This window comes from Methylorubrum salsuginis, assembly GCF_900114375.1.
GTDB lineage: Bacteria > Pseudomonadota > Alphaproteobacteria > Rhizobiales > Beijerinckiaceae > Methylobacterium > Methylobacterium salsuginis.
Genome location: NZ_FOSV01000001.1, coordinates 224,983 through 281,813 on the forward strand (window position 1 = coordinate 224,983; position 56,831 = coordinate 281,813).

Here is a 56,831-nt window from a genome sequence, read left to right on the forward strand (position 1 = left end):
CGTGGCGATGCCGACGCTGACGCCGACCGTGAGGGCTCGACCCTCCGGCCCGACCGGGTGAGGGGCGAAGATGCCCGCGATCAGCCGCTCGCCGAGGTCGATCAGGGCGCCGCGCCCCTGCCCCGGGCAGAGCACGATGAATTCGTCGCCGCCGATCCGGGCCGGCACCGCGTCGGGACCGGCCGCGTCGGCGATGCGCTCGGCCACGCTGCGCAGCAGCCGGTCGCCGACCGCGTGGCCGTGGGTGTCGTTGATCGCCTTGAAGCCGTCGAGGTCGAGATAGAGCAGGCCGGGGGCTTGGCGTGCGTGGCGCTCGAACGCCGCGCTCAGCCCGGCCCGGTTGGCGAGGCCGGTCAGCCCGTCGTGATGGGCGAGCGCGGCGTTCTCCCGCTCGGCCCGCATGGTCGCCACCAGTAGGCCGTTGAGCCGGTAGGCGGCCCTGGTCATGGCCAGGATGTAGAACGGGATCTGCAAGAAGGTGACGGCGAGCAGCACCTCGCCCGTCAGCGCCGCCGCGAAGCAGCAGGGCCCGAGGGTCAGCGCGATCATCACGGCGGTCAGCCGCGGGGCCGAGAAGTTGCGGAAGCAGGTGCCGCCCACCATCGCCGCCGATGACAGGCACGCGAGGGTCGCCACCGTCCAATCGCCCGAGACGATGCTGACGAAGGTGCCGTAGCCGAGGCTTCCGGCCCAGGCGACGGCGAGCAGCAGGTTGAGGTCGGTCGGCGTCGGGCGCCCCTCGCGCGCGGCGCGGTTGGCCACCACCAGCACGGCGAGCCGGCTCAGGCAGATCCCGATCTCCAGGGCGAGCCATGCCAGCATCGACGGCTGCGGCAGGCGGGCGGTGATCGCTCCGGCGACCAGGATCGTATTGGTGACGCCGCCCACGAAGATCGGCAGCGTGCCGTAGAGGTTCGCGATCAGGGCGAGCCGGATCGGCTCGGGCACATCGCGGCCGGGCTCGGCGAGCCACCGCCCGAGCCGTGTTCGGGGCGGCGAGTAGACCCTTTTCGTGTCGCGCATGGAAGGCCCGGACGGTTCGCGGCTCGGGCCTCCCGGCACTCGGCCGGCCCCATGGCGATCCTATTTCCGGGTTCGTTACGAAAAGGTGTTTCGCGAGCGTTACGGCTCCCTACTCCGTGCAACCCCGACGGCTTGCAGAATACTTCCATCGACGGCCAAGCAACGGCCCGTGGAACGACGTCCTTTATCGATGGATGCACGGCTTGATCGGTCTCATCGGCCTTTCGGGGCGGGGACGACGGCGGGGCTCGGGGCGGCCGTCGCGGCGCGCCCGACGATCGGGCGATAGGCCCGCAGCAGGTCGGGATCGAGTTGCCCGGACTGGGCTTCCATGATCGCGAAGGCCTCGGCGTGGGTCATCGGCGGCCGGTAGACCCGCCGCTCGGTGAGCGCGGAATGCACGTCGCAGATCGCCACGAGCCGCACGAGGTCGCCGATCCGCGCGCCCGTCAGGCCCTCCGGATAGCCCGAGCCGTCGAGCCGCTCGTGGTGATGGCGCACCACGTCGAGGATCTCCGGGCCGTAGGCCGCCTCGCGGCCGAGCAGGTCGGCGCCCAGATCGGCATGGGTCTGCATCACCCGCATCTCCTCGGGGGTGAGGGGCCCGGGCTTGTCGAGGATGGCGTGGGGGATCAGCGCCTTGCCGACATCGTGGAGCAGGGCGGCGCGGGCGAGGCGGCGGCTGTCGGCACCGGACAGGCCGAGTTCGGCCGCGAAGGCGGCGGCGAAACCCGCCACGCTCAGGGAATGCTGGTAGACCGAGATGTCGTGGCGCCAGACGAGGTCGAGCCAGGCGCGGATGCCGACCTCGGACACGGTGTCGAGCACGATCTCGGTGCCCTCCTCCACCGTCGCCGGGCTCGGGGGGCGGCCCGAGGCGGCAGCGTCGAACATCCGGGTGACGAGGCGGGTGGCGGTCCCGACCCGCGCCCCCGGCCCGCTGCCGGCCGCGACCGGATTCGTGCGGGCCTGCGCCTCCTCGACGAGGCGCATCAGCGTCGGCACGATGCCGGCGGAGCGGCGGGGATCGATCACCACGGGGGAGCCGAACAGCCGCCGGGCCGCCGCATCCTGGGCGGCGCTGCCGCGGGCGAGATAGAGGCAGGGCACCGACCGCGCGCGGATCAGCCCGGCGAGCCGCTCGATCCAGACGCCGCCCTCGGCCTCGGCCCGGTCGGCGGCGATGTCGATGACGAAGGCGACCGGCTGCCCGGCGGGGAGGGCCGCGCCCGGCTCGATCATCCGGCAGGGCTGGACCAGGGCGATGCCCGAGGCCAGACGCTCGGCCCGCGCCCGGCGATCCGAGACGAGGCAGACGTAGCGGCCCTCTCGGCGGCTGTCTTGGCGACCTTCCTGACGGCCTTGTGGGTGGTCCTTCATGGGGCATCCGTCGGCCGCGAGCCTTCGGACTCGGAAAGCGGCATCGGCGAGACTGTAATAAATGTGTTGAGAAAAACTTGGCGATTTCTACGTATCCGGATCCGACGCATTCGCGCGGATCGCGGGGCCGGGCGCCGATACGACCACGGCGCCCGATCGGTCCGAGCGGGAGTTTTGTAAGAGACGCTTATTCGGCGGCGACGCGCCGTCCGAACGAAGCGGGCTCGTTGGCCGGCGGTGCTGCGCGATAGGGCTCCTCCTCCGGGCCGGGCTCGTCGGTCGCGCCGACGAAGCGGCCGAACAGGCGCACGAACAGCCGCGAGAGATCGTCGACGAGGAGGTAGATCGCCGGCACGAACACCAGCGACAGCCCGGTCGAGACGATCAGCCCGCCGATCACCGCCACCGCCATCGGCGCCCGGAACTCGCCGCCGATGCCGAGCGCCATGGCGGAGGGCACCATGCCGGCCGCCATGGCGATGGTGGTCATGACGATCGGGCGCGCCCGCTTGCGGCCCGCGTCCACGATGGCGGTGACGCGATCCACGCCGCGGGCCGTCTCCTCGACGGCGAAGTCGACCAGCATGATCGCGTTCTTCGTCACCACACCCATCAGCATCAGGATGCCGATCACCACCGGCATCGAGATCGGCATGTGGAAGATGAGGAGCCCCAGGATCGCTCCGCCGATGGAGAGCGGCAGCGAGAACAGGATCGTCAGCGGCTGGAGGAAGTTGCCGAACAAGAGCACCAGCACCCCGAACACCATCATCAAGCCGGCGCCCATGGCGAGCGCGAAGCCCTCGAACACCTCGCCCATCACCTCGGCGTCGCCCGTCTGCTTGATGGTGACGCCGTCCGGCAGGTTGGTCGCGGCCGGCAGCGCCATCACCTGCTCGATGATGGTGCCGAGCGCGTCCGAGCCCTGGAGGTCGCCCTCGATGGCGACGCGGACCGTGCGGTCGTAGCGCTCGATCGCGGTGGGCCCTCGCCCGAGCTTGAGGTCGGCGACCGTCGCGAGCGGCACCGCGGCCCCCGCCTTCACCGGCACCTTCAGGGTCTCGATCTCGGGGAGCTGCCCGCGCAGGGTCTCGGGCAGCATCACCCGGATCGGCACCTGCCGGTCCTTCGCGTTGAACTTGGCGAGGTTGGCCGCGATGTCGCCGATGGTGCCGACTCGCACCGTCTCGGCGATGAGGTCGGTCGAGACGCCGAGATCGGCCGCGACGCCGGGCTTCGGGGTGATGCGGATCTCGGTGCGGTCGAGGGGCGCCGTCGACATCACGTTGACGAGGTAGGGCACGCCCGCGGCCTCGCGCTGGAGCCGGGCCGCGACGTCGGCCACGACGTCCTTGTCGGGGCCCGACACGATCAGGGCGAGTTCGCGCTGCCCGCCCTCCTGCAGCGACCAGAAGCGGATGTCCGGCACCTGCCGCAGGATGTCGGAGATCTTCAGGTCGACCTGCTTCTGGGTGAGGTGGCGCGTGTTCTTCGGCGTCAGGTTGACGGTGAGGCTCGCCAGCCGCACCTCCTTCTTGCCGGGCAGCTGACGCCCGCCATCGACGAAGACCGACTTCACCTCCGGCAGGGCCCGGATCGTCGCGACGATGCCGTCGGAGACCCGCTTGGTGTCGTCGAGCCGGGCGCCGGGGGGGAGTTCCACCACGAACATGGTGCGCGCCGCGTCCTCCGCCGGCAGGAAGCCCGCGGGCAGGAGCCGGGTGGACGCGATCGAACCGGCAAAGCAGGCGAGCCCGAGGATCAGCGTCAGGTATTTGTGGCGCACCGACCAGGCCACGACCCGGCCGTAGAGCCGCATCACCGGCCCCTCGCGCTCGTCCTCGGGGCCGTGGTCCCGCAGGAAGTAGGCGGCCAAGAGCGGCGTGATCAGGCGCGCGACGAGCAGCGACATGAACACCGCGGCCGCGATGGTGAGGCCGAACTGCTTGAAGTACTGGCCCGCGATGCCCGGCATGAAGGAGACCGGCGCGAAGATCGCGATGATGGTCGCCGTGATGGCGATGACCGCGAGCCCGATCTCGTCGGCGGCCTCCAGCGCGGCGCGGTAGGGCGATTTGCCCATCCGCATGTGGCGGACGATGTTCTCGATCTCGACGATGGCGTCGTCGACGAGGATGCCGGTCACGAGCGTGATGGCCAGCAGACTCACCGCGTTCAGCGAGAAGCCCAGCGCGCTCATCACCCAGAAGGTCGGCAGCACCGAGAGCGGGAGCGCGATGGCCGCGATCAGCGTGGCGCGCCAGTCCCGCAGGAACAGGAACACCACGATCACGGCGAGCGCCGCCCCTTCGAGCAGGCCCATCATCGCCGAATGGTAGTTGCCCACCGTGTTGACCACGCTGGTGTCGATCAGGTCGAAGCGCACGCCCGGATGGGCGGCGTGCAATTCCTCGATGCGCTTCGCGACCGCGACCGAGACCTCGGCGTCGCTCGCCCCCATGGCCCGCGAGATCGCGAAGCCCACCACCGGCTCACCGTTGAAGCGGGCGAAGGTGCGCGGTTCCTCCGCCGAATCCATCAGCGTCGCGAGTTCGTCGAGCCGCACCTTGCGCCCCCCCGGCACGACGATGGAGGTCGCCCCCAGGGTCTCCAGGCTGGCCGAGCCGCCCAATGTCCGGATCGACTGCTCCGAGCCGGCGAGTTCCCCGCGACCACCCGCCATGTCGGCCGAGGTCAGGCGCAGCTGGCGGTTCACGTCCGCCGCGGTGATGCCGAGCGCCAGCAACCGGTCGGGTTTCAACGTCACCCGGATCTCGCGGGCGACGCCGCCCAAGCGCTCGACGCCGCCGACGCCCTTCACCCCCTGGACCTGACGGGCGACCACGTCGTCGACGAACCACGACAGGTCCTCCGGCGTCATCGCGGGCGCCGAGGCGCCGTAGATCATGATCGGCAGGCCGGCGATCTCGACGCGGCTGATGATCGGCTCGTCGATGGTGCGCGGCAGGTTGATGCGGATTTTCGACACCGCATCCTTCACGTCGTTGACGGCGCGGTCCTGATCCGTCTCCAGCCGGAACTCGATCGTGGTGATCGAGGCGCCCTCCGAGATGGTCGAGAGGATGTGCTTGACGCCCTTCACCCCGGCCACGGAATCCTCGACCCACTTCGTGACCTGGGTCTGGAGCTCGGAGGGGGCGGCGCCCGATTGCGTGATCGTCACCGAGACGATCGGGATGTCGATGTTGGGAAACCGCGTGATCGGCAAGCTCCGGAAGCTGACGAGGCCGAGCACCATCAGCACGAGGAACAGGACGAGCGAGGGAATCGGCTTGCGGATCGCCCAGGCCGAGATGTTGAGGCGCATGGCGAGTTCCCCTCAGCGGGCCGCGGCGGTCGCCGGCAGCACCGGCCGCACCCGGTCGCCGTCGCGCAAGAACGAGCCGGCCCGCGCCACCACCGTCTCACCCGCGGTCACGCCGGAGCGAATCTCCGTAAAGCCCTCGGCCGAGAGTCCGGTCTCGACCCGGCGGGCGGCGACGCGACCGTCCGCGACCACCAGCACCGTGGCGGTGCCGTCGGCGGCGTAGAGCACCGCGGTGAGCGGCACCGCCACCCCCTCGCGCCGCGCCACCTCGACCCGGCCGCGGGCGAAGGCGCCGATATGGAGCGCCGGATCCGGTGCCAAGCGGATGCGGACACGGCCGAGCCGCGTCGCCCGATCGACCTCCGGATAGACCCGCCGCACCGCGCCGGGGATCGTGCGCCCGTCCTCCCCTTCGAGGCGCGCCGGATCGCCGGGGTTGAGCCGGGGCAGGGCGGTCTCGGGCACCTCCCCTTCGAGTTCGATCTCGCCCCGGGCGATCAGGCGGAACAAGGGTTCGCCGACGGCGCTCGCGGTGGCGCCGACGCGGGCCGTGCGGCGGCTGACGATGCCGGCCTCGGGCGCGCGGATCTCGGTGCGGGCGCGCCGGAGCGCGATCTCGCGGCCTTGCGCCTTCGCCGCGGCGCGGTCGGCTTGGGCGAGCGCCAGACCGGCGCGGGCCGCATCGAGGCGCCCGGCCGCCCCCTCGGCGGCCGAGACCCGCTGCTCCAGGGTGACCGCGGTGGCGTTGCCGGTTTTGACCAAGGCCTGCGCCCGTTCCAGAGCTTGGCGCGCCTCGACCTGCGCCGCCTCGGCCTGGACGATCTGGCTCTTCGCTTGAAGGATCGCGGCGTCCGCCTTGGCGATGGCGGCGGCGTTCGCGGCTTCCTGCGTCTCGATCATTTCCAGGGAGAGGCGGGCCAGCACCGCGCCCTTCTCGACCCGGTCGCCCTCCTCCACCGCGAGTTCGACGATGCGCAGGCCCTCGACCTCGGGGGCGACCAGGATCTCGTCGCGGGGCACCAGCGTGCCGGTGACGATCGCCCGCTCGACGATCTCCCGCCGCTCGGCGGGCACCACGCTCACCGCCGGCAGGAGCGAGGCCGGGTCCGGCACGGCGGCCGTCGGCGGCGCCTCCTCGGCGGCGCATGCGACGCCGGGGGCGAAGCTCAGGCAGGCCGCGACCGGCAGGACGAGGAGGCGGGCGGACATGGGGCTTCGCTTCGACGGAGGACGGGCAAGGGCCACCCTCCCCTTGTCTACAACGGCGGGCGATTTGATGGCGCGCCCCAACGTCGCAGTGCAACCGCGGCCGCTCACGCGGGTTGTCCCATCACAGGATTCGCGGCGTCTCCCCGAGAGCCGCCGGCCGAACCGACGACACACCCCTCACCGAGGTTCCCGGCATGAGCATCTTCCAGATCCGCCAGAAGACCAGCGGCGCCGTCCTCTGGACCGGCAGCGCCGACGACGAGCGCACCGCCCTCGACGCCATGGCCCGCGAGGCCGGCTACGCCGACTACGCCGCCCTCCCCGACGGCCTGCGCAGCGCCGGCTTCGAGGCCTCGAAGCTCGACCTGATCTCGTAAGAGTCCGGGGTCCCAAAGAGGCCGGGGTCCCAAGGGCCTCAGGCCCTTGGTGGGGTGTCGGGGCAAGGCCCCGACGATCGCAGGGCTCTGCCCTGCACCCGCGAAAGGACGCCGTCCTTTCGAAACCCATGACTCGGTCGTGACCACGATCCAATGAAGAGCGCCGGGGCGGGCACGCCCCGGCGCTCTTCATGCTTCCGCGCGCTTCACCGCCTGCCACGCGGCTTCCATGGTGGCGAGGTCGCTCGCCTCCAGGCCGCCGTCGAGGCGGGCCGCCATGGCGGCGAAGCGCCGCTCGAACTTGCGCGTGCCCCGGCGCAGCGCCTCCTCCGGATCGACGCCCGCGTGGCGGGCGAGGTTGGCGACCGAGAACAGCAGGTCGCCGATCTCCTCGGCCACCGCCTCCGCGTCGCCGTCACTCAAGCTCTCCTCGACCTCGTCGGTTTCCTCGCGCACCTTGGCGAGCACTTGGCCTGCGTCCGGCCAGTCGAAGCCCGTCGCCGCCGCCCGGCGGGACACCTTGTCGGCCCGCGCCAGCGCCGGCAGCGCCCGGGGCACGTCGGCGAACGGGCCGGGCTCGGCCTTCTCTTTGCCGGAAGCGGCTTTCGCCGCCCGCTCCTGCGCCTTGATCCTGGCCCAGGCCGCCTCGATCGCCGCCGGATCAGCCGGCCGCTCGCCGGGCGGCAGGAAGGCGCCGTCCGCGTCGAACACGTGCGGATGGCGCCGGATCAGCTTGGCGCCAATCGCCTCGGCCACGTCGTCGAAGCCGAACGCGCCGGCCTCTTCCGCGAGGCGGGCCTGGAACACGACCTGCAGCAGCAGGTCGCCGAGTTCGTCGCGCACGTCGTCCGCGTCGCCGCGCTCCACCGCGTCGGCGACCTCGTAGGCCTCCTCGATCGTGTAGGGCACGATGCTCTCCGGCGTCTGCGCCAGATCCCAGGCGCAGCCCCGTTCGGGATCGCGCAGACGCGCCATCAGCCCCCGCAGCCTGTCGATCGCCGTCCCGTCCCGCTCCGCCATCCGCCCGGCCTCCGGCTGTTTTTCGAAGTCGCTCATAGCCGCTCCTGCGCTGCTGCGGCAGCAGCCGACGGCGGGGACAAACCAGGGCGAATCCGGTCCGACCCTGTGCAAAATTCCCTTAATTCCTTTTGAAAATCAGGGTATCCGGCGTGTTCGTTTTGCCGAACGCTGCTCCAACCCCCTTAGGAAAGCTATCTGTAAAGGATTCTTCGAGAGTCAGTTCGGCAAGTTATAGGGGGAGCCGAATTCCCCCGTCCGGCCCGTGGCTTGGACCCTGTTCGCGCATCGAACTCTGCGTGGATGCGCATCGAACTCTGCGTGGACCCGCATGGGATTCTGCGCGCGGCGAACGGGGAATCGCATCGGATTCTGCGCGGGTCTGCACGGGATTCGGCGTGGATCGCGGGGCCCGCCGGTGGATCGTGGGGACAAGGCGGGGCGCAGGGGCGTATCGAACTCTGCGTGACCCCGGTTGCCCCCGTATCGAATTCTGCGCGGCCCTTTTCCCGCCTGCCTGTGCAGAGCGGGCCGGGGATGCGTGAATTGCCGGGAAAACTCGTTCGACGCCTGGGACTCCGCGGAGCCGAATCGCGACAGGGTGGTTGGCGGCAGAAGCGCGGATCGAAGCTCGGCCGCGCTGGAACCTCAGGATTGTCGAACCCGTGACCTCCCCTTCCCTCCTCACCCGCGTTCCGGCGGCGGGGCTTTAGGCGCCGGCCATGTCCGGGCTCGAGGCCAAGATCGACCGGATCCGCGACGCGGACCTGCGCGCCGAGCTGGAGGCGGCGCGCGGCGGCTTCCTGTTCGCGCCGATCGTCGAGCACCTGCTCTACCGCCAGCGCGAGCGTGACGCCGAGCGGGCCGCCGCCGGGGCGCAGGCCGAGCGCCGCGAGGCCATGGGCCGCGACCGCCGCCGCCGGGAGGCCGTGCGCGAGGTCATCGAGAACGAGCCGACGGCCCCGGAAAACCTCCAGCACCTGCACTCGGTCCTGGCGCTCTGCGGCCTGCCCTACCGCGATCCCGGCGGAGCCCGCGAATTCGTGCGGGAATACGGCCGCAATTCGCTCAGCCTCATGGCCGGGCGCCTGAAGAACCCGGTGACCGGCGAGATGGAGCCGCAGGGCCTCCCCTACGGCCCCAAGGCGCGGCTGGTGCTGCTGCATCTCTGCACCGAGGCGGTGCGCCAGAGGAGCCCGACGATCGAGGTCGCCGACAGCCTCTCGGGCTTCATGAAGGCCATGGGCTTTGCCGTCACCGGCGGCGAGCGCGGCACGATCGGCGCCTTCAAGGACCAGCTCAACCGGCTGGCCGCCTGCTCGATGCAGATCGGGCTGTGGGACGGCGAGGGCCAGGCCTCGACCCTCAACGTGCCGCCCTTCCGTTCCCTGGAGCTGTGGCGCCGCGGCGACGACGGCCTCGTTTGGCAGAAGACCGTCTCGTTCCACCAAGACTTCTACGACAGCCTGATCCGCCACGCCCTGCCGGTCGATATCCGGGCCGCCCGCGCCTTCTCCGGCTCGGCGCGCAAGCTCGACCTGCTGTTCTGGACCGGCTATCGCCTCCGCGCCCTCCAGCGGCCACTCAGGCTCACCTGGGAGAACCTGCACCGCCAGTTCGGTGCCGAGAATGCCAGCCTGCGCAGCTTCCGCCAGGCCTTCAAGGCCGATCTCGCCGGCCTCTTGGAGGTGTTTCCCAAACTCCGCATCGACCTCGACGAGGGCGGCCTCCTCCTCCACCCGGCCGATCCCGGCAGCCTGCTGGTCCCGCCCAAGGCGGCGCGTACGGCCAAGGCCGCGCGGGGGTGAGGGCATGTTCCGTATAGGAACGGAACATCGCACATTCCCAGGCGAGAAATCCCTGACGCAAATTCCCAGCATGAGTTAGACGATGAGGCATGGAATATTCCTTATTCCATGCCTCATGCGTCTGCCTCGTTCCATCGAAGCGATCCAACACTCCGCTGTCCTCGGAAGGACCGCGTCGGCAGCCGCTCCGGCGCGGTCTCACTCCTTTCGAAAAGGTCGATCCCTGGATGTCTTCGTCTCCGCCTCGCGATGATCGCGGGGAGCGGAAGACGACAGCGGAACGCGGATCGCGCGCGTTGCTTTACGGAATATGGAATGTCCAGAACTCCAAAATTCTGAAAGTAAGGGAATAAAGGCAGCGCCTCGATCCTTATATTCCATTCCGTTCCAATCTGCGCTATCTTCCCTTCATCGCCCCCCTTCCGCATCGGGGCCCGTCGGAGCGTTCGGAACATGGGGCTGTCGGAAGCGCAGGCCGAGGCGAGGTTGGCGGAGCTGCGCCGCCGCCGCGACGCCATCGAGCGGGAGATCGCCGACCTCGTCCTCTATCTCGATCTCGGCCGCCGCCTCGCGGGGCAGGGGAGCGCGGCGGCCTTCGGCGAGGCGGCGGACGCGCCCGCTCCGCTCCACCCTGCCCCGCCGCCTCCGGCCGCGGAGCCGGCCCGGGCGTCCTCGCCCGCGGCCTCGCCCGCGCCTTGGGCTCCCGCGCCGCCCTCCCCGGCTCCGTCCGCCGCACGGGCGGAGCCCGAGCCCGGCGGCCTGTCGGAGACGGTGCAGGCGCGCCGCTACGGCCGGGCCCTGATCGAGGCGGCGCTGGCCACCCTGGAGGAGGCCGGGCGGCCGCTCCACGCCAGCGAGATCTGGGCGCGGCTGTCCGATCAGGGCTTTGCCCTGCCGGGCGCCGATCCGGTGGCGGCCCTCAACACGCGTCTGTGGAAGCGCTCCGGCCCTGGCGGCCCGCTCCGTCGGCTCGGCGACGCCGTCTACGCCCCGGCCGAGGCGGAGGAGGGGTGACGCGGATCGTCCCTGTCGAGGGTTCGAGCCTCTGGCGAGACGGTGCCGTCATCGCCCGCCGGATCGCGAAGGAGGGCGGGAGACCCGGTGCCGGACCCCCTCCCCCATCGCGTCACCGCCCGGCGACGGTCCCCACCGAGCCCGTGCCCTCCGCATGCCCCCCGTCGCCCTGGGGATTGTCGGCAAACGCGGTGCCGTTGCGGCCGAGCGCTTGGCCGTGGGCGAACAGGGCCTGCATGTAGGGCCGGTCGAACGGGCGCTCCGAGGTCTGGGTGAAGCGCCGATCGATCAGCGCCACCTGCAGGTCGAGGCCGGTGCGCTGGGCGTAGGAACGGGTGAGCGCCAGCGCCGCGCGGGTCTGCGCCTTGATCGCCGCCGACATGGTCCGGCCCAGCACCGAGAGCACCGAGCGGCCCGCCATCTGGAATTCGGGCTCCAGCCGGTTGTTGACCACGAGGTAGATGCGCGAGGCCGGCAGGATCAGCCGGGTCTCGCCCGCCACAGCCGCCGCGGGGGCGAGGAAGAACGGGCCCATGGCACCGCCGTCGTCGTGCATCTCCTCGAAGTTCTTGCCGCCGCTGCTCGCCGGGATCAGCACCGGCGGAAACACGCCGGGCACGGCGGTCGAGGCCAGCACGATCTCGCGGAACAGCTTGAGGGCGCGGGCCTCGCCCTGGGCGTTGAGGGTCGCGATCGCGCCCATGTCCCACAGGATCGGCCGCTCGCTGTCGACCTGGGTGGTGGCGATCAGCAGGCGCCGGCCCTTGGCGTGCTCGGCCGCCACCGCCTTGAGGAGGGCCGGCGTCACGGAACGCTCGATCCGCTCCTTCAGCGGCCACGTGTCGGTCAGCGAATCCCGCGTGCCGCCGAACTCGAACACGTCGGCGGCCGAGATCTCGGTGTAGTTCTGCTTCAAGGCCCCGTCGGCCTGTGGCCCGACGAAGGCGAAGGGGGCGATCAGGGCGCCGGTCGAGACGCCGGTGACGACGCCGAAGACCGGCCGGTCGCCGCGCTCGCTCCAGCCCGCCAGCAGGCCGGCGGCGAAGGCGCCGTTCTCCCCGCCCCCCGACAGGACCAGCCAGGGATCGGAGGCCTTGTCGGCCGTCTCCAGCAGCGCCTTGAAGGCCGCCGCGTCGTCGCCCGCGAGGCGCACCGATGACGGCAATCCCTCGGGCCGGGCGCTCGCGGCCTCGGCCGCGGTATAGTCCGGCCGCTCCTCGGGCGCCTTCTCGGCCGGTCTCTCGACCGGCTTCTCGGCCAGCATCTTCTTGGCCGTCGCTCGCTCGGCCGCGAAGGCGGGCGAGCCGAGCGCCATGGCGCTGCCGAGCAAAGTGAGCACGAGGCCCCGGCGCATCCGCCCGGCGGCCGGCAGCGCCCGCTCGTTCGAAATCGTGATCCGTTTCGGCATCGACGCACGTCCCTCGACGGTGTTCGATCTGCGTGGACCCCCGATGCATCCGCTCATCGGATGTCGCCTGCCGGTCGCGCGCGACCGGCAGGCGTTTCGGAAATCCACACGCCCGCCTCGGCCGGAAAACACGGCCCGGCCCGGAGCGTTCCAGGCCGCCAAGCTTTGCCGGACCAGCAATCCTCGCCAATCTGCTGCGGACCAGCCTCGGATGCGGTGCGCGGGCACACCCGAATCCTTGACCGAATCTTGCGCTTTCCCGCCGATGATCTTCGCGAAAACGGTATCGCGCAATGCTCGAATGCATCCGGCGCAACGGTTGTCCGTATCTGTTCCGTCCTGACCGCGTCGGGTCCTGCGGCCAGTCGCCACCCTTCGCCGAAAGCCCGGCTTTACGGCGGGGGCCGGGGTGCTCTAACCGGTTCTCCAGACGCCGAAACCGGAGCCCGACATCCGATGAAACTGCCCCGCCGCTTCTTCCAGCCGCTCGCCGCCGGCGCGCCCGAGCCGTTCCGCGAGCTGCCGATCAAGCTCGAGCGGATGATTCACTTCGTGCCGCCCCACAACGAGAAGGTCCGCGCCCGCGTGCCGGAGCTCGCCAAGACCGTCGACGTGGTGCTCGGCAATCTGGAGGATGCGGTCCCCGCCGACCAGAAGGAGGCGGCGCGCAAGGGCTTCGTCGAGATGGCCAAGGCCACCGATTTCGCCGCCTCCGGCACCGGCCTTTGGACGCGCATCAATGCCCTGAACTCGCCCTGGATCCTCGACGACCTGTTCACCCTGGTGGCCGAGGTCGGCGACAAGCTCGACGTCGTGATGGTGCCGAAAGTCGAGGGTCCGTGGGACATCCACTACATCGACCAGCTGCTGGCCCAGCTCGAGGCGCGGCATAACGTCAAGAAGCCGATCCTCGTCCACGCCATCCTCGAGACCGCCGAGGGCGTGGCCAATGTCGATGCCATCGCCTGCGCCTCGCCGCGGATGCACGGCATGAGCCTCGGCCCGGCCGACCTCGCGGCCTCCCGCGGCATGAAGACCACCCGCGTCGGCGGCGGCCATCCGGACTACAAGGTGCTGTCCGACCCGAAGGGCGACGCCGAGCGCTCGTCCGCCCAGCAGGATCTGTGGCACTACACCATCGCCCGGATGGTCGATGCCTGCATGGCCAACGGCATCAAGGCGTTCTACGGCCCGTTCGGCGATTTCTCGGATTCGGCCGCCTGCGAGGTCCAGTTCCGCAACGCCTTCCTGATGGGCTGCGCCGGCGCCTGGACGCTGCATCCGAGCCAGGTGGCGCTGGCCAAGACCGTGTTCGCCCCCGATCCGGCCGAGGTGAACTTCGCCTCCCGTATCGTCGAGGCCATGCCCGACGGCACCGGCGCGGTGATGATCGACGGCAAGATGCAGGACGACGCCACGTGGAAGCAGGCCAAGGTCATCGTCGACCTCGCCCGGCTCGTGGCCGACAAGGACCCGGACCTCGCCAAGGTCTACAATCTGCCCTGATCGTCGCGCATGGTGGCCTCGCATTGGCAGGGAGCCGGCGCGAGGCCTATCTTGTCGGTCATGACCCAGCAGACCAGCATGAGAACCGCGAAATTCGGCCTCGGTGCGGTGGTCCGGCACCGGATCTACCCGTTCCGGGGCGTGGTGTTCGACGTCGATCCGGAATTCGCCAACACCGAGGAATGGTGGCTGGCGATTCCGGAAGAGGTCCGCCCGCGCAAGGACCAGCCGTTCTACCACCTGCTCGCCGAGAACGCGGACAGCGAGTACGTCGCCTACGTCTCCGAGCAGAACCTCGTGCCCGATACCTCCGGCGAGGCCCTGCGCCATGCCGGCATCAACGAGGTGTTCGAGCGCGCCCCCGACGGCGGCTACCGCATGCGGCTGGGCCACGCGAACTGATGGCGGGGCACCGGGGCAGAGCCCCGGTTTCCCTCCAAGACCAGGGCTCCGCCCTGGACCCGCGAAAGGACGTAGCCCTTTCGAAACCGGGACTTAGGCGTGCTTGCGCCGCGGCCAGTCGATTACCTTCGTCGCGTAGAGCGCCCACCAGACCATCACCGGCTGAAACGCCAGCCGGGGGCCGTGGTACCACCACGTGTCGGGGATCGGCGGGACCGAAATCCCCTCGACCGCGTGCTTGAGGTTGGCCGGAAACACGCAGACCGCGTAGAGCGCCAGCCCGATCCCCGCCGCCCGGCGCAAAGCCGGCCACGGCAGCATCAAGGCGATGGCCGCCGCGATCTCGCAAAGGCCCGTGACGAGCACCACGCCGCGCGGCTCAGGCACCCAATCCGGCATGATCGGCAGGAAGCTGTCGGGCGCGGTGAGATGCACGGCGCCGATGAAGCCGTAGAGGCCGATCAGGCCGAGCCGCAGCCAGCGGCGGTCGTCCGTCATGGTTCAGGCGGAGCGGTCGGTCTTCGGCTCCTGGCGTGGCTCGCCCGAGGGCGTGTTGCCGCGAGCGGCTTCCTCGGCCTCGGTGCCGGCCCGCTCCATCGGCCCCTGTTGCGACTTGACCCGGCCCGTCACCGGGTCCTTGGGCGAGACGGCGGCCTCGTTGTCCTGGTCGCGCTGCTCGTCCGCCATGCTCGGCCTCCCGGTTGATCCGGTGAGGCAACGCCGCGGCGGGCCGCCGGTTCGTCAGACCGCGATGCCGTGCAGGTCGTGCGCCTCGGCCCGCTCGATCTTCACGGTGACGATGTCGCCCGGCCGCACCGGGCGGCGGGAGGCGACGTGGACCGTGCCGTCGATCTCCGGCGCGTCCGACTTCGAGCGCCCGCGCGCCACGGTGGGCCCGACCTCGTCGATGATGACCGGGATGCGCTTGCCGACCTTGGCCCGCTGCAGCCGCAGCGAGACCACTTCCTGCGCGGCCATGAACCGGCGCTTGCGCTCGGCCTTCACCTCGGGCGGCACGGCGGCCCCCAACTCGTTGGCGGCGGCGCCCTTCACCGGCTCGTACTCGAAGCAGCCGACCCGCTCCAGCCGGGCCTCCTTGATCCACTCCAGCAGTTCCTCGAACTCCGCATCGGTCTCGCCGGGGAAGCCGACGATGAAGGTCGAGCGGATCGCGAGATCGGGGCAGATCTCGCGCCAGCGGCGGATGCGGTCGAGCTGCTTCTCCTGATTGCCTGGCCGCCGCATCCGCTTGAGCACCGACGGGCTCGCATGCTGGAGCGGCATGTCGAGATAGGGCAGCACCTTGCCCTCGGCCATCAGCGGGATGACCTCGTCCACGTGCGGGTAGGGATAGACGTAGTGCAGCCGCACCCAGGCGCCGAGTTCTCCCAACTCCTTGGCGAGATCGTAGAAGCGGGCGCGCACCTCCCGGTCCTGCCAGCGGCTCGGGGCGTAGCGGGTGTCGAGGCCGTAGGCGCTCGTGTCCTGCGAGACGACGAGCAGCTCCTTCACGCCGGCCTTCACCAGCTTCTCGGCCTCGCGCAGCACGTCCGCCGCCGGGCGGCTGACGAGATCGCCGCGAAGCGACGGGATGATGCAGAAGCTGCAGCGGTTGTTGCAGCCCTCGGAAATCTTCAGATAGGCGTAGTGGCGCGGCGTGAGCTTGACGCCCTGCGGCGGGATCAGGTCGAGGAACGGATCGTGGGCCGGCGGCACCGCCTCGTGCACGGCGGCCACCACCGATTCGTAGGCCTGGGGGCCGGTGACGGCCAAGAGGTTCGGATACTTCTCGCGGATCTCGTCGGGCTGCGCGCCCATGCAACCGGTCACGATCACCCGGCCGTTCTCCGCCATGGCCTCGCCGATCGCCGACAAAGATTCCGCCTTGGCCGAATCGAGGAAGCCGCAGGTGTTGACGATGACGACGTCCGCCCCGTCGTGGCGGCGGCTCAGCTCGTAGCCCTCGGCGCGCAGATGGGTGAGGATGCGCTCGGAATCGACGAGCGCCTTGGGGCAGCCCAGCGACACGAACGAGATCCGCGGCGCGGCAGCGCTCTTGGTGTCCGAGGGGGAGGCGGTGGCGGTCATGACGGCTCGTCGTGGGCGGCGCCTCTTCGGAGAGGGCCGCGTGCGCTTTAAGCGAAGGGCGGTGAAGCCGCCGATATAGCCGCATTGAGGCGCGGTTGCGAGCGGAGCCGTTCACACGGCTCATGCGCGGAGGCGGATGAGCCCGGAGACAGACGATGCACCCCTATCGCTACCGGATCTCCCTGCGTCTCCGTCATCCCAGCGTGACGTCCTCCGCGATCTGCGCTGCCCTTCTGCCGCTGAAGCCGACCTATCCGCCACAGGACATCGGTGCGCCCCGCACAGCCCCGAATGGCCGGCTGCTCGGCGGGCTCAACACGGAGACCTTCGCGACCTTCTTCGTGAGCAGAGGCGAGAACGACCTCGCCGAGGCCCTCGGTGAGGCCGCCGAGCGGATGGAGCCCTGCCGTGAGTGCTTCGCCTTGTGGCGGGCGAGCGGCGGCGACATCGAGTTCTTCGTCGGCTGGTTCATGGAGGGGGGTAACGTCGGCGACGTGTTCGAGCCGGAGCTGCTGGCGCAGCTCGGTGGGCTCGGGATCGGTTTGTCGCTGGACCTCTACGAGAGCGATAGGGACGAGTGACATGAAACTGATTTGATGCAATGCTTTGCGTTGGAATCCTCATGTATTGCATCAACGCACGACGGGAGTGACGCATACCCCTCCCGCAGGCCCGGACCGTGCGAGGCGATTGACGGCGCGGTGCCGGACGCCCTTGAGTGGGCGGAGGCGCTGCCGCGACGCGCGCGAAGCATGACACCCTAGAAGACGATGGTCTGGACCCGCGCGATTCCCATCCTCGACCCGGTCGCGGCGGCCACCCGCCTCGCCCGGCTGCCGGGGCTCGCCTTTCTCGACAGCGCGATGCCGCACGACACGCTCGGCCGCGTCTCGGTGCTCGCCGCCGATCCGTTCGGGCGCTTCCGGTACCGCGACGGGCAGGCGACCCTCGACGGGCGGCCGGTGCCCGGCGCGCCGCTCGACGCCCTGCGGGCCTGCCTCGCCCCCTACCGGCTCGCGCCCTGGCCCGACCTGCCGGCCTTTCCCGGCGCGGCGATCGGCTACTTCGCCTACGATCTCGGCGCGAGCCTGGAGCGGGTCGTGCCGCCCGCCCGCCGGGCGGGGCTGACCGACGACATCGCGTTCAACCTCTACGACACGCTGCTCGCCGTCGATCACGCCAGCGGCACTTGCCTGCTGATCGCCACGGGTTTCCCGGAGACCGATCCGGAGGCGCGCCGCGTCCGGGCGGAGGAACGGCTCGACGCCTTCGCCGCGCTCCTGGCCGCGCCCACCGAGGCGCCGCCCGCATGGTCCCCGGTCAAGCTCGCGTGGCGCACGAACTTGTCACGGCAAGACTATGAAAAGGCTGTCGAAACCGTCAGGGATTACATCCGCGCGGGCGACATCTATCAGGCCAACATCGCCCAGCGTTTCGTGGCCGACCTGCCGCCCGGCTTCGACCCCTTCGCCTTCTACCGGCGCCTGCGCGCCACCAATCCGGCGACCTTCGGGGCCTATCTCGATTTCGACGATCTCACGGTCGCCTCGTCCTCGCCGGAGCGCTTCCTGAAGTTGCAGGGCCGCGCGGTCGAGACCCGGCCGATCAAGGGCACGGTGCGGCGCGATCCCGATCCGGCCCGCGACGCCGAGGTGGCCGCCGCGCTCCAGGCCAACCCGAAGGAGCGGGCCGAGAACATCATGATCGTGGACCTCTTGCGCAACGACCTGTCGCGGGTCTGCGAGCCCGGCAGCGTCCAAGTGCCGGTCCTGTGCGGGCTGGAATCCTATGCCGGCATCCACCATCTCGTCTCGGTGGTCACCGGCACGCTCCGCACGGAAGCGGACGCCCTCGACCTCATCCAAAAAACGTTTCCCGGCGGCTCGATCACCGGCGCGCCGAAGCTCAGGGCCATGGACATCATCACCGAGATCGAAGGCGACGCGCGCGAGCTCTATTGCGGGGCGATCGGCGCGCTCGGCTTCGACGGTTCGCTCGACACCTCGATCGCGATCCGCACCGTGTTCATGGACGGGGCGCAGGCCGTGCTCCAGGCGGGGGGCGGCGTGACGCTGCTGTCCGATCCGGCGTCCGAGTACGAGGAGACGCTGACCAAGGCCGCCCGGGTCTTCGCCGCGTTCGAGGAGACCCCGTGATCCTCGTCATCGACAATTACGACTCGTTCGTCTTCAACGTCGTGCGCTACTTCGAGGAGCTGGGCGAGACGGTTCGGGTCGTGCGCAACGACGCCCTCGACGTTCCCGGCATCCGCGCCCTGAACCCGGAGGCGGTGGTGATCTCGCCGGGGCCCTGCACGCCGGCGGAAGCCGGGGTGAGCCTGCCGGCGATCCGCGACCTCTCGGGCGAGCTGCCGATCCTCGGCGTCTGCCTCGGCCATCAGGCGATCGGGGCGGCCTTCGGCGGCCGGGTCGAGCGGGCCGGGCGCCCGCTGCACGGGCAGGCGACGCCGATCCGCCACGGCGGCGAGGGGCTGTTCGACGGCCTGCCGCAGCCGATGCAGGTCGGGCGCTACCACTCGCTGATCGTGACGCCGACCCCGGAGATGGAGCGCCAGCTCAGCGTCGATGCGGTCTCGTCCGAGGGCGAGGTGATGGCTCTGTCGCACCGGACGCACCCGACCTGGGGCATCCAGTTCCATCCGGAATCGGTGCTGACCGAGAACGGCCACGCGCTGTTTTCCAACTTCCTCAAGGGCGCCCGCGCGTGGCGCGGGGCGGCCCAGACGAGAGCGGCCGATGCTGTGGTCTGACGGGCGCCTCGTCGAGGGCGGCACGCTCCCCTTCGACATGGGCGACCGCGGGCTGCTGCTCGGCGACGGCGTGTTCGACACCGCGCTCGCGGTGCAGGGCCGGATCGCGTTCGAGGCCGCCCATATCGACCGCCTCGTCGCCGCGGCGGCGGCCCTGGGTTATCCCGCCGATCCGGACGCGATCCGACAGGCCATGCGGGACTTGGCCGACACGCAGCCGCTCGCGGCGATCCGCACCACCCTAACCCGCGGTTCCGGCCCGCGCGGCCTCGCCCCGCCGAAGGAGCCCGCGCCGTTCCTGTTCGCCAGCGCCGCCCCAGCGCGGGCCGGCCTGTTCTTCTCAGCCCTTCGCCTCCTGCCCACGGAAATCGCCCGCAACGAGACCTCGCCGGCCTCCCGGCTCAAGACGCTCGGCTATCTCGACGCGGTGCTGGCCGCCCGCGCCGCGCAGGCGGCCGGGTTCGACGAGGCCCTGTTCCTCAACACGAAGGGGCGGGTCGCCTGCGCCGGCACCGGCAATGTTTTCGGGATTCTCGGGGGCGCGCTGGTGACGCCGCCGACGGAGGAGGGCGTGCTGCCGGGCATCGTCCGCGGTGCGCTTCTCTCGAAGATCGCGCCGGGGCTCGGCCTTGCCGTCGAGGAGCGCCCGCTCCGCCCCGCCGATCTGGACCGGGCGGAGGCCGTGTTCGTCACCAACTCCCTGCGCCTGATCGCCCCCGTGGCGGCCATCGGCGGCACGACCTACGACAGCGCCGGGCACGCGACCGTTCAGAGGCTGTGGGCCGCGTTGCGCGCGGCGGTGGCGGCCTCGTGCGGCGTCGAGCCGGATGCCCTGAACCCGTGATCCGGGGATAACAGGATCACGGGACGCCGTGATCCTGTTATCCCGCTATCCCCGTTCGGGACGCAATCGCGGGCGGGAGACCGTCGCTCAGCCGAACGCGGCGCTGCTCGCGCGCTGCACCCCTGCCCGCTCCATCTCGGCCCAGGCCCGCATCGTGCCGTCGCGGTCGATGCCGCGCACCGCGTCCTCGACGACGGTCACGTCGAAGCCGGCGGCGCGGGCGTCGAGCGCGGTCCAGCGGATGCAGTAATCGGTGGCGAGGCCGGCGACGAACAGGCGGGTGAGGCCGCGCTCCGTCAGGTAGCCGGCAAGCCCGGTGCGGGTGTGCCGGTCGGCCTCGAGGAAGGCGGAATAGCTGTCGATGTCCGGGTGATAGCCTTTTCGGATCACCAGCTCGGCCCGCTCCGCCCGCAGGTTCGCGGCGAGGGCGGCGCCGGGCCTGCCCTGCACGCAATGGTCCGGCCAGAGCACCTGTTCGCCGTAGGGCATCGTCACCGTGTCGAACGGCTGGCGGCCCGGATGGCGCGAGGCGAAGGAGGCGTGGCCGGGCGGGTGCCAGTCCTGGGTCAGCACCACGTGCGGAAAGATTTCTGCCAGTCGATTGACCGGCCCGATCACGGCGTCACCCTCGGGTACGGCGAGCGCCCCACCGGGCAGAAAGTCGTTCTGCACATCGACGACGAGCAGAACGCCGGTCTTGCTCAGCATCAGGCCAAGTCCCAGGGTTCCGAGGGACAAGTCCCTCGGCGGGGCCGGGCGGAGCCCGGAATCACGGCGTCATCACCGTGGCGCCGGTCGTCTGCCGATCCGCCAGATCGCGATGCACCTGCGCCGCGTCGGCGAGCTTGGCGCGCGTATGGACCGGAATCTTCACCGCGCCGCTCGCCACGACCTCGAACAGCTCGGCGGCGTTGGCGTCGAGCTGTTCGCGGGTAGCGATGTGGGTGAAGAGGGTGGGGCGGGTGGCGTAGAGCGAGCCCTTGGCCGCCAGGATGCCGATGTCGAAGGCCTCGATCGGGCCCGACGCCGAGCCGAAGCTGGCGAAGACGCCGCGGGGCGCGAGGCAATCGAGCGAGGCCGGGAAGGTCGCCTTGCCGACGCCGTCATAGACCACCGGAACCCCCTTCCCGCCCGTGATCTCCTTCACGCGGGCGGAAAAGTCCTCGTCGCGGTAGAGGATGACGTGGTCGCAGCCGTGTTCCTTCGCCAGCTCCGCCTTCTCCGGCGTGCCGACGGTGCCGATCACGGTGGCGCCGAGATGCTTGGCCCATTGCGTGGCGATGAGGCCGACGCCGCCGGCCGCCGCGTGGAACAGGATCGTATCGCCGGGCTGCACCCGGTAGGTGAGGCGCAGCAGGTAGTGGGCGGTGAGACCTTTCAACATCATCGCGGCGGCGGTCTCGTCGGCAATCGCGTCGGGCACGTGGACGACGCCCTTGGTGTCGACCACGACCTCCTCGGCATAGGTGCCGACGGCGCCGGCATAGGCGACGCGCTCGCCGACGCGGAAATCGGTGACGCCCTCGCCCAGCGCGTCGACCACACCCGCGCCCTCCTTGCCGAGGGTGAAGGGGAGGGAGGCGGCCTTGTAGAGGCCGGAGCGAAAGTAGATGTCGATGAAGTTGACGCCGATGGCGGTCTGGCGGACGCGGATCTGCCCGGGGCCGGGCTCCGGCGTCGGGATGTCCTCGTAGACCATCGCCTCGGGGCCGCCGTACTGGTGCACCCGGATCGCCTTCGCCATCGCGCCTTCTCCGTTCCCGCCGCCCGCCCTCGTCCGGGCGGGAGATATCGGGCGGAGCGCCGTCGGCAAGCGCTTTTGCGCGGATCGGGTGCGATTTGCCCCCTCGCCTCGTCCTCCGGCTATTCCTCCAGCACGTCCACACGCATGCCGATGCCCGACAGGCAGCGGTGGATGCGCTCCGCGATCTCCGGGGTGAGCTGGTGGACGTGGACATGCATCGTCGCGGTGTCCTCGGGCCGCACGATCACGCGGTAGCGCAGACCCTCGTCGCGCATCTGCCGCAACAGGTTGCTGCTCGCCGTGGTCATCGCCGCGATGTGCTGGTCGATCAGGTCGGGCCGCATGCCGGACGCTCCTCCGCTCATTCGCGCTCTCCCTCGCTCGCCGCCGCGGCGGGGCGCGGAAGCTCCCCATGGCTCTCGTAGGCGGAACGGTCGGCGCGGGGCGCGCACGCCTGACGGACCGGTGGGAACAGGCGCGACAGACCCTGGGCCACACCCGCCAGCACCGGATCGTAGGGAGAGCCGAAAGCGCCCGAGGCAACCTCGGGCCGGGCTGCGATGAATTTCCGCATGGAACGCCCCTCAGACGTGTCTCGCGCCGCTCGGCGACGCGTCGTGCCCGGCGCCCCGCGGACGGCGCCGAGTCGAACCAACATTTGTTTGGCAATGCGCGTGGGGCGATTTGGTTTCATGTCATCGCGTCGTCTTGTCGCCGCTCCGGCGCCGCGCGGACGTTGCGCGGAGACGCCGCCGCCCTTGACCCGACCTCGGGGCAACCTCTGTAGGGAAGAGAGTCACCCCCTCCCCGCACAAGGAGCCCTGTCGCCGTGACGGTCCCGGATCCGACTTCCCCCCTCCCCGCTCTCCCGCCGCGCTTCGAGGTGGCGGTGGTCGGCGCCGGGGCGGTCGGACTCGCGGCCGCTCTGGCGCTCGCCCGCGACGGCGTGACGACCGCCCTGGTCGGGCGCCACGCGCCGGTCGCCGACGGGCGCACCGTCGCGCTTCTCGACGGCTCGGTGCGGCTGCTCACCGCCCTCGGCGCCTGGAGCGAGATCGGCCCCCATGCGGCGCCGCTCGCCGAGATGCATCTCGTCGACGACACGGGCAGCCTGTTTCGCCCGCCGCCGGCCCGGTTCTCGGCCGCCGAGATCGGCCTCGAGGCGTTCGGCTGGAACGTCGAGAGCGCCCGCCTCGTCGAGACCCTGCGGCGCCAGGCCCGCGTCACCCCCGGCCTGACCCTGTTCGAGGCGGATTCCACCGGAATGCAGCGCACCGAGGGCGCGGCGATCCTCACCCTGGCGAATGGGGAGAGCCTCGCGGCGCAGCTCGTCGTCGGCGCCGACGGGGGCCGCTCGCCCCTGCGGCAGACGGCGGGGTTGCGGACGCGGGAATGGTCGTACCCGCAAGGCGCGCTGACGACGCTGCTCGCCCACGAGCGGCCCCACCGCGACGTCTCCACCGAGTTCCACACCCGCAACGGGCCCTTCACCCTGGTGCCGCTGCCCGGCGGGCACCGCTCCAGCCTCGTCTGGGTCACGGGCGAGCGGGCGGCCAAGCGCCTGTCCGCCCTCGACGATGCCGCACTGGCGGCGGCGGTGGAGCATCAGGCCCGCTCGATGCTCGGCGCGATGCGGATCGACGGGCCGCGCGGCCTCGTGCCGATGCGGGGATTGTCGGTGGCAAGCCCGGTGGCCGAGCGCCTCGCGCTGATCGGCGAGGCCGCCCACGTCTTCCCGCCGATCGGGGCGCAGGGGCTGAACCTCGGCCTGCGCGACGCCGCGGCGCTCCGCGACGCCGTGTTGTCCGCCCGCGAGGCCGGGCGCGATCCGGGGACGTCCGCGTCCCTCGCGGGCTTCGCCCGTGGCCGGGGCATCGACGCCCGCCTGCGCGGGGCGGCGGTGGACATGCTCAACCGCTCGCTGCTGACCGACCTCGTGCCGGTCGATGCCCTGCGGGGCCTCGGCCTCGTCGTCCTCTCCTCGGTCGCCCCGTTGCGCCGCCTCGTCATGCGCGAGGGCGTGCAGCCGCGGCTCGGGGCGCCCCGGCTGATGCGCTGACGCTTATCCCCTCCCCACAGGGGGGAGGAGAACGACTCGTCCGGCTCGCCGGGAGACCTACGAAGACGCTCACATCAAAAAAGAATCACAAAAACGCGCCGTACAGGTCCACCGTCTCGAACCCCCGCTCCGCCAAGCGCTCGGCCAGCACCCTGCGATGGCAGCGGGCGGGGTCGCGCTCGAAGCAGAGCAGGCAGGTGGGCGCGCGGGCGGCCAGCTCCGCCAGCCCGTCGAGGGCGAGACCGCCATCGGCGGTGTCGAGCACCTCGTCGCAGTAGATCTTGCGCATCAGCCCGGCATCGTGGGCGCGGGCGGCCTCGCGGCCGGACTTCGGGGTGCCGAGACTCCGAAAATGCTCGTAGCCGAGGCCCGCCTCCTCAAGGCCCGCCTTCAGCGCGCCCTTCGAGAAGCCGCGCTTGCGCGAGTTGGCCACCGCCCGCACGTCGGCCAGCACCCTCACCCCCGCCTCCGTCAGGGCGGCGTGCAGCCGCTCGGGGGCCAAGCCTTCGTATCCGATGGTGAACAGAGTGTTGCGCATGGAACGCTCGATCGAAATCCGAGACGGATGAAGGCATTAGCGCGGGACCTCGATACCGCCGGGGCGGCCTAGGCCGGCCTATGTGCCCGGTTTGCAACGGCTTCCGGAAATCCGCCGCAATGCTGGCAAAGCTCTGTTAACCGCCCGCGGGGCATCGAATACCCATTGATTTCGCACGCGGGAAGTGGCGGGCCATCGATGTCGCAGGACACCGGGTATACCTCTCAACGCCCTGCGGCTCCGCGCGCCTGGCTGAAGCGGGGGTTCGCCGCCGCGCTGCTGTCCGGGCTCGCGGCCTGCGCCTCGCAGAGCGACTTCTACCCCACCAAGGGTGACGTGAAGCCCCATCCGGGCGTGGCCAAGGCCAAGAACCACCCGATCCAGGGCATCGACATCTCGAAGTGGCAGGGCCCGATCGACTGGGCCTCGGTCAAGGGCGCGGGCACGCAGTTCGCCTTCATCAAGGCGACCGAGGGCGGCGACCACGTCGACGAGCGCTTCCGCGAGAACTGGGACGGGGCCGGCCGGGCCGGCGTGCCGCGGGGCGCGTACCATTTCGTGTTCTGGTGCCGCTCGGCGGAGGACCAGATGGCGTGGTTCAAGCGCAACGTCCCGAACGATCCGACCGCCCTGCCCCCGGTGCTGGACGTGGAATGGAACGGCCACTCGGCCAAGTGTCCGAAGAAGCTGCCCAAGGCCCAGGCGCTCGCCATGACCCGCTACATGCTGGAGGAGATGGAGCGCTACACCGGCAAGCGGCCGATCATCTACACCGACATCACCTTCCACAAGGACGTGCTGGAAGACGAGCTGCCCGATTACCCGCATTGGGTCCGCTCCACCGCCGCCGAGCCGGAGCAGCGCTACGCCAACCGCAAGTGGATGCTGTGGCAGTTCACCTCGACCGGACGCGTGCCCGGCGTGCGCGGCGACGTGGACCGCAACGCCTTCTACGGCAGCCCGCGGGAATGGGCTTCCTTCCTCGCCACGGATTGCGACCCGCGCGAGCATCGCCGCCTCGCCTCGCAGGGGCTGTGCAGCGCCAAATAGTGTCGCCGGGCCGGGAGCGGACGATTGTCGATCGATGGGCGCGGCCGGCGTAACCTATGTTATCGCCTCGTCCGCGCCTGAACTTATCGAGCCTGAGAGAGGGCGGTTCGGCGCGGGTTTTTCGATGACCGGCGGTGGTTGTGTCTACTTATAGACAGACATCGCATCGGAGCTCGCGCTAGGAGCGCCGCATCATCCGACGGACCCGAGCCACCCCATGCCTTCGGCCCTGGAGCGCTGCTTCGAAGGCAACCTCCTCCTCAAGTCCCTGCGTCCCGAGGATCGCGCGCTGCTGCTCCCGCATCTGGAGCGGGTCGAGTACGCCCGCGGCGCCACCCTGTTCGCCGCAGGCCGCGAGGTCGATTTCATCAGCTTCCCCCTCGACCAGACGGTCGTGACGCTGCTGATCTCGATGATCGACGGACGCAGCGCCGAGACCGCCACGATCGGCCGAGAGGGCGCGGTCGGCGGCGTCGTCAGCAACGGCGGCCTGCCCGCCTCGACCCATGCCACGATCCAGATCGCCGGCCCGATGCTGCGGATGGACTCGGTGCGACTCCAGGAGGCCAAGCGCCGCTCGGAGCACTTGCGCAACCTGTTCACCCGCTACTCCGACTGCCTGCTGGCGCAGGTGCTGCAGTCGGTCGCCTGCAACGCGCTCCATCCGATCGAGGAGCGCTGCCTGCGCTGGCTCCTGACCCTGCAGGACCGGCTGGCGAGCGACGTGTTGCCGATCACCCAGGAATCGCTGGCCGCGATGCTCGGCGTCCAGCGCACCTACCTGACGCGCATCCTGCGGATGTTGCAGCAGCAGGGGCTGATCGAGGTTGGGCGCGGGCGCATCACCATCGTGGACCGCGCCGAGACCGAGGCGGTGGCCTGCGAGTGCCATGCCTGCGTCAAACGTCACTTCGAGACGGTGCTCGGTGCGGTCTATGGTCCAAACGGTCGCCTTGTCGCGATCGATCCGCCGACCTAAACGCTCTGTCACGAGAGGGTGACGCCGGTCCACCGTGCGGCGCTGCCTTCGATGGGGCCGAGCCGCCGAGCCCGCGGGGACGGGATGCAAGGGGCGACACGACGCCATGACCGACAGCCAACCTGTCCGCGCCGATGAGCCGACCGTCTGACGCCGCGGCGCCGGGGATCGCGACCGGGGGCGCCGAGCGGTGCGCCGCGCTTGCCCGCTACGGCATCCTCGACACGCCCCCGGAGCAGGATTTCGACGACGCGGTCGCGCTCGCCGCGCAGCTCTGCGCCGCGCCGACGGCGCTCGTCAGCCTCGTCACCGAGGACCGGCAATGGTTCAAGGCGCGGCTCGGCTTCACGGCGACCGAGACCGGGCTCGACCGCTCGGTCTGTTCGCACACGCTGGGCTTGACCGACGTCCTCGTCATCCCCGACCTCACCGCGGATGACCGCACCCGCGCGAACCCGCTGGTCACGGGGCCGCCGGGGGCGCGCTTCTATGCGGGCGCCCCGTTGATCACGCCGGAGGGCGTCGCCATCGGCGCCCTGTGCGTGCTCGACACGGCGCCCCGGCCCGAGGGCCTGAGCCCGGCGCAGAAGGCGGGGCTCGCCGCCCTCGCCCGCTCGGTGATGACCCAGTTCGCGCTGCGCCGGGCGGCCCTGTCCCGCCGGGCGGAGATCGCCGCCCTGGCCGAGAGCGAATTGCGCCTGCGGCTCGCCGTGGAGGCGACCGATATCGGCACCTTCGACTACGACCTCGCCACGGGCATGCTGCGCTGGGACGGGCGCACCCGCGCCCTGTTCGGCGTCGGCCCGGACGAGCCCGTGAGCTACGCGGAGACGTTCCTGCCCCGCCTCCACCCGGAGGACCGGGCGCGGACCGATGCGGCGGTCCGCGCCGCCCTCGATCCCGAGGGCCACGGCCGGTTCGATTGCGAGTACCGCACCGTCGCCGCGGACGGCCGCCTGCTCCATCGGCTGACCGCCCGCGGCGCCGTCATCCGCGAGGGAGCCGAGACGCTCCGCTTCGTCGGCACGGTGCGCGACGTGACCGCCGAGCGCGCCGCGCAAGCCGCGCTCGCGGCCACCGAGGAGCGCCTGCGGCTGGCGACGCGGGCCACCAACGATGCGATCTGGGATTGGGACCTCGTCCGCGATCACGTGCTGTGGAACGAGGCGCTGGAGGCGGCCTATGGCTGGGCGCCCGAGACCGTCCGGCCCACCGGCGGCTGGTGGCTGGAGCGGATCCACCCGGACGACCGGGCGCGGGTCGAGGCCGACATCCGCTCCGTGATCGACGGCGGCGGTGACGACTGGCGCCACGAATACCGCTTCCGCCGCGCCGACGGCTCCTATGCCGAGGTGTTCGACCGCGGCTCGATGGTGCGCGATGCCCGGGGCGCGCCGCTGCGGATGATCGGCGCCATGCTGGACCTGACCGAGCGCAACCGCGTCTCCGGCCAGCTCCGGGCGGTGTTCGAGGGCGCCAATGTCGGCATCGTCCAGATCGATCCGCGCACGCTGGTCGCCCTCGAAGTCAACGCCAAGCTCTGCGCCATCTGGGGCGCGGCGGAATCCGAGATCGTCGGCCGTTCGGTGGCCCAATGGACGCCGGAGGAGGATGCGGAGGAGCGCGACCGCCTGCATCAGCGCCTGGCGGCGGGCGAGATCATGCGCGAGACCCTGGAGAAGCGCTACCGCCGCAAGGACGGACGCCTGATCTGGGGCCGGGTCAACCTCGTCTCGCAGGTGAACGGCGACGCGCTGCTGACCACCGCGATGATCGAGGACATCACCGAGGAGAAGCGGGTCGAGGCGCGCCAGCGGGCGCTCATCGAACTCGGCGACCGCCTGCGCGACGCCCCCGATGCCGCCGCGGTCTCGGGCGTCGCCGCCGAGATTCTGGGGCGGACGCTCGACCTGTCGCGGGCGGGCTATGCCGCCATCGACGGGGCCGCCGGCCGCTTCCGGGTCGAGCGCGACCGGACCGACGGGACGGTGGCGAGCCTTGCCGGAATCCATCCGCTCGCCCTGTTCGGCGCGACGGTGGCCCGCCTGCGGCGGGGCGAGGTTCTGATCGTCCCCGACATCGCCGCCGATGCCGGCCTCGCCCCGGATGCCGGAAGCTACGCCGCGCACGGCATCCGGGCCCAGGTCAAGGTGCCGCTGCTGCGCCGGGGCGACCTCGTCGGCCTGCTGTTCGCCCACGCTGCCGCCCCCCGCGCATGGGAGCCCGGCGAGGTCGGCTTCGTGCGCGAGGTGGCCGACCGGGTCTGGGCGGCGCTCGGTCGCCTCCAGGCCGAGGAGCAGCAGCGCGTGCTCAACCGCGAACTGAGCCACCGCCTCAAGAACACCCTGACCATGGCCCAGGCCATCGCCTCGCAGACCCTGCGCAACGTCACCGATGTCGGCTCGGTCAAGGAGGCCCTGGTCGCCCGCCTCGTGGCGCTCGGCAAGGCGCACGACATCCTGCTCTCGGGGGAGGGCGACGAGGGCGCGGGGCTGGAGGCGGTGCTGGCCGGGGCGCTCGCCATCCACGACGACGGCGAGCCCGAGCGCATCCGCCTGTCGGGCCCGGCGATCGAGGTCGGCCCGAAGGCCGCGCTCTCGCTCTCGCTGATGATCCACGAACTCGCCACCAACGCCGCCAAGTACGGCGCCTTCTCGGTGCCGGGCGGGCGCGTCGTCGTGGAATGGACCATCGAGGGCGGGGAGGAGGGCGGGCCGAGCCCCGACGCCCTTGTCCGGATGGTCTGGACCGAGCGCGGCGGCCCGCCGGTCAAGGTGCCGACCCGAAAGGGCTTCGGCTCGCGCCTGATCGAGCGCGGCCTGTCCGGCGCCGTCGGCGGCGCGACCCAGACCGATTACGCCGCCGACGGCGTGATCTGCCGCATCACCGCCCCGCTCGGGGGATTGCTGGAGAAGGAGTAGATTGTTCTTCCGGAGCCGGCGCGGCGCGGCATTTTGCGCGCCTGCAGGGGCAACGAACCGGCGTCTCGCCGTTTGTCCGAGGGATCCGGTCATAGGAACCCCGATGGATGAGCCCGTTCCCCCCTCCCCCGGCGATGGCGACCGCCCGCTCGCCCTGGTCGTCGAGGGCGACGCGATCCAGCGGATCGGGACCGCGGATTGCGTGGCGGAGGCCGGCTTCGAGGTGATCGAGGCCTGGAACGGGCCGACGGCGCTCCGCCAGATCGAGCGCCATCCGGAACTGCGCCTCGTCGTCATCGACGCCGACCTGCCCGATCCGGACGGGCGCTTCGCCCTGATCCACGCCATCGCCCGCCTGCGGCCCGGCCTGACCCTGATGGCGGTCTCCGCCGGCCCGGCCCCGGAGCCGGGTGCCCTGCCCTGCGATGCGCGGTTTGCCGCCAAGCCCCTCGGGGCGGGGGTGGCAAGACAGGCACGCGAGAGGTTGGGAGGACGTTTCGCGTGATCGAGCCGGGATCGCCTGCGCGGTGGCAGCCGCTCCTGGCCGCCGACATGGCGCAGGTCGATCGGATCGCCGCCCTGATCCATGCCGGCCTGCCGGAGCGGCCCGCGGTGCTGGCGGAGAAGCGCGACCTCTCGCCCGCGACCTGTCTGAAGCTCGAGCGCGACGGGAGAATCGTCGGATACGGGCTGGCTCACCCATGGATGCTGCGCGACATCCCGCCCCTCGACGCGTTCCTGACCGCGCTGCCGCCGTCGCCGGATTGCCTCTACCTCCACGACGTCGCGATCCTGCCCGAGGCGCGCGGCCGGCAGGCCGCGGCCCGCTTCATCGCCGGCCTCACGGCGCAGGCGCGGGGATGCGGGATCGCGTATCTCGCCTGCGTCTCGGTCTACGGCACCGTCGGGTTGTGGTCGGGGCTCGGCTTCGCGGCGCAGGACGATCCGGGCTTACGGGAAAAGCTGTCGAGCTACGGCGCCAGCGCCCGATACATGACGGCCCGGATCTGATCGCGCTCGGCGGCCAAAGCCCAAACCGTCACTCCGCCGGCACCGCCTGCCCCTCCCCGCGCCCTGCCTTGCCCTTCGCCTCCCCCCGCAGCCGCTCGGCGGCGACGTAGAAGACCGGCGTCACGAACAGGGTCAGGACGGTGGCGACCACGAGGCCGCCGATCACCACCGTGCCCATCGAGAGGCGGGCATTGGCCCCGGCCCCGCTGGCGATGGCGAGCGGCACCGCGCCGAGGATGAAGGCGAAGGAGGTCATCAGGATCGGGCGCATGCGCATCCGCGTGGCGTGCTTGGCCGCTTCCAGCGCGTCCTCGCCCTTGGCCCGCAATTCCTCGGCGAAGGAGACGAGCAGGATCGAGTTCTTGGCCGCCAATCCGACGAGCAGCAGCAGCCCGATCTGCCCGAACACGTCGAGCGGCATGTCGCGGAGCGCCAGGAAGCCGACCGCGCCGAAGATGGCGAGCGGCGTGGCGAGCAGGATGACGAGGGGCAGGCGCACCGATTCGTACTGCCCGGCGAGGAAGCAGAAGATCATGAACACGCCGAGCCCGAAGATCAGCGGCGCGAAGCTGCCGGCGATCTTTTCCTGATAGGCGACCTCGGTCCACTCGATGGAGAAGTTGCGCGGCAGCTCCGAGGACAGGCGCTCGACCTCTTCGAGGATGGTGCCGGAGGACGAGGTCGGCTCGATGGTGATCGCCACCTCGATCGCCGGATAGGTGTTGTAGGACAGGACCGCGGTCGGCCCGGTGGTGAACTTCGCCTGGACCAGCGAGCCGAGGCGCACCGGCTGGCCTTCGGCGTTCAGCACGGTGAGCGCCTCGAGATCCTGGAACACGCGCCGGCCCGAGGCCTCGCTCTGGACGTAGACTTGGTAGACGAAGCCGAAGCGGTTGAAGAGGTTGACGAAACTCGATCCGACATAGGTCCCGAGCGCCTCGAACAGCCGCGACAGCGGCACGCCGAGCTGCTCGGCCTTGGCCCGGTCGATGTCGAGGCGGATCTGCGGCACGCCCCATTCGGTGGTCGGCGTCGCCCCGCTGACGCCGGGCAGCGCCTTGATCTTCTCGATGAATTCGTTGGCCGTCTTCGCCAGTCCGAGGCCGCCATTGCCGGAGCGATCCTGAATCTCCAGCGTCAGCCCGCCGCGGCTGCCGAGCCCCGGCAGCGGCGAGGGGTTGGCGATGCGGACCTGCCCGTCGGGGTCGTGCTTGAACCGCTCCTCCATGTCGCGGATCAGGTCGTCGACCGTCGTTTTGCGCTCGTCCCAGGGCTTCATGACGGGGATGTTGAAGCCGTAGAACGGGGCAACCGTGTCGGCGAGGAAGCTTCGGCCCGACACCCCGATGGTGTGATCGACATCGTCGCGGGCCCGCAAGGCTTCGCCGAAGCGGGCGTTCATCGCCTCGGTGCGCTGGACCGAGGCGCCGAGCGGCATCGCCACCTCGGCGTAGAGATAGCCCTGGTCCTCCTCCGGCACGAAGCCGGTCGGGCGCTGCATCAGCAGCAGCACGGTGGCCCCGGCGAACAGGACGAAGACCACCAGCGTCAGGACGACGTGGCGCGACAGGAACCCGATCGCCGCGACGACGAAGCCCGCCGCCCGTTCGAGCGCCGTGTTGAACCAGTCGAGCGGGCGCTGCCACCACGGGCGGCGATGGCCGGGCTCGTGCGGGCGCAACAGCAGGCCGCAGAGCGCCGGCGTGAGCGTCAGCGAGACGACCGCCGAGATCAGCACCGAGATCGCGATGGTGAGCGCGAACTGGTTGTAGAGCTGGCCGGTCAGCCCCGGAATGAAGGCCACCGGCACGAACAGGGCGGCGAGCACGAGCGTCGTGGCGATGACCGGCCCGCCGACCTCGTTGACGGCGGCGCGCGCGGCGGGCTTGGGCGCCTCGCCCTCCGCCATCAGCCGCTCGGTGTTCTCGACGACGATGATGGCGTCGTCCACCACCAGTCCCACCGCCAGCACGAGGCCGAGCAGGCTGAGCGTATTGAAGGAGAAGCCGAGCAAGGCCATCGGCCCGAACGTGCCGATCAGCGCCACCGGCACCGCGATGGTCGGGATCAGCGTCGCGCGCCAGTTCTGGAGAAAGAGGTAGGTGACGACCGTGACGATCAGGATCGCCTCGATCAGCGTGCGCACCACCTCGTAGATCGCCTCCTTGACGAACTCGGTGGAATCGAGCGCGATCTTGTAGTGCAGGCCCGGCGGAAACCGCTTGGCGAGGTCCGCCATGGTCTCGCGCGTCCCGTTCATCACCTCGACGGCGTTGGCGTCGGGGTTCTGGAAGATGCCGAGCGTCGCCGAGGGCTTGCCGTCGAAGTTCGAGGTGACGCCGTACTGCTCGGAGCCGAGTTCGACCCGCGCGACATCCGAGACCCGCACCACCGAGCCGTCGGCATTGGCCCTGAGCACGATGTTGCCGAACTCCTCCGGCTTCACCAGCCGGCCCTTGGTGACGAGCTGAAGCTCGAAGGGCGTCGCCCGGTCCATCGGCAGTTTGCCCAGCGAGCCGGTGGTCACCTGCGCGTTCTGCGCCTGGATCGCCGCGAGCACCGTCTCGGTCGCCATGCCGAGCGCTTCCATCTTCACCGGGTCGAGCCAGACCCGCATGGCGTAGCGCATGTTCGAGAAGTTGAGGATGCGGCCCATGCCGGTGACGCGGCGCAGCGGCTTGATCACCTGCGTCTCGGCGTAGTTGGCGAGAAACAGCTCGTCGAAGCCGGTGCCCTCGTCGGCGTAGAGCACGACGTTGCCGAGGCGCTGGCGCGAGGACTTCTGGATTTCCAGGCCTTGATCCCGGACGGCCTGCGGTAGTTTGGCCTCCGCGCGGCTGGAGCGGGTCAGCACTTCGGCGGCGGCCGCGTCGAGGTTCGAGCCGACCTCGAAGGTCGCGTCCACCGAGACGCTGCCGTCGGCCGAGGAGGTCGACTGGATGTAGATGAGGTTGGGCGCCCCGTTGATCTCCTGCTCCAGCGGGATCGCGATCGACTCGTAGGCCTGCTGGGCGGAAGCGCCCGGATAGGTCGCCTGGATGTTGACGACGGGGGGCGCGATCTCGGGATACTGCGCCACCGGCAGGGTCAGCCCGGCGACGATGCCGATCGTCGTGATGATGACCGAGATGACGCCCGCGAGGATCGGCCGGTCGACGAACGTGGCGAACATGGGCCGGGGCCGTCTCCGGATGCGTTTGGGTGAGGCGGCCGGGGGCTGTGACCGACGGCCGTGAAGAGCCCGCGTGCAACGTCTTGGGCCTCTGCGTGTTCCCCACCTGCCGCGGCGCCGCGACGTGACGGGCCGGCGGCGTCGGGAGGGGGGCTTCGTGCGGTCAGGCGTCGGTTTCGTCATCACCGGGATCGTCATCGGGGCGATGGGGATCGCGGGCGGCGCGTGGTGGGGGATGGGCCATCCGATCCCCGGCTTCCTCGCCCACCACCTCAAGGTGGATCAGCGCGCCAAGGCCAAGGACCGGGAGGAGCCCGCGCTCGCCGTGAAGGTGGTGCCCGCCGCGCAGGCCGAGGTGCCGGTCGCGTTCGAATATACCGGCACGATCCTCTCGCCCCGCGACGCCGAATTGCAGGCGCGGGTGACCGGCATCGTGGTGGAGCGCGCCTTCGAGCCGGGCGGCCACGTGAAAAAGGGTCAGGTGCTGTTCCGCATCGATCCGCGCCCGTTCGAGGTGGCTTTGCAATCGGCGACCGCGCTCCGCGACCAGGCCAAGGCCACCCTCGACTTCGCCCAGGCCGAGGTGAACCGTACCGAGCAGCTCGCTGACAAGGGTTTTGCCACCGAGCAGCGCGCCCAGCAGAACCAGTCGAATCTCGCGACCGCGACCGCCAAGCTCAACGAGGCGGAGGCGGCCATCGCCCGGCAAAAACTCAACCTCGACTACGCGGTGATCCGCGCGCCGATCGACGGGCGCTCGTCGCTGTCGATGGTCAACATCGGCGACATGGTGATCGAGAACCAGACCAAGCTGGTCTCGGTGGTGCAGGTGAACCCGATCGACGTGCAGATGGCGCTCTCCTCCGAGGACGCCGAGGCCGTGCGGGTGGCGCTCCACGACAAGCGGGCCAAGGTCCAGCTCTTGGACGTCCAGCGCGAACCCGTGCGCGAGGCCACGATCTACCGCCTCGACAACCGCTTCGATCCCCGCACCGGGCGCCGCCTGATCCAGGCGTGGCTCGACAATGCCGACGAGCGCTACCTGCCCGGCCGCTTCGTGCGCGCCCGCATCGAGGTCGGCCGCCAGGAGCGGCTCCTGGTGCCGACCATCGCGCTCTCGGCCCAGCTCGACCAGCAGGTGGTCTGGACCGTGGACGACGAGAACAAGGTCCACATGACCGCGATCGAGACCGGCGACGCCTACGGCGACACCACCGCGGTGCTCAAAGGCCTCAAGCCCGGCACCAGGGTGGTGGTCGATCATCTCCAGAGCCTGCGCCAGAACCTCAAGGTCGAGCCGCAGGCGGCCGAGCCGGTCAAGGCCGCCGACAACACCCCCGCCTCCGGCGAGGCGCGGCACTGAATGATGGGTCGGAGACAGGAAGGTCCGGGGCTTGCACCACGACGCGTGTGCAGGCGCACCGGCTCGGACGGCGGCACAGGCGTTGGATCGACAAGGCGAGCGAGACGGAGATCATGACGCTACTCACCATGCCGGCCGTGCAGGCCCTCGTGTTCGTGGCGGGCTGTGCCCTGATCCACGCTGCCCGCGCCCACGCCGCGGCGCTCGCCCGCGTGCTGACCGAGGCCGCGCTCCTGCTCGCGGTGCTGCTGCTGGTGAGCGCCGCCATCAACTCGGCGGTCGAGGCCACCCTCGGCGGCAGCGGCCCCTACGACGCCATCGTGGCGCTCGACGCGCCCTGACCTGACACGCGGGTCACGCCGCCCGCACCTGCTCCAAAAACCCCCCGACCTCCTGCCGGAGCGCCGCCGCCTGCCGGGCGAGGTCGCTGGCCGCACCGAGCACCTGGGCCGAGCCGGCGCTGGTGCCGGTGGCGGCCTGCGCCACGCCCGCGATGGTGTCCGACACCGTGCGGACGCCGTGCGAAGTCTCGACCGTGGTGCGGGCGATCTCGGCTGTGGCCGCGCCCTGCTGTTCGACCGCGGCGGCGATGTCGCCGGAGATGCGCGCCAACTCGCGGATGGAGCGGCCGATCCCGCCGATGCCGGTGACCGAGGCCTCGCCCGAGGCGGCGATCTCGGCGACGCGGCCCGCGATCTCCTCGGTCGCCCGCGCGGTCTGGCCCGCGAGTTCCTTCACCTCGGACGCCACCACGGCAAAGCCCCGGCCCGCCTCCCCGGCGCGGGCCGCCTCGATGGTGGCGTTGAGGGCCAGAAGATTGGTCTGGCCGGCGATGTCCGAGATCAGCCCGACGATCCGGGCGATGCCGTTCGCAGCACCCGCCAGCCGCTCGACCTCGGCGGCGGTGCGCGCGGCGTCCGCTTCGGCGCTGGCCGCGGCGTCCGCCGAGGCGACGACCTGGGTGCCGATCTCGCGGATCGAGGCCGACAGCTCCTCGGTCGCCGCCGCGATCGAGTCGGAGGCCCGCGCCGCCTTCTCGGAGGCCGCCGCCGCCGAACCGCTCAAGGACGAGGTGTCGCCCGCATTCGCGCTCATGGCACGGGCGGCGCCCTCCAACTGCTGCGCGGCGGCCGAGACCGCGGCGACGATGCCGCCGACCCGCGCCTCGAAGCCGTCGGCCACGCCCATCATCGCGGCGTGGCGGCGCGCCGCCTCCTCCCCGGCGCTGCGCTCCCGCTCCGTTCGGGCGCGGGCGCGCTCGGCGACGCTGTCGCGGAATTCGGCCGCCGCCGCCGCGATGGCGCGCAGCTCGTGCGGGCCCTTCACCGGCACGGCCACGCTGGTGTCGCCCTGCCCGATCGCGGTGAGCGCGCGGGCCATGCGCGCCAAGGGCTTGGCGATGGCCGAGCCGAGGGCGAAGGCGAGCGCCACCGAGAGCCCGAGCATCGCCAACATCCCGGCGGACCAGACCGCGACCGCCCGCTCGGCGCGGGCGCGGGCGGCGCCGGCCTCGCGCGCGAGCGCGGCGGTGAGCCGGTCCTCGATGGCCTTGAGGCCGTCGATGCGCTGGGTCGCGAGACGGAACCAACCCTTGGCGTCGGCGAAGGCCGGCGCCTGCCCCGGCAGCGTGCCGAGCGCGATCCCGCGGATGCGGGCGACCTCGCGGGCGGGCGCCTCGGCCTCGGCCGCGTCGAGACCGGCCGTGTCCTCCGCCGGACTCGCGGCCCGAAACAGCCGGGCGTAGGTGTCCTGATCGGCCGACAGGCCGGCGAGCCGCCGGTAGCCCGCCAGATCGAGGCTGCCCGCGGCGAACACCGCGGAGGCCGCCGCCCGCTCCTGGCCCGCCATCTCCTTGAGCGACAGGAAGGCCGAATAGGCCGCGATCCGCGCGCCCACCGCCGGGTCGGCGGCGATCTGGCCGACCTCGCGCACGAGGTTCAGCGCCTCGCCGATCACCCCGGTATAGAGGGCGAGGTTGGCCGGGACCGTGACCTCCAGCCGATCGACCGCGCCGCGATGCGCCTCGATCCGCCCGAGCGCGGTGCGCAGCGCGTCCGCCTTGCGGGTAAAATCCGCGCCGCCCTCCGCATGATCGAGCGCCGCCCTCAGCTCGGCGCGGGCGGCGTCGGTGAGCCGGCGCTGGGCGGCGAGTTCGGTGCCGAACTGCGCCCCCTTCGAGCCGAGGAACAGCGAGGTGGCGCCCCGCTCCTTCTGCGCCTCGTGCACCATCGCGCTGATCCGGGCCGAGAGGCCGACCAGCGCCTCCATCCGGGCCATCGCCCGGCCCTCGCCGACCCGCTCGAACACCGCCACCCCGGCCGTCCCGGCGAAGGCGAGGCAGGGGATCAGCGCCACGGCGACGATGCGCCCGCGCAGCGAGCCGAGAATTCGCCCGCCGAGCCTATTTGCGCCCGGGGAGCCAAGAGCGGAAGATCTTTCGGTCGAGGTAGCGGACATCGAACGGCCGGACTTGAGGAATTTCTGTCGCAGTTGTGATGTCCCTCGGTAAAGAAATGCTTGTTCTGCCGAACTTGGCTGACGATTGAGGTATTTGCCTGCTTAATGTGCCGAACGATGCAAAAATAGGCAGTAATGAGTAGCCTGAACCGCACAATCTATCATTAGATAACTTGCCGGAGGCAAAGGGCTGCGTCCTCGGCTCACGTTGCCCGTCCCATCGGGCGCGGAACCCGGCGGGACCGGCCGTCTTGAAACGCGCGAGGCGGCGCGCGACGGGAGACCAGCATGGCGGCATCCGAAGAGGGCGGCGGCGCGAACGGCGACGGCCGCTTCGACATCCACGCCATCGCCCGCGGCCTGCCCGACGCGGCCGCGACGCTGCTGGTCGATGCCTACCTGTCCGACCGCCCGGCGGCGAGCGTGCGGGTGTTCCGGGTCTACCGCCCGACCCCGCCGCACACCCACGCCACCTGCGACGAGGTGCTGGTCTGCCTTTCCGGGCGCGGCACCTTCTGGATGGGTGACGCCGCGTCCGAGGCGGAGTTCGGCCCCGGCCACCTGCTGCTGTTCGACCGCAACACCGTCCACGCGCTGCCGAAGATCCTGGAGGAGCCGCTGGTGTTCCTCTCGGTCGACACCCCGCGCCGCGCGCCCACCGACATCGTGTTCGTGAACCCGGAAGACGGGACGCCCGCGACCTTCATGGCGCGCAACGCCGAGGGCGGCGCAGCGTGACGTCGGGATCGGCGTTGCCGTCGTACCCGTTCCGTTCTAGTGGTTTCGCGCAGCCCGGAACCCATCTGCGTTCCTTCGAACCTGTTCCCGGTGCGGCATAGCTTCGTTCGCCCGGCCGCGCCCGGCGCCGTCACCTCGGCTCGACCGTCAGAGAATTTGTCGCCCATGGCCAAAGCCAAAGCCCGCACAGCCGAGACCGCGGCCGGCAAGGAAGAAACGGCCGACGCCCGCCTCGCCGCGCTGTTCGACGCCGCCCCGCCGCCCGCGCGCGACACCCGCGTGATTTCGGTGCGGGGCGCCCGCGAGCACAATCTCAAGAACGTCGATCTGACGATTCCCCGCGACAAGCTGGTGGTGTTCACCGGGCTCTCGGGCTCGGGCAAGTCGTCGCTGGCCTTCGATACGATCTACGCGGAAGGCCAGCGCCGCTACGTCGAATCGCTCTCGGCCTATGCCCGCCAATTCCTCGAGATGATGGCCAAGCCCGATGTCGATCAGATCGACGGGCTCTCGCCCGCGATCTCCATCGAGCAGAAGACCACCTCGAAGAACCCGCGCTCGACGGTCGGCACCGTCACCGAGATCTACGACTACATGCGCCTCCTCTGGGCGCGGGTCGGCATCCCGTATTCGCCCGCCACCGGCGAGCCGATCGAAAGCCAGACCGTCTCGCAGATGGTCGATCGCGTGCTGGAGCTGCCGGAGAAGACCCGGCTCTACCTGCTCGCCCCCGTCGTCCGGGGGCGGAAAGGCGAATATCGAAAAGAAATCGCCGAATTTCAGAAGAAGGGCTTCCAGCGCCTGCGCATCGACGGCGAGTACTATCCGATCGACGACGTGCCGAAGCTCGACAAGAAGCTCAAGCACGACATCGACGTGGTGGTGGACCGCATCGTCGTGCGCGCCGACATCGCCTCGCGGCTGGCCGACTCGTTCGAGACGGCGCTCGAACTCGCCGACGGCATCGCCGACATCGAGTTCGCCGACACGCCGGAGGGGGAAACCCCGAAAAAAATCACCTTCTCGTCGCGCTTCGCCTGCCCGGTCTCCGGGTTCACCATCCCCGAGATCGAGCCGCGGCTGTTCTCGTTCAACAACCCGTTCGGCGCCTGCCCGACCTGCGGCGGCATCGGCCACGAGATGCGGATCGACCCCGAGATCGTCATCTCGGACCCCGCCCTGTCGCTGAAGCGCGGCGCGGTCGGGCCGTGGGCGAAATCGACCTCGCCCTATTACGACCAGACGCTGGAGGCCCTCGCGCGCCATTTCGGCTTCAAGACGACGGTGGCGTGGTCGGCGCTGCCGGCCTCGGCCAAACAGGCGATCCTCTACGGCACCGGCACGGAATCGGTGCGGTTCGACTACAACGACGGCCTGCGCTCCTACTCGGTCAACAAGCCGTTCGAGGGCGTCATCCCGAACCTGGAGCGGCGCTACAAGGAGACCGAGAGCGACGCCTCCCGCGAGGAGATCGGCCGCTTCATGAGCGCCACGCCCTGTCAGGCCTGCGGCGGCAAGCGCCTCAAGCCCGAGGCGCTGGCGGTGAAGATCGATCGCCAGGATATCGGGCAGGTGACGGCGCTGTCGGTGCGCGACGCCCATCGCTGGTTCTCCGAGATTTCGGAAAAGCTGAGCGACAAGCAGAACGAGATCGCGGTCCGCATCCTGAAAGAGATTCGCGACCGGCTGACCTTCCTCGTCGATGTCGGCCTGGAATACCTGACGCTCGCCCGCGGCTCCGGTTCGCTGTCGGGCGGCGAGAGCCAGCGCATCCGCCTCGCCTCGCAGATCGGCTCGGGGCTGACGGGCGTGCTCTACGTCCTCGACGAGCCCTCGATCGGCCTGCACCAGCGCGACAACGAGCGCCTGCTCGGCACGCTCAAGCGCCTGCGGGATCTCGGCAATTCGGTGATCGTGGTCGAGCACGACGAGGACGCGATCCTGCAGGCCGACTACGTGGTCGATGTCGGGCCGGGCGCGGGCATCCATGGTGGGCAGATCATCGCTCAGGGCACGCCGCAGGAGCTTCTGCGCGATCCCGCCTCGCTGACCGCCAAGTATCTCACCGGCGAACTCTCGGTGCACACGCCGAAGGTCCGGCGCGATCCCGGCCGTGGCACGCTGACCGTCGTCGGCGCGCGGGGCAACAACCTGAAGGACGTGACCGCCAAGATTCCGCTCGGCACCTTCACCTGCATCGCCGGCGTGTCCGGCGGCGGCAAGTCGACGCTCATCATCGACACGCTCTACAAGGCGGCGGCCAAGCGCCTGAACGGCGCGCTGGAGCATCCGGCCCCCCACGATTCGATCGAGGGGCTGGAGCATCTCGACAAGGTCATCGACATCGACCAGTCGCCGATCGGCCGCACGCCGCGCTCGAACCCGGCGACCTATACCGGCGCCTTCACCCCGATCCGCGACTGGTTCGCGGGGCTGCCCGAGGCCAAGGCCCGCGGCTATCAGGCCGGGCGCTTCTCGTTCAACGTGAAGGGCGGGCGCTGCGAGGCCTGCTCGGGCGACGGCGTCATCAAGATCGAGATGCACTTCCTGCCCGACGTCTACGTCACCTGCGACGTGTGCAAGGGCAAGCGCTACGACCGCGAGACGCTGGAGGTGCGCTACCGCAACAAGTCCATCGCCGACGTGCTCGACATGACGGTGGAGGAGGCCGCCGACCTGTTCAAGGCGGTGCCGACCATCCGCGAGAAGATGGAGACGCTGGCCCGCGTCGGGCTGCACTACGTCCGGGTCGGCCAGCAGGCCACCACGCTGTCGGGCGGCGAGGCGCAGCGGGTGAAGCTGTCCAAGGAGCTGTCGAAGCGGGCCACCGGCCGCACCCTCTACATCCTCGACGAGCCGACCACTGGCCTGCACTTCCACGACGTCGCCAAGCTGATGGAGGTGCTCCACGAGCTGGTGGACCAGGGCAACACCGTGGTGGTGATCGAGCACAACCTGGAGGTCATCAAGACCGCCGACTGGGTGATCGATATGGGCCCCGAGGGTGGAGACGGCGGCGGCCGGGTGGTGGCGCAGGGCACGCCCGAGCAGATCGCCGCGAGTACCGCGAGCCACACGGGACGCTTCCTGCGCGAGGTGCTGGCCCGCCGCCCCGCAGCAATGGCCAAGGGGGCGAAGGCGGCCGCCAAGGCGTCGTCCAAGACCACGCCCGAAAAGACCACGCCCGAAAAGGCCGCGGCGTCGCGGGGGCGTGGCGCCGGCCGGGGCCGTCAGGCGGCCGAGTAGCCGCTCGACCGGGGCGGCGCGTCCGACGATTCGCCCCCCGATTCCCCTTCCCGACCGGCCGCCGGACCCGGTTCGGGCTTGCTGCGCTGCGGGAAGCCGTCGGCGGCTTGCGCAATCGCCCCGCCTCTCCTGCCGAACATGCCCGCCGATCGGTGGCGCCCAACGGCTTGATTGAGCTTGGCAATTCGCATCTCAATGCGGCCCTGTCGCCTGGATCGACGCGGCGGCCCTTCAGTAAGATATCGTTAAGGAATCCGGTGCTCCGCAGCGAAAATGCGGCTTTTGCGCAACGGTGTGACCCGAACTGCCGAGATTGCGGGCAATCCCCTGTCATTCGGAGCCGGTCTGTAGAATAGTTCCCGTCGTCGAGACTTGAGGTGCGGCCGTAAGGGGGCGTCGGCATCGGATCGGTTGGTCCCGCTCCAGAGAGAGCGGGGGGGAGCCGAGGGATGCGGGGGCTACGGGGCGGACGCCTGAAATCCTTGGGAAGGAACGAGAAAATGATGAAGAACTGGCTCGCCGCTGGCGCGATCGCGCTGACGGCCGGAATGACGACGACCGTCGCGCAGGCCCAGACCACCACGGTCCCCGGCGAGCAGGTCGGCCTCGCGGTCGGCGCTCCGCTGCCCGAGGGCGTGTATGCCATCAACACCTTCACCTACGGTGGTCGTGATCAGGGCGCGCTCGATGTCGGCGTGAACATTCCGATCCTGGTGTGGGCGACCCCGTGGGTTCCGCTCGGCGGCCGTCTCGAGTTCGTCGTTGCCCCCCCGACCGTGTTCGCCTTCGGCAAGAACAGCGGCCCAGGCGGCATCCGTGACTTCTCGGTCAACGTCGGCACCTTCGTCGGTGGCATCTGGGCGTTCGACCTCGGCGGCAACTTCGGCGTCAGCTTGCTCGGCGGTGTCTACCTCAACGAGCTGAACGGCGATCGCGGCGTGGCCCGCTTCAACAGCGGCGCCGTGGCCGTCAACCCGGTCCTGCCGTTCCTGGCCTCCAACACCTACCGCTTCGGCGTGGCCGGCAGCTACACCGGCGACGGTTGGAACGTGACCGCCAACCTGACCTACAACTTCTACGACTCGCCGGCGACCTTCAGCGGCAACAACACCTTCGGGACCCGTGGCCCGTTCAACATCTCCGACGCCCTCAACCTCGACCTGACCGCGACCAAGAAGTTCGGCAAGTTCGAGATCGGCGCCATCGGTTACGGCACGGTCAACCTCGACCCGAACCTTCTGAACCGCGTCGGCGATCTGGGCTCGGGCCGCATCGGTCGCGGTGGTCGCTTCCTCCTCGGCGGCCTCGTCGGCTACGACTTCGGCGCCTTCACCACGCAGTTCTACGTGGCCCGCACCGTCGCCCGCACCGCGGACTCCTTCGACTCGACCGAGGGCTGGTTCCGCATCGTGGCCCCGCTCTACACCCCGCCGGCCGCCGTGGCCGTCGCCCCGGCCCCGCTGGTGCGCAAGTACTGATCCGAACCGGGGACGCCGCAAGCGGCGTCCCCACACCCATACGGGTGGAACCGTCCGGCCGTAGGGCCGGGCGGTTTTTTGTTTGTGGCGGTCGCTTCCGGCTTCGCAGGCGCGGAGGGCGCCGTGCGGGAGATCGCATCGCGAGCGAGGCTCTCGCGTGTGGGGCGCATCGGCCTTTTTCCGAACGCCGGTTCCCACCTTTCGGGCCGCTGCTCAGGCCGAACGGGAACAGGCCACCTTGCACTTTACCTCAACATACGATGGCAAGTTTCTGAGATCGAAAAGCAATTGGCCGGTGCCTTCGCCTCACTCCGGGATCAGCTTGCCCGTATAGACCACCGGTCCGGTCGGCTGGCCCGTGGGGGAGCCGCCGGGCGGCTCGACCGACACCGCGAGGGTGCCGCCCGCGGCAGACCCCGCTTCCGAGGGCAGGGCGAGGCGGGCCGGCTCGGTGCCGACGAGGCCGAGGGGCCGCGGCGCGGCGCCCGCGCCGATATACCAGAGTTCCAGGCTGCGGCCCGCGGGCGCGCGGGCGGCGAGGGGGCGCACCCGCACGGTGCCGCTGGCGGCATCGACGCTGACGATCAGGGCCGGCAGGTCGCCGCCGCTCGTCACCACCGCGACGGAACGTCCCCCCGGCGGGGGCACCGGCCGCAGGGGCCCGGCCAGCACCAGGGCAAGGCCGGCGGCGGCGAGCCCCGCCGCGCCTGCCGCCGCCGCGGTCGCACGGCGCCAGAACCGAACCTGCCGGGTGAGGGCGCGCAGGCTCTCCCCAGCGGCGGCCAGACGCGCATCGTGCTGGGGAGCGCCCTCCCGCCCCGCCCCGCCCGACGGCAGCGCCGCAGCGATGCGGCCCCACAGCGCCGGACCGGGCCGGACCGCCGGCACCGCCCGCGCCAGGGGGGAAAGCCGCCGCTCCCAGCCGCGCAAAGCCGCCTCGGTCGCCGGATCGAGCGTCCGTTCCAGCTCGAACGCCGCCCGCTCACCGGCATCGAGCGTGCCGAGCACGTACTCGGCGGCGCGCAGATCGCGCAGGCCCTCGTCGTCCCGGCCGCCGCTCATGCTCCCGTCTCCAGGCAGGATTTCAGGGAGGCCAGGGTGCGGTGCAGCCAGGTCTTCACGGTGTTGACCGGACGGCCGTAGCGCACGGCCAGCTCTTCCCGCGACCAGCCCTCGCAATAGGCCAGCACCACGCAGTCCCGTTGGGTCGGGTCGAGCCGCGACAGGCAGGCGACCAGGGCGTCGCGGTCGAGGATCGCGTCCTCGCCGCCGCCCGGGGCGCTCAGCCGTTCCCAATACGCCTCGCCGGCTTCGCCCGACGGCATCGCGACCTCGCTTCGGCGGCGAACCCCGTCGATGGCCCGGTTGCGCGCGATGGCGCACAGCCAGGGGAGCGGCGCCCCCGCCGCGGGCGCATACGATCCGGCCGCGTGCCAGATCCGCAGGAACACGTCCTGAAGCACGTCCTCGGCCAAGCTCCGGTCGCGCTGGATACGCAGGATGAGGCCGAGAAGTTTCGCCGCCGTGCGGTCGTACAGGGCCTTGAGCGCCGCCTCGTCCCGCCCGGCGATTCTTTCGAGGAGGCCCGCGAGCACCGCATCCTCGCCGCCGTCGATGTCACGCGGCAGCACGGCCCGCTCCTGTCTCGGTCGGCGATGGGGGGGACATGCGGGCGGGCTCGTGCGTCCGGCGGAAACGTTGCGGGCAATCTACCGGACGGCAACGGCCTGCGCCATCGATCCGGCCTCGTGGTCCAGCCCGAAGTGTCCCCTGCGGAGCGCCGGCCTCGAGGAGGCGTCACGTCCGCGGAGGCCGCGGCCGCGCCGGGGGCGGGCATGGACCGCGGCGATCGTGCAAACGATCCGCCGCCTGTCGGCGGCGGCGGGGCCGCCTATCTTATCCGGCATGCCCGATGCTCTTCGAAACGTGACCGGGCAGGCTTCGGGACGTCGCGGGAGAGGGAGCGCATGGCCGCGCACGGCGAATTCAGGATCCCGGCCGCCCAGCAGCCGAAATCGGGCGACTACGCCTACGATCTCGAACGGGCGCTGACCTCGGTGGTCTCCCTGTCCTCCCGCGCGCCCGCGGAGGCCTTCACCGCCGAGACGCTCGGAACCGAGCGGGCCGGCAACGGCGTGGTGATCCGCGAGGACGGCCTCGTGCTGACCATCGGCTATCTCGTGATCGAGGCCGAGAGCGTCTGGCTCACCACCCATGACGGGCGCTTCGTGCCCGCCCATGTCGTCGGCTACGATGCGGTGACCGGCTTCGGCCTCGTCCAGGCGCTGGGCGATCTCGGCCTGCCCGCCTTGCGGCTCGGAAGCTCGGATGCCCTGCGGATCGGCGACCGGGCCGTGATCGCGGGGGCGGGCGGGCGCGGGCACAGCCTCGCGGTCGAGCTGGTCGGACGCCAGGAATTCGCGGGCTACTGGGAGTACGTCCTCGACGAGGCCTTGTTCACCGCACCCTCCCACCCGCATTGGGGCGGCACCGCCCTGATCGGGCCGGACGGCGAATTGGTCGGCATCGGCTCGCTTCAGCTCCAGCAGGGCGGCAGCGCGGGGGCGCGGGCGATCAACATGGTCGTGCCGATCGAGCTGCTGCCGCCGATCCTCGCCGACCTCGAGGCCCGCGGCCGGGCCGACCGACCGCCCCGGCCCTGGCTCGGCCTCTACGCCACCGAGACCGAGGACGGCGTCGTCGTGATGGGCCTGACCGACGGGGGCCCGGCGGAGGTCGCCGACCTGCGCCCCGGCGACGTGCTGGCGGAGGTGGCGGGCGAGCCGGTGGCGGATCTGGCCGGCTTCTTCCGGCAGGTCTGGGCGCTCGGCGAGGCCGGCGTGCGCGTGCCGCTGACGATCGGCCGCGACGGCCGTCCCCTGCGCCTGTCGCTGACCTCGGTCGATCGCGATCGCTTCCTCGTAGGGCCCAAGCTGCATTGATGCGGGGCCGATACGGTCCCCGCTTGATTCGAGCGGGGACCGTATCGGCAAGCCCGCGCGGCCCTTGAGCGAAGCCTAGATCCGCCATCCCGAAGGGATCGACCGGATTGGGTATGAGCGGTTGCGCCGCACGTCACGAAGGCATGTACGGCGCCTGCTTCGCTTGCATCCATGTTACGAGGGTTTACACTCGTTTCATCGTAGGCAGGGATATCCCGGGCGCCAGCGGCTGAGAGACCTCGCGCTCCCGCCTGAACGGACACGGAGCTGGTCTTGCCTCTCTTCGTCGGCCCGCCGATCTGCCCAGAGCTCCCCGCCGCCTACCGCGTGCTCATTCTGAGCGCGAGCGGACACATCCTCCTGAACGAGCCGATCGCGGCCGCCGACGACGGCGAAGCGGTGGTGCTGGCGCGCCGCCGATCCGGCGCGGCCACCGTCGAATTGTGGGACGGCGTGCGCTTCATGGAGCATTTTCCGCCTTTGCCGACCGCGACCTGATCCCATCGGGTCGAGAGCATCGGCCCGAAGGGCGGAAACCGGCTTTGGGAAAAGAGCCGTTGCCGGCGCGCCTCATTGCGGGCGTCGGAACCCGGCGAGATCGACCACCCCGGCGGCCTCCCGCGGGCCGATCCAGCGGGGCAGGGGTGGGCAGGACAGGGTGATCCGCAGGAACACCACCGTGCCGCGGCACCCCTCCCAAAGGGCGGCCGGCAGCACGGCGCCGCCATCGGTCCAGCGCCAGCGCGCCCCGTTGTCGTCTCCCCCCTGCCCGTCGAGCGGATGGAAGCCGGTCTCCAGCCGGGGATCGTCGAGGGCGATCCGGCGCAGGCCGGTCAGGCCGTCGTCGATGCTGAGTTCGGCCACCGCCACGCCGAGCTGCCGTTCGTCTGTGGAGCCCGGCAGGACGTGGGCCGCGATGCTGGCGTCGCTGACGAGGCGCACGTCGCGCGCCTCCGTCGGCAGCACGAAGCGGACGACGAGTCCGTTGACGTCCGGCTGGATCGTCCGTCCGTCGGCGACGAGGTGCAGCCCCGCCAGCGACGCCTCCGACAGGTGCCAGCCCAGGCTCCGGGCGCGGTCCGCGAGCCGGGTGCGCAGCACCTCGATCATCACGCCCTCCTCGTGGATCGGGCGGCAGGCACCGGTCGCCGCCAGCCGGATCGCGGCTTCCGATGGGGAGACGTGGCCCTCCCCGGCCGCGGTGAAGAGGCGGCGATGGCCGGTGTCGCGGCAGCTCTCGGCGGGCTGGCCCTCGGCCAGGAGGATGTCGTGGCCGCCGAGTTCCACGTGCCAGTAGGTGACGCTCTCCAGGGCGATCCGGGCGAGCGTCGTGCCGTTGACGAGGCGGGCGGCCGGGATCAGCACCTCGCCGAGCACGTCGAGGCAGAGGCCGTGGCCGGGCGAGACGAGGAGGTCGCGCTCCGGGCGGCCCTCGCCGAAGGCATGGGCCGCGATGCGCACCGGCTGCCGATCGGTCCGGCCGTGGCAGGAGACCGTGCGCTGGCCGATCCAGCGGATCGGGCGCCGGACGCCCCCGGCGGTCACGAGGACGGTGCCGACGCTCAGGGACTCGACCGCCGCCGGACCGTCCGCGGTCGCGAGATGCGTGCCGGCGACGAAGCCGCCGAACGCACCGGCCGGCACGTCTTCGGCGACCTTCACGGCCTCGGCGACCGGCGCATCGTCGGCGACCGGTGCGGCCTCCGTGGCCGCGGGCTGACCCTCCCCCTCGCCCGCCCTCGACGGCCCGTCGCCTTCCGGGCGGGGCTCGGTGGCGCCGCCCCGGTCCGTCTCGGCGCCCGCGTCGGCGGGGGAATGGGGATGGGGATCGTCCGACATGATGCGGTCCCGACGCTGCCCGGCGCCTCGCCGGACCGTGACGAACAGCGATGACGCCGCCGGCCCGCCCTGACAAGGCACGGGTGCGATCGCCGTGGCGATTCCGCCGCCGCGCAGGCTTCGGGCAACGCCTATGCGGCCCCCGCGTCGAGCGCGTGGGGCATCGGCCGCATTGATCGCGGGCGCGCGAAATCCTATCCCGTCGCGATGACGGATCCGATTCATATCGTCGGCGGCGGGCTCGCCGGCTCCGAGGCCGCGTGGCAGATCGTGCAGGGCGGCGGGCGCGTGGTGCTGCACGAGATGCGGCCGCAGCGCGCCACCGAGGCCCACCAGACCGACGGGCTGGCCGAGCTGGTCTGCTCGAACTCGTTCCGCTCGGACGACGCCAACGGCAACGCGGTGGGCCTGCTGCATCAGGAGATGCGGCGCCTGAACTCGCTGATCATGCGCGCGGCCGACGCCCACCAAGTGCCCGCGGGCGGGGCGCTCGCGGTCGACCGCGATGCCTTCTCGCAGGCCGTCACGGCGGCGCTCGAAGCGCATCCGAACGTCGAGATCGTCCGCGAAGAGGTCGCCGGCCTGCCGCCCGAGGAATGGGGCCCGACCATCCTGGCCACCGGCCCCCTCACCTCCCCGGCCCTCGCCGAGGCGGTCGCCGCGCTCACCGGCAAGGACTCGCTCGCCTTCTTCGACGCCATCGCCCCGATCGTCCATCGCGACTCGATCGACATGGGCAAGGCGTGGTTCCAGTCGCGCTACGACAAGGCCGGGCCGGGCGGCACCGGGGCCGATTATCTCAACTGCCCGATGGACCGGGCCCAGTACGACGCCTTCATCGCCGCCCTGATCGCGGGCGAAAAGACCTCGTTCAAGGAATGGGAGGCCACGACCCCCTATTTCGACGGCTGCCTGCCGATCGAGGTGATGGCCGAGCGCGGCCCCGAGACCCTGCGCCACGGCCCGATGAAGCCGGTGGGGCTCACCAACCCGCACGACCCGACGGTCAAGCCCTGCGCCATCGTCCAGCTGCGCCAGGACAACGCGCTCGGCACGCTGTTCAACATGGTGGGCTTCCAGACCAAGCTGCGCCACGCCGAGCAGATCCGCGTCTTCCGCACGATTCCGGGGCTGGAGAACGCCGAGTTCGCCCGCCTCGGGGGCTTGCACCGCAACACCTATCTGGATTCCCCGCGCCTGCTCGACGCGACCCTGCGGCTGAAGGCGCGGCCGTCCTTGCGCTTCGCCGGCCAGATCACCGGCTGCGAGGGTTATGTCGAGAGCGCCGCGGTCGGGCTGATGGCGGGCCGCTACGCGCTGGCAGACGCCGCGGGGGAGACCCTCGCCCCCCTGCCCCCGACGACGGCGCTCGGCGCGCTGATCGCCCACATCACCGGCGGTCATGTCGAGGCGGGCGCGGAGGCGGAAGCCAACGCGCCGCGCTCGTTCCAGCCGATGAACGTCAATTTCGGCCTGTTTCCGCCGCTGGAGCGGATGCCGCGCAACGAAACGGGCAAGCGCCTGCGCGGCCCCGAGAAGGCGGCGCTCAAGAAGCGGGCGCTCACCGACCGGGCGCGGGCTGCCCTCGCCGCCTGGCTCGGCGAGGGCGAGACGCCCTTGCGGGCGGCGGAGTAAGTGTCTCTCACAAAACTCCCCCTGCGCCGTCGCGCCCGGAGAGGACACCGGCTGTGAACGGGAGTTTTGTGAGGCACTCTAAGCCCGGCGCTCAGGCGGGCTTGTCGGCGTCGCCGGATTTTTCGGGCTTCGGGTCCTTCGACGGGTCGGGGTTGTCCTGCGGGCGCATCGTCGCCCCCAAGGTGCCCTTGCCCGGATGGCCGGTCTGCTCGTCGATATTGCCGAGCGCGCCGCCTTCCTGCGTCTTGCTGTCCTGCGTGCCCGGCTTCTCCGGCTTCCTCACGGCGGCCTCCTGTCTTGGGAGGCGGATATATAGTTCGTGATCCGGCCGCTTCGAGCTGCGTCCGGATGCCGTACCTGAATGATGATGCAGGTGCGGCCTCAGCCGCCCCTGCCCGCCCCTCAGAACCGCCCGGCCAGCGTCAGCCGCACGGCGGTGGGCTCGACGGGGTGGAAGTGGCGGTCGTCCCGCGCCTCGCCGCCGGCGAACGGCCGCGACTCGTAGAAGTAGGTGATCTGGTCGGCCTTGGCGTTCGTGAGATTCAGGACGTCGAGGGACAGGCTGATGCCGCTCGCGAAGGTGTAGCCGATCCGGCCGTTGAGGAGCGCGGTCGCCTTCGAGCGCTCCGAATTATCCTCGACGAGCGGTCGCGGGCCGAAATAGCGGAAGCGCAGGGAGCCGAACCAGCCCTCCCCTTCGCCGAAGCTGATCCCGGCCGAGGCGATGGTGGTCGGCGCGTCGGGCACGCGCCCGCCCGCCGGGTCGCGGTCGGAAAAGCGGGCATTCGTCACCGTCAGGTCGCCCTCCAGCTGGAGCCAGGGGGTGAGCGCGTAGCGGTTGGTCCATTCGACGCCGAAGCGGCGGGTCGGGCGGCTCGGTTCGGTGGTGCCGGCATCGCCTACGAACAGGTTCTCGGAGGCAAAATCGAGCCGGAACAGGGCGAGCGCCGTCTCCAATCCGGCAATGGAACGGTTGCGGACGCCGACCTCGGTGCCGGTCGAGGGCACGAGGAAGGGCGCGCGCACCACGGGGGCAAGCGTGTCCGAGGCTTCGACGGTCGCGGTCACGCCGCGCACGTCGTTCGAGTGGAAGCCGCCGCCGTAGTTCAGGTAGAATTCGGTGTCGGCCCACGGTCCGAGCACGAGGCCGAGCTTCGGGTTGACGATGCCGTCGCGGGCGCGCCCCGAATTGGCCGGCGTGTCGGAGCGGACATCGGCGTAGTAGCCGTCGGCGCGGAAGCCCACGCTGGTGCGCAGCCAGTCGGTCCAGCGCACCCGGTTCTCGACGTAGAACGCCGCGCTCGTCTCCAGCACTTGATCGTCGATGACGGCCCGGCGGAACTGCCGCCGCGTGGTGTCGAACAGGCCGACCCGCATCGCGTCGGTGCGGGTCTGGAGGCCGACCTCGTTCTCCATCGGCATCCCGAACAGGTCGCCGGGGACGGTGTGGCTGACCTCCGCCCCGCCGAGCACCCGGTCGTCGAGCTGGCGAAACTGGTCGCCCGTCGTCACGCTGTCGAAGTTGAGGAAATAGGTGAAGTTGTTCCACAGATTCATCCGGTAGCGGATGAGGTAGGCGTTGGCTCTCGTGGTCCCGGCCTCGCCCGTGTGGCTCCAGCGGCCCGACAGCGAGAAGCGGCCGGTGTCGCCGCCGTCGGATGGATCGAGGCTGCCGAAGCGGCCGATCAGGCCCTCCGCCACCGCGCGCTCGGGGATCTGGTTGGTGGCGTTCCACTTCGCCCAATAGGCCATGCCGGTGACGGAGAAGCCGTCGAGGGCCGTGCCCTGGCTGTAGCGCACCACGCCGTTGAGTTTCTTCAGGCGGTCCGGCACGTCCCACGGGCCGTCATAAGTCTGCGCCTCGCCCGCCACGAGGAGGTTGCCTTCGCCCAGCGGCGCGGAGCCGATGGTGAGCGCGCGCCGGTAGCCGAACGAGCCGATCGAGGTCAGCGCGACGGTCTTGGCCACCGTGTCGAGGTAATCGATCCGCACCGAGCCGGCGGAGGCGAAGTCGCCGTCGCGCACGAAGTAGGGGCCCTTGTGGAACTCCACTGCGCCGACGAGTTCGGGGATCAGGAAGTTGAGGTCGGCATAGCCCTGGCCGTGGGCGTGGGTGCGCAGGTTGACCGGCATGCCGTCCACGAACAGGGCGATGTCGGTACCGTGGTCGAGGTTGAACCCGCGCAGGAAGAACTGGTTGGCCTTCCCCTCCCCCGAATGCTGGGTGACGATGAGGCCGGGCACCGCTTCCAGCACCTCGCCGGGGCGGGTGACGGGCCGGGCGTTGACCTGCGCGCCGGAGACGATCCCGCCGCTGGCCGACGCCACCGGGGCAAGCGCGCCGCCGATTCCGGTGACGCCGCCGACGTAACCGGCGCTGGCCGAGAAGGTCGTGGGGGCCGGCTGCGCCTCGCCCGCGACGGAGAGTTCATCGAGGGTGACGGCCTCCTGCGCGCTCGCAGGGAGGGGCAGCAGCGCGACGGCGAGCGCCGCCAGACGGAGGGCGGTCGGGGAACGGGAATCGGACACGGGCAGGAGGCCTCGGGCAACGGCAGTGGCACGTCACCGCGAACGAGGCCGCGGACAGGCATCGACCCGCGCGGGATCGCTGCCGCCCCCGGCAACCCATCGGTGCACCCCGCCCGACGCGCCTCGCGTGTGACCACGGCTGACGGCAGGTCTCCTGGCTCGCGGGTCAGCGCCCTCTCACCGTCTTCCCGGATGCGGCGCATCCAGTGACTTAAGGTGGCGGAAGGCTCGCCGCTTACAGTTGCGGGGGCAGCCGCGGCATCGGGCTTGCGCCCTCACCGCGTTCCCTTTTGATCCCCGAGGGGAACCGTCACGCTTGCGTTAGCACGGCGCCCGCCCGCATCGTCAACGTGCCGCACCGAGCCGCTGCCGCGATCCGTCAGGGTTGTGTCGTGCCTGCGACACCCGGAGCGTCACTCGGAGCGTCACGTCCGCGCGGCTGTGCCGGATTTCGGCAGGATCCGCGTCAGGACGAGCCCGGCGGCGAGGCCGACCGCATGGAGCAGGGTCGTCGCGGCGAGGAAGCCGAGGCCGTAGGCGAACCCGGAGGCGGTCTCCGGCATCTCCGCCCCGTGCGCCGCGCCGTGGAACACCGCGAAGGCGCCCACGAGCCCGGCGAGCGCGGCCAGCGGGATCAGCCGGGCGCAGACCGCCATCACGGCAAACGCCGCGACCGAGGCGAGGATCGCCGGCTCGACGAAGGGCAGGTCGAGGCCGGCGATTGCCGCGCCCGCGCCCGCCGACATCATGCCGAGGAAGGCGGCGGGCAGCAGCCACAGCGCCCGCCCGCCGACGAGGCCGGCGATGACCCCGACCGCGACCATCGCCAGGACGTGGTCGGCGCCGCCGATGGGGTGGGCGAAGCCCGCGGCCCAGCCCATCGCCTCGCCGTGGCCCGGATGGGCCAAAGCCGCGCCGGGCAGGAGTACGAGCGCCGCGGCCGGCACCAGGGAGCGGAAGGTCATGCGGTTTCTCCGGTGGAGCATCATGGTCGGCATCGTTGTCGGCATCATGGGGCAAGGCCCCCGGCCTCGACGACGAAGCGGGCGATGGTGTCGGCCCCGTGGCCTTCGCGCAGAGAGGCGAACACGTAGGGCCGGGTCCCGCGCATGCGGCGGGTGTCGGCCTCCATCACGGTCAGATCCGCGCCGACCAGGGGCGCGAGGTCGGTCTTGTTGACGACGAGGAGGTCCGAGCGGGTGATGCCGGGGCCGCCTTTCCGCGGGATCTTCTCCCCGCCCGCCACGTCGATGACGTAGAGGGTGATGTCGGCGAGTTCCGGTGAGAAGGTCGCGGCGAGGTTGTCGCCGCCGGATTCGATCAGCACCACGTCGAGGCGGGGGAAGCGGCGGCGCATCTCGGCGACCGCCGCGAGGTTGATCGAGGCGTCCTCGCGGATCGCCGTGTGCGGGCACCCGCCCGTCTCGACGCCCATGATCCGCTCCTCGGGCAGTGCCCCGGCCACGGTCAGGAGGCGGGCATCCTCCTTGGTGTAGATGTCGTTGGTGATGGCGCAGATGTCGTAAGCATCGCGCAACCGCTTGCACAGCTGCTCCATCAAGGCCGTCTTGCCGGAGCCGACGGGGCCGCCGATGCCGACGCGCAGGGGGCCGTTCGCGGAAGTCATGGTATCCCTCATGAGCGAAAGATCCGGGAATACTGGGTCTCGTGCCGGAACGAGCCGAGATCGAGCTTGAGCGTACACGAGCCCAGCGCGTCGAGGCCGAGCGGCTCGACCGTTTCGGCAAGTGCCGCCACCCGCGGGGTGAGGGCGGCGACGATTCGGGTGCCGGCCCCCTGCCCGATCGGCGCGACGCGGAGGCCCGCCGAGACGATGGCCTGGACGAAGGCGAGGCCGTAGGCCGCGAGCACCGGCCCGCGCGCCATGCCGTGGGCGGAGGCCGCCGCGCCGACCGCCACCGGCAGCGCCACCGGTCCGGCCAAGGTTTCGGCGACCGCATCGAGGCCCGGGCAGGGCCAAGCGGCCCGCGTCGCGTCGAGGAAGCTGCGGCCCTGCTGGCTCGTCTCCAAATGAAGCTCGCGCGAGGGCGCCAGCGCCAAAGCGAGGTCGTTGACGGCCTCCAGGGCGGCGGCGTCGCCGGCCGCAGCATGGGCGTGAGAGGCCAGAATCAGGTCGTTGCGCCCGGAGCCCCGCTCCAGCACGTCGCCAAGCCAGTCCGACAGACTCGCCTCGTCGGCGACCGCACCGGTCTCCACCGCCCATTCGAGCCCGTGCGAATAGGCGAAGCCCCCGACCGGATAGGCCGGCGACAGCCACGCCATCAGCCGCAGCGCCTCAATCATGGTGGTGATGGCCGTGACCGTGATCATGGCCATGATCGTGACTGTGATCGTGGCCGTGACCGCCCTCGTAGGCCCCGCCCTCGGGCCGGAACGGCCGCTCCACCGGCTCGGCGCTGCCGCCCAAGCCCCGCACCATTTCGGCCAGCACGTGGTCCTGCGCGATCCACACGGCCTCCGCCCCGATCTCGGCGGGGATGTGCCGGTTGCCGATATGCCAGATCAGGCGCTTGAGGGCGTGGTCGGTGGGCGCCCGGATTTCGAGCAGGCGCTCGGGCGCCGCCTCGACCCAGACGAGACGGCCGTCGTCGAGGACGAGGGCATCGCCGTCATCGAGCAGGATCGGGTGGGGCAGATCGAGTAGGAACGCGGTGCCGCCGACCCCGCGCATGGCGATGCGGCGGCGATGCCGGTCGCCGTGGTCGAGCACGACGCGGTCGACGATCTCGCCGCTCGTGAGGGCGTCGCGGCGGATGAGGGTTCGGGCGCGCAGCATCAGAACAGGAAGTAGCGCTGGGCCATCGGCACCACCTCGGCCGGCTCGCAGACCAAGAGTTCGCCGTCGGCGCGCACGTCGTAGGTCTCGGGGTCGATCTCGATCACCGGTGTCGCGTCGTTGAGGATCATGCTCTTTTTCGAGATACCGCCCCGCACGTTCTCGACGGCGACCAGCTCCTTCTGCACGCCCAGCCGCGCGCGCAGGCCGTCCTCGACCGCGGCTTTCGAGACGAAGGTCAGCGCCGTGGCGAAGGGCGCCCGGCCGTGAGCGGCGAACATCCGGCGGTAATGCACCGGCTGGGGCGTCGGGATCGAGGCGTTGGGGTCGCCCATCGGGGCGGTGGCGATCATGCCCCCCTTCAGCACGAGGTCGGGCTTCACGCCGAAGAAGGCGGGCGTCCACAGCACGAGGTCGGCAAGCTTGCCGGGCTCCACCGAGCCGATGTGCCGCGACACGCCGTGGGCGATCGCCGGGTTGATCGTGTACTTGGCGACGTAGCGGCGGGCGCGCAGGTTGTCGTTGCCCGAAGCGTCGCCCGGCAAGGCGCCACGCTGGCGCTTCATCTTGTCGGCGGTCTGCCACGTGCGGATCACCACCTCGCCGACCCGGCCCATCGCCTGGCTGTCCGAGGACATCATCGAGAGCGCGCCGATGTCGTGCAGGATGTCCTCGGCCGCGATGGTCTCGCGGCGGATGCGGCTCTCGGCGAAGGCCAGATCCTCGGGGATCGCCGGGTCGAGGTGGTGGCACACCATCAGCATGTCGAGATGCTCGTCGATGGTGTTCTTGGTGTAGGGGCGCGTCGGGTTCGTCGACGACGGGAGGACGTTTTCGAGCCCCGCTACTTTCATGATGTCCGGCGCGTGGCCGCCGCCCGCCCCTTCGGTGTGGAAGGCGTGGATGGTGCGGCCCTTGAAGGCGGCGATCGTGTCCTCGACGAAGCCGCCTTCGTTGAGGGTGTCGGAGTGGATCATCACCTGCACGTCGTGGGCGTCGGCCACCGTGAGGCAGGTGTCGATGGCCTGCGGGGTCGTGCCCCAATCCTCGTGGAGTTTCAGCGCGCAGGCGCCGGCCCGCACCATCTCCTTCAGGGCGCCCGGCAGCGAGGCGTTGCCCTTGCCGGCGAACGCCAGGTTCATCGGGAAATGGTCGGCGGCCTCGATCATCCGGGCGATGTGCCAGGGCCCCGGCGTGCAGGTGGTGGCCAGCGTCCCGTGCGCCGGCCCGGTGCCGCCGCCCAGCATGGTGGTGACGCCGGAGCAGAGCGCCTCCTCGATCTGCTGCGGACAGATGTAGTGGATGTGGCTGTCGAAGCCGCCCGCGGTGAGGATCTTCCCTTCGCCGGCAATGACTTCCGTGCCCGGTCCGACGACGATGTCCACGCCCGGCTGGATGTCCGGGTTGCCGGCCTTGCCGAGCCGGACGATGCGGCCCCCTTTCAGGCCGACATCGCATTTCACGATGCCCCAATGGTCGAGCACCACCGCGTTGGTGATGACGGTGTCGACCGCGCCCGCGGCGTTCGTCACCTGGCTCTGGCCCATGCCGTCGCGGATCACCTTGCCGCCGCCGAACTTCACCTCCTCGCCGTAGGTGGTGAGATCGCGCTCGACCTCGATCGTGAGGCTCGTGTCGGCGAGCCGGATGCGGTCGCCGACGGTCGGCCCGAACATGGCGGCGTAGGCGCTTCGGGGAAGGCGGGCGGACATGGGCGGGCTCGCTTCAGAGGGGGCCGGATCGACCAAGCAGGGAGGGTGCCGGGGCGGCGTCGAGCGTATCGGCACCCGCCGCCTCCGGTTGCGGCGCGCGGGCGGATTTCGGCCGCTTGCGGCGCACCACCTTCTTCACCTTGACGGTGGGCTTGCGGGCGACGCGGGCGCGCATCTCCTGCAGCATCTCGAGCTGGATCTGCTGGATCTCGGCCAGCCGCTCCCACTGCTTGGTGACGAGATGGTCCATCTTCTCGTGCAGGTGCCGGATTTCCAGCTCGGCCTTCAGGTTGACCTGATAGTCGTTGTTCGAGCGCAAGCGATCCTTCTTCTCCTGCCGGCTCTGGCTCATCATGATGATCGGCGCCTGGATCGCCGCGAGGCAGGACAGGACGAGGTTGAGCAAGATGAACGGATAGGGGTCGAACGCCGCCGCCGCCCCCATGG

General features: G+C 70.9%; 50 protein-coding genes and 1 riboswitch (2 of these 51 only partly in view). Of the genes, 23 read left to right on the forward strand and 27 right to left on the reverse strand.

Annotated features, from left to right (window positions below):
• The 4 genes from BM140_RS01040 to BM140_RS01055 form a co-directional block, all read right to left on the reverse strand.
• Positions 1–1,023 carry the 5' portion of a GGDEF domain-containing protein gene (locus tag BM140_RS01040; RefSeq protein WP_091941076.1) on the reverse strand. The gene continues 189 nt to the left of window position 1, outside the view, so 1,023 of the gene's 1,212 nt are visible here — the first part of the coding sequence; its start codon is at positions 1,021–1,023; the stop codon falls past the left edge of the window.
• 213 nt (positions 1,024–1,236) lie between these two features.
• Positions 1,237–2,403 carry an HD-GYP domain-containing protein gene (locus BM140_RS01045; protein ID WP_091941078.1) on the reverse strand — a complete coding sequence of 389 codons (1,167 nt, stop codon included), beginning with the start codon at positions 2,401–2,403 and terminating at the stop codon, positions 1,237–1,239.
• Positions 2,404–2,590: 187 nt separating this feature from the next.
• Positions 2,591–5,731, reverse strand: coding sequence for an efflux RND transporter permease subunit (locus tag BM140_RS01050; protein WP_091941080.1), 3,141 nt, complete (start codon positions 5,729–5,731; stop codon positions 2,591–2,593).
• A 12-nt stretch (positions 5,732–5,743) separates the two neighbouring features.
• The gene (locus tag BM140_RS01055; RefSeq protein WP_091941082.1) at positions 5,744–6,940 is read right to left on the reverse strand and encodes an efflux RND transporter periplasmic adaptor subunit; all 1,197 of its coding nucleotides are present in this window, start codon (positions 6,938–6,940) and stop codon (positions 5,744–5,746) included.
• A gap of 194 nt (positions 6,941–7,134) precedes the next feature.
• Here BM140_RS01055 and BM140_RS01060 point away from each other — a divergent pair, with 194 nt between their 5' ends.
• A complete protein-coding gene (locus tag BM140_RS01060; RefSeq protein ID WP_091941084.1) occupies positions 7,135–7,317 on the forward strand; it encodes a hypothetical protein in 183 nt (60 codons plus the stop codon).
• A gap of 189 nt (positions 7,318–7,506) precedes the next feature.
• On the opposite strand, the gene mazG is transcribed toward BM140_RS01060, so the two are convergent.
• Positions 7,507–8,373, reverse strand: coding sequence for a nucleoside triphosphate pyrophosphohydrolase (gene mazG, locus BM140_RS01065; RefSeq protein ID WP_244535232.1), 867 nt, complete (start codon positions 8,371–8,373; stop codon positions 7,507–7,509).
• Positions 8,374–9,056: 683 nt separating this feature from the next.
• Here mazG and BM140_RS01070 point away from each other — a divergent pair.
• Together BM140_RS01070 and BM140_RS01075 are read left to right on the forward strand one after the other, a co-directional pair.
• Entirely contained in the window at positions 9,057–10,142 is a 1,086-nt protein-coding gene (locus BM140_RS01070; protein WP_091941086.1) for a replication protein RepA, read from the forward strand.
• 453 nt (positions 10,143–10,595) lie between these two features.
• Entirely contained in the window at positions 10,596–11,156 is a 561-nt protein-coding gene (locus BM140_RS01075; RefSeq protein WP_091941088.1) for a hypothetical protein, read from the forward strand.
• A gap of 112 nt (positions 11,157–11,268) precedes the next feature.
• Here the strand turns inward: BM140_RS01075 and BM140_RS01080 are convergent, their stop codons facing one another.
• A complete protein-coding gene (locus BM140_RS01080; RefSeq protein WP_244535233.1) occupies positions 11,269–12,564 on the reverse strand; it encodes a patatin-like phospholipase family protein in 1,296 nt (431 codons plus the stop codon).
• Between the two features lie 456 nt (positions 12,565–13,020).
• On the opposite strand from BM140_RS01080, the gene BM140_RS01085 reads away from it, so the two are divergent.
• Complete coding sequence (locus BM140_RS01085; RefSeq protein ID WP_091941089.1) at positions 13,021–14,070, forward strand: HpcH/HpaI aldolase/citrate lyase family protein; 1,050 nt, start codon at positions 13,021–13,023, stop codon at positions 14,068–14,070.
• 60 nt (positions 14,071–14,130) lie between these two features.
• Positions 14,131–14,472 carry a heat shock protein HspQ gene (gene hspQ, locus BM140_RS01090; protein WP_091941091.1) on the forward strand — a complete coding sequence of 114 codons (342 nt, stop codon included), beginning with the start codon at positions 14,131–14,133 and terminating at the stop codon, positions 14,470–14,472.
• A gap of 93 nt (positions 14,473–14,565) precedes the next feature.
• On the opposite strand, the gene BM140_RS01095 is transcribed toward hspQ, so the two are convergent.
• The 3 genes from BM140_RS01095 to rimO are packed head-to-tail and all read right to left on the reverse strand — an operon-like array spanning position 14,566 to position 16,560.
• Complete coding sequence (locus tag BM140_RS01095) at positions 14,566–14,970, reverse strand: DoxX family protein (protein ID WP_091941093.1); 405 nt, start codon at positions 14,968–14,970, stop codon at positions 14,566–14,568.
• A 3-nt stretch (positions 14,971–14,973) separates the two neighbouring features.
• Positions 14,974–15,159 (reverse strand): hypothetical protein, encoded by a 186-nt coding sequence (locus tag BM140_RS01100; RefSeq protein WP_091941095.1) that lies wholly within the window; start codon positions 15,157–15,159, stop codon positions 14,974–14,976.
• Positions 15,160–15,213: 54 nt separating this feature from the next.
• Positions 15,214–16,560, reverse strand: a complete 1,347-nt coding sequence (gene rimO, locus BM140_RS01105; RefSeq protein WP_091941097.1) for a 30S ribosomal protein S12 methylthiotransferase RimO — start codon at positions 16,558–16,560, stop codon at positions 15,214–15,216.
• A gap of 155 nt (positions 16,561–16,715) precedes the next feature.
• Between rimO and BM140_RS01110 the strand changes: the two genes are divergently transcribed.
• The 4 genes from BM140_RS01110 (at position 16,716) to BM140_RS01125 (ending at position 20,174) form a co-directional block, all read left to right on the forward strand.
• Positions 16,716–17,141 carry a hypothetical protein gene (locus BM140_RS01110; RefSeq protein ID WP_091941099.1) on the forward strand — a complete coding sequence of 142 codons (426 nt, stop codon included), beginning with the start codon at positions 16,716–16,718 and terminating at the stop codon, positions 17,139–17,141.
• Between the two features lie 189 nt (positions 17,142–17,330).
• Positions 17,331–18,716, forward strand: a complete 1,386-nt coding sequence (gene pabB / locus BM140_RS01115; RefSeq protein ID WP_091941101.1) for an aminodeoxychorismate synthase component I — start codon at positions 17,331–17,333, stop codon at positions 18,714–18,716.
• Positions 18,713–19,330, forward strand: coding sequence for an anthranilate synthase component II (locus BM140_RS01120; protein ID WP_091941103.1), 618 nt, complete (start codon positions 18,713–18,715; stop codon positions 19,328–19,330). Before pabB ends, BM140_RS01120 begins: the two co-directional genes overlap by 4 nt.
• Positions 19,317–20,174, forward strand: coding sequence for an aminotransferase class IV (locus BM140_RS01125; protein WP_091941105.1), 858 nt, complete (start codon positions 19,317–19,319; stop codon positions 20,172–20,174). The genes BM140_RS01120 and BM140_RS01125 overlap by 14 nt, the downstream gene beginning before the upstream one ends.
• A gap of 87 nt (positions 20,175–20,261) precedes the next feature.
• On the opposite strand, the gene pncA is transcribed toward BM140_RS01125, so the two are convergent.
• The 4 genes from pncA to BM140_RS01145 all read right to left on the reverse strand — a co-directional run bounded on the left by pncA (position 20,262) and on the right by BM140_RS01145 (position 22,492).
• Entirely contained in the window at positions 20,262–20,882 is a 621-nt protein-coding gene (pncA, locus tag BM140_RS01130; protein ID WP_207549412.1) for a bifunctional nicotinamidase/pyrazinamidase, read from the reverse strand.
• A gap of 61 nt (positions 20,883–20,943) precedes the next feature.
• Entirely contained in the window at positions 20,944–21,918 is a 975-nt protein-coding gene (locus BM140_RS01135; RefSeq protein WP_091941107.1) for a quinone oxidoreductase family protein, read from the reverse strand.
• Positions 21,919–22,037: 119 nt separating this feature from the next.
• On the reverse strand, positions 22,038–22,283 hold the full coding sequence (locus BM140_RS01140; protein WP_244535234.1) for a hypothetical protein: 246 nt from the start codon (positions 22,281–22,283) through the stop codon (positions 22,038–22,040).
• Positions 22,280–22,492, reverse strand: a complete 213-nt coding sequence (locus BM140_RS01145; protein ID WP_091941110.1) for a hypothetical protein — start codon at positions 22,490–22,492, stop codon at positions 22,280–22,282. The genes BM140_RS01140 and BM140_RS01145 overlap by 4 nt, the downstream gene beginning before the upstream one ends.
• A 255-nt stretch (positions 22,493–22,747) precedes the next feature.
• On the opposite strand from BM140_RS01145, the gene BM140_RS01150 reads away from it, so the two are divergent.
• Complete coding sequence (locus BM140_RS01150; RefSeq protein ID WP_091941112.1) at positions 22,748–23,977, forward strand: FAD-dependent monooxygenase; 1,230 nt, start codon at positions 22,748–22,750, stop codon at positions 23,975–23,977.
• Between the two features lie 85 nt (positions 23,978–24,062).
• On the opposite strand, the gene BM140_RS01155 is transcribed toward BM140_RS01150, so the two are convergent.
• The gene (locus BM140_RS01155; protein ID WP_091941114.1) at positions 24,063–24,515 is read right to left on the reverse strand and encodes a DUF488 domain-containing protein; all 453 of its coding nucleotides are present in this window, start codon (positions 24,513–24,515) and stop codon (positions 24,063–24,065) included.
• A 198-nt stretch (positions 24,516–24,713) separates the two neighbouring features.
• Here BM140_RS01155 and BM140_RS01160 point away from each other — a divergent pair, with 198 nt between their 5' ends.
• From BM140_RS01160 to BM140_RS01180, 5 genes are all read left to right on the forward strand, one after another.
• On the forward strand, positions 24,714–25,565 hold the full coding sequence (locus BM140_RS01160; RefSeq protein ID WP_091941116.1) for a glycoside hydrolase family 25 protein: 852 nt from the start codon (positions 24,714–24,716) through the stop codon (positions 25,563–25,565).
• A gap of 217 nt (positions 25,566–25,782) precedes the next feature.
• Entirely contained in the window at positions 25,783–26,544 is a 762-nt protein-coding gene (locus BM140_RS01165; RefSeq protein ID WP_091941118.1) for a Crp/Fnr family transcriptional regulator, read from the forward strand.
• A 134-nt stretch (positions 26,545–26,678) separates the two neighbouring features.
• Positions 26,679–29,465 carry a PAS domain S-box protein gene (locus BM140_RS01170; protein ID WP_091941120.1) on the forward strand — a complete coding sequence of 929 codons (2,787 nt, stop codon included), beginning with the start codon at positions 26,679–26,681 and terminating at the stop codon, positions 29,463–29,465.
• A 103-nt stretch (positions 29,466–29,568) separates the two neighbouring features.
• Positions 29,569–29,970: a response regulator gene (locus BM140_RS01175; RefSeq protein ID WP_091941122.1), complete on the forward strand. Its 402-nt coding sequence runs from the start codon at positions 29,569–29,571 to the stop codon at positions 29,968–29,970.
• Entirely contained in the window at positions 29,967–30,476 is a 510-nt protein-coding gene (locus BM140_RS01180) for a GNAT family N-acetyltransferase (RefSeq protein ID WP_244535235.1), read from the forward strand. The genes BM140_RS01175 and BM140_RS01180 overlap by 4 nt, the downstream gene beginning before the upstream one ends.
• Before the next feature lie 28 nt (positions 30,477–30,504).
• Here the strand turns inward: BM140_RS01180 and BM140_RS01185 are convergent, their stop codons facing one another.
• Positions 30,505–33,648 carry an efflux RND transporter permease subunit gene (locus BM140_RS01185; RefSeq protein WP_091941124.1) on the reverse strand — a complete coding sequence of 1,048 codons (3,144 nt, stop codon included), beginning with the start codon at positions 33,646–33,648 and terminating at the stop codon, positions 30,505–30,507.
• A 157-nt stretch (positions 33,649–33,805) separates the two neighbouring features.
• Between BM140_RS01185 and BM140_RS01190 the strand changes: the two genes are divergently transcribed.
• Both BM140_RS01190 and BM140_RS01195 read left to right on the forward strand, forming a co-directional pair.
• On the forward strand, positions 33,806–35,011 hold the full coding sequence (locus BM140_RS01190) for an efflux RND transporter periplasmic adaptor subunit (RefSeq protein ID WP_091941126.1): 1,206 nt from the start codon (positions 33,806–33,808) through the stop codon (positions 35,009–35,011).
• A 113-nt stretch (positions 35,012–35,124) separates the two neighbouring features.
• Positions 35,125–35,352 carry a hypothetical protein gene (locus BM140_RS01195; RefSeq protein ID WP_056238487.1) on the forward strand — a complete coding sequence of 76 codons (228 nt, stop codon included), beginning with the start codon at positions 35,125–35,127 and terminating at the stop codon, positions 35,350–35,352.
• 13 nt (positions 35,353–35,365) lie between these two features.
• Here BM140_RS01195 and BM140_RS01200 read toward each other — a convergent pair whose 3' ends face one another.
• The gene (locus BM140_RS01200; protein WP_244535236.1) at positions 35,366–37,366 is read right to left on the reverse strand and encodes a methyl-accepting chemotaxis protein; all 2,001 of its coding nucleotides are present in this window, start codon (positions 37,364–37,366) and stop codon (positions 35,366–35,368) included.
• Positions 37,367–37,756: 390 nt separating this feature from the next.
• Between BM140_RS01200 and BM140_RS01205 the strand changes: the two genes are divergently transcribed.
• The 3 genes from BM140_RS01205 to BM140_RS01215 all read left to right on the forward strand — a co-directional run bounded on the left by BM140_RS01205 (position 37,757) and on the right by BM140_RS01215 (position 42,930).
• Positions 37,757–38,206 (forward strand): cupin domain-containing protein, encoded by a 450-nt coding sequence (locus BM140_RS01205; protein WP_091941130.1) that lies wholly within the window; start codon positions 37,757–37,759, stop codon positions 38,204–38,206.
• A 165-nt stretch (positions 38,207–38,371) separates the two neighbouring features.
• The gene (gene uvrA / locus BM140_RS01210; protein WP_091941131.1) at positions 38,372–41,452 is read left to right on the forward strand and encodes an excinuclease ABC subunit UvrA; all 3,081 of its coding nucleotides are present in this window, start codon (positions 38,372–38,374) and stop codon (positions 41,450–41,452) included.
• Between the two features lie 500 nt (positions 41,453–41,952).
• Positions 41,953–42,930, forward strand: a complete 978-nt coding sequence (locus BM140_RS01215; RefSeq protein WP_091941133.1) for a transporter family protein — start codon at positions 41,953–41,955, stop codon at positions 42,928–42,930.
• A 306-nt stretch (positions 42,931–43,236) separates the two neighbouring features.
• On the opposite strand, the gene BM140_RS01220 is transcribed toward BM140_RS01215, so the two are convergent.
• The gene (locus BM140_RS01220) at positions 43,237–43,992 is read right to left on the reverse strand and encodes an anti-sigma factor (RefSeq protein WP_091941135.1); all 756 of its coding nucleotides are present in this window, start codon (positions 43,990–43,992) and stop codon (positions 43,237–43,239) included.
• On the reverse strand, positions 43,989–44,558 hold the full coding sequence (locus BM140_RS01225; protein ID WP_425287035.1) for a sigma-70 family RNA polymerase sigma factor: 570 nt from the start codon (positions 44,556–44,558) through the stop codon (positions 43,989–43,991). Before BM140_RS01225 ends, BM140_RS01220 begins: the two co-directional genes overlap by 4 nt.
• A gap of 339 nt (positions 44,559–44,897) precedes the next feature.
• Between BM140_RS01225 and BM140_RS01235 the strand changes: the two genes are divergently transcribed.
• Both BM140_RS01235 and BM140_RS01240 read left to right on the forward strand, forming a co-directional pair.
• On the forward strand, positions 44,898–45,872 hold the full coding sequence (locus tag BM140_RS01235; protein WP_091941139.1) for a S1C family serine protease: 975 nt from the start codon (positions 44,898–44,900) through the stop codon (positions 45,870–45,872).
• Positions 45,873–46,145: 273 nt separating this feature from the next.
• Positions 46,146–46,370 (forward strand): hypothetical protein, encoded by a 225-nt coding sequence (locus tag BM140_RS01240; RefSeq protein ID WP_091941141.1) that lies wholly within the window; start codon positions 46,146–46,148, stop codon positions 46,368–46,370.
• Between the two features lie 72 nt (positions 46,371–46,442).
• Here the strand turns inward: BM140_RS01240 and BM140_RS01245 are convergent, their stop codons facing one another.
• Positions 46,443–47,711, reverse strand: coding sequence for a Hint domain-containing protein (locus BM140_RS01245; protein WP_091941143.1), 1,269 nt, complete (start codon positions 47,709–47,711; stop codon positions 46,443–46,445).
• A 207-nt stretch (positions 47,712–47,918) separates the two neighbouring features.
• Between BM140_RS01245 and trmFO the strand changes: the two genes are divergently transcribed.
• The gene (gene trmFO, locus BM140_RS01250; RefSeq protein WP_091941145.1) at positions 47,919–49,346 is read left to right on the forward strand and encodes a methylenetetrahydrofolate--tRNA-(uracil(54)-C(5))-methyltransferase (FADH(2)-oxidizing) TrmFO; all 1,428 of its coding nucleotides are present in this window, start codon (positions 47,919–47,921) and stop codon (positions 49,344–49,346) included.
• Positions 49,347–49,437: 91 nt separating this feature from the next.
• On the opposite strand, the gene BM140_RS01255 is transcribed toward trmFO, so the two are convergent.
• From BM140_RS01255 to BM140_RS01290, 8 genes are all read right to left on the reverse strand, one after another.
• Positions 49,438–49,629 carry a hypothetical protein gene (locus tag BM140_RS01255; protein ID WP_091941147.1) on the reverse strand — a complete coding sequence of 64 codons (192 nt, stop codon included), beginning with the start codon at positions 49,627–49,629 and terminating at the stop codon, positions 49,438–49,440.
• Between the two features lie 119 nt (positions 49,630–49,748).
• On the reverse strand, positions 49,749–51,875 hold the full coding sequence (locus BM140_RS01260; RefSeq protein ID WP_425287032.1) for a TonB-dependent receptor: 2,127 nt from the start codon (positions 51,873–51,875) through the stop codon (positions 49,749–49,751).
• A gap of 127 nt (positions 51,876–52,002) precedes the next feature.
• Positions 52,003–52,202, reverse strand: a riboswitch (cobalamin riboswitch).
• A 98-nt stretch (positions 52,203–52,300) separates the two neighbouring features.
• Positions 52,301–52,840, reverse strand: a complete 540-nt coding sequence (locus BM140_RS01265) for a HupE/UreJ family protein (protein ID WP_091941149.1) — start codon at positions 52,838–52,840, stop codon at positions 52,301–52,303.
• Positions 52,841–52,884: 44 nt separating this feature from the next.
• The gene (ureG, locus tag BM140_RS01270) at positions 52,885–53,502 is read right to left on the reverse strand and encodes an urease accessory protein UreG (protein WP_091941151.1); all 618 of its coding nucleotides are present in this window, start codon (positions 53,500–53,502) and stop codon (positions 52,885–52,887) included.
• An 8-nt stretch (positions 53,503–53,510) separates the two neighbouring features.
• Positions 53,511–54,206, reverse strand: a complete 696-nt coding sequence (locus BM140_RS01275; protein WP_091941721.1) for an urease accessory protein UreF — start codon at positions 54,204–54,206, stop codon at positions 53,511–53,513.
• Positions 54,172–54,672 (reverse strand): urease accessory protein UreE, encoded by a 501-nt coding sequence (locus BM140_RS01280; RefSeq protein WP_091941153.1) that lies wholly within the window; start codon positions 54,670–54,672, stop codon positions 54,172–54,174. The genes BM140_RS01275 and BM140_RS01280 overlap by 35 nt, the downstream gene beginning before the upstream one ends.
• Positions 54,672–56,384, reverse strand: a complete 1,713-nt coding sequence (ureC, locus tag BM140_RS01285) for an urease subunit alpha (RefSeq protein WP_091941155.1) — start codon at positions 56,382–56,384, stop codon at positions 54,672–54,674. The genes BM140_RS01280 and ureC overlap by 1 nt, the downstream gene beginning before the upstream one ends.
• Before the next feature lie 13 nt (positions 56,385–56,397).
• A protein-coding gene (locus tag BM140_RS01290) for a DUF1003 domain-containing protein (protein WP_091941156.1) crosses the window boundary here: on the reverse strand, positions 56,398–56,831 show its final stretch. Its footprint extends 457 nt past the window's final position; only the last 434 of its 891 coding nucleotides appear in the window; the start codon falls outside the window, past its right edge; the stop codon is at positions 56,398–56,400.

Coding starts and splice junctions, on each gene's coding strand:
- BM140_RS01045 (WP_091941078.1), bottom strand. CDS start 2,403: ATGAAGGACCACCCACAAGGCCGTCAGGAAGGTCGCCAAGACAGCCGC.
- BM140_RS01050 (WP_091941080.1), bottom strand. CDS start 5,731: ATGCGCCTCAACATCTCGGCCTGGGCGATCCGCAAGCCGATTCCCTCG.
- BM140_RS01055 (WP_091941082.1), bottom strand. CDS start 6,940: ATGTCCGCCCGCCTCCTCGTCCTGCCGGTCGCGGCCTGCCTGAGCTTC.
- BM140_RS01060 (WP_091941084.1), top strand. CDS start 7,135: ATGAGCATCTTCCAGATCCGCCAGAAGACCAGCGGCGCCGTCCTCTGG.
- mazG (WP_244535232.1), bottom strand. CDS start 8,373: ATGAGCGACTTCGAAAAACAGCCGGAGGCCGGGCGGATGGCGGAGCGG.
- BM140_RS01070 (WP_091941086.1), top strand. CDS start 9,057: ATGTCCGGGCTCGAGGCCAAGATCGACCGGATCCGCGACGCGGACCTG.
- BM140_RS01075 (WP_091941088.1), top strand. CDS start 10,596: ATGGGGCTGTCGGAAGCGCAGGCCGAGGCGAGGTTGGCGGAGCTGCGC.
- BM140_RS01080 (WP_244535233.1), bottom strand. CDS start 12,564: ATGCCGAAACGGATCACGATTTCGAACGAGCGGGCGCTGCCGGCCGCC.
- BM140_RS01085 (WP_091941089.1), top strand. CDS start 13,021: ATGAAACTGCCCCGCCGCTTCTTCCAGCCGCTCGCCGCCGGCGCGCCC.
- hspQ (WP_091941091.1), top strand. CDS start 14,131: ATGACCCAGCAGACCAGCATGAGAACCGCGAAATTCGGCCTCGGTGCG.
- BM140_RS01095 (WP_091941093.1), bottom strand. CDS start 14,970: ATGACGGACGACCGCCGCTGGCTGCGGCTCGGCCTGATCGGCCTCTAC.
- BM140_RS01100 (WP_091941095.1), bottom strand. CDS start 15,159: ATGGCGGACGAGCAGCGCGACCAGGACAACGAGGCCGCCGTCTCGCCC.
- rimO (WP_091941097.1), bottom strand. CDS start 16,560: ATGACCGCCACCGCCTCCCCCTCGGACACCAAGAGCGCTGCCGCGCCG.
- BM140_RS01110 (WP_091941099.1), top strand. CDS start 16,716: ATGCACCCCTATCGCTACCGGATCTCCCTGCGTCTCCGTCATCCCAGC.
- pabB (WP_091941101.1), top strand. CDS start 17,331: ATGGTCTGGACCCGCGCGATTCCCATCCTCGACCCGGTCGCGGCGGCC.
- BM140_RS01125 (WP_091941105.1), top strand. CDS start 19,317: ATGCTGTGGTCTGACGGGCGCCTCGTCGAGGGCGGCACGCTCCCCTTC.
- pncA (WP_207549412.1), bottom strand. CDS start 20,882: ATGCTGAGCAAGACCGGCGTTCTGCTCGTCGTCGATGTGCAGAACGAC.
- BM140_RS01135 (WP_091941107.1), bottom strand. CDS start 21,918: ATGGCGAAGGCGATCCGGGTGCACCAGTACGGCGGCCCCGAGGCGATG.
- BM140_RS01140 (WP_244535234.1), bottom strand. CDS start 22,283: ATGAGCGGAGGAGCGTCCGGCATGCGGCCCGACCTGATCGACCAGCAC.
- BM140_RS01145 (WP_091941110.1), bottom strand. CDS start 22,492: ATGCGGAAATTCATCGCAGCCCGGCCCGAGGTTGCCTCGGGCGCTTTC.
- BM140_RS01155 (WP_091941114.1), bottom strand. CDS start 24,515: ATGCGCAACACTCTGTTCACCATCGGATACGAAGGCTTGGCCCCCGAG.
- BM140_RS01160 (WP_091941116.1), top strand. CDS start 24,714: ATGTCGCAGGACACCGGGTATACCTCTCAACGCCCTGCGGCTCCGCGC.
- BM140_RS01165 (WP_091941118.1), top strand. CDS start 25,783: ATGCCTTCGGCCCTGGAGCGCTGCTTCGAAGGCAACCTCCTCCTCAAG.
- BM140_RS01170 (WP_091941120.1), top strand. CDS start 26,679: ATGAGCCGACCGTCTGACGCCGCGGCGCCGGGGATCGCGACCGGGGGC.
- BM140_RS01175 (WP_091941122.1), top strand. CDS start 29,569: ATGGATGAGCCCGTTCCCCCCTCCCCCGGCGATGGCGACCGCCCGCTC.
- BM140_RS01185 (WP_091941124.1), bottom strand. CDS start 33,648: ATGTTCGCCACGTTCGTCGACCGGCCGATCCTCGCGGGCGTCATCTCG.
- BM140_RS01195 (WP_056238487.1), top strand. CDS start 35,125: ATGACGCTACTCACCATGCCGGCCGTGCAGGCCCTCGTGTTCGTGGCG.
- BM140_RS01205 (WP_091941130.1), top strand. CDS start 37,757: ATGGCGGCATCCGAAGAGGGCGGCGGCGCGAACGGCGACGGCCGCTTC.
- uvrA (WP_091941131.1), top strand. CDS start 38,372: ATGGCCAAAGCCAAAGCCCGCACAGCCGAGACCGCGGCCGGCAAGGAA.
- BM140_RS01215 (WP_091941133.1), top strand. CDS start 41,953: ATGATGAAGAACTGGCTCGCCGCTGGCGCGATCGCGCTGACGGCCGGA.
- BM140_RS01220 (WP_091941135.1), bottom strand. CDS start 43,992: ATGAGCGGCGGCCGGGACGACGAGGGCCTGCGCGATCTGCGCGCCGCC.
- BM140_RS01235 (WP_091941139.1), top strand. CDS start 44,898: ATGGCCGCGCACGGCGAATTCAGGATCCCGGCCGCCCAGCAGCCGAAA.
- BM140_RS01245 (WP_091941143.1), bottom strand. CDS start 47,711: ATGTCGGACGATCCCCATCCCCATTCCCCCGCCGACGCGGGCGCCGAG.
- trmFO (WP_091941145.1), top strand. CDS start 47,919: ATGACGGATCCGATTCATATCGTCGGCGGCGGGCTCGCCGGCTCCGAG.
- BM140_RS01265 (WP_091941149.1), bottom strand. CDS start 52,840: ATGACCTTCCGCTCCCTGGTGCCGGCCGCGGCGCTCGTACTCCTGCCC.
- ureG (WP_091941151.1), bottom strand. CDS start 53,502: ATGACTTCCGCGAACGGCCCCCTGCGCGTCGGCATCGGCGGCCCCGTC.
- BM140_RS01275 (WP_091941721.1), bottom strand. CDS start 54,206: ATGATCACGGTCACGGCCATCACCACCATGATTGAGGCGCTGCGGCTG.
- BM140_RS01280 (WP_091941153.1), bottom strand. CDS start 54,672: ATGCTGCGCGCCCGAACCCTCATCCGCCGCGACGCCCTCACGAGCGGC.
- ureC (WP_091941155.1), bottom strand. CDS start 56,384: ATGTCCGCCCGCCTTCCCCGAAGCGCCTACGCCGCCATGTTCGGGCCG.